The sequence below is a fragment of the Vibrio aestuarianus genome (assembly GCF_012395185.1).
GTDB lineage: Bacteria > Pseudomonadota > Gammaproteobacteria > Enterobacterales > Vibrionaceae > Vibrio > Vibrio aestuarianus.
This window is the reverse complement of sequence record NZ_JAAZTU010000009.1, coordinates 1-57671: the sequence shown is the minus strand read 5'-3', so window position 1 is coordinate 57671 and position 57671 is coordinate 1. Positions and strand designations below refer to the sequence as shown.

Genomic DNA, 57671 nt, shown 5'->3' with positions numbered 1-57671 from the left:
GGTACTGCTTAAGCTGAAAAACATAGGCCAGCACTTGAGCTACAGCAACGAACAACCCATCGGGGATCTCTTGCTCTAACTCAGTGGTGTGATACAACGCCCGAGCCAGTGGTGGCGCTGGGATGATGTAAATATCATGCTCACGTGCCACTTCGCGAATTTTCATTGCCATGTGATCAACACCCTTAGCTACTACGATAGGTGCTTTGTCTTTATCTTGTTTATAACGCAAAGCAACCGAAAAGTGCTCTGGGTTGGTGATAATAACATCGGCTTGTGGAACATCAGCCATCATGCGGCGCTGTGCTGCCTCACGTTGCAGCATTCGAATACGCCCCTTAACTTCTGGCTTACCTTCGGTATCTTTGTATTCGTCTTTAACCTCTTGCTTCGTCATTTTCAACTGATCAGCATGCTGCCAAATCTGAAATGGAATATCTATTGCCACCACCACCAGTAGTGAACAACTGATAAGCAGCACAAAGTTGAGTAAAATATCCAACGCATGGAAAATATTTTGTGGGTAAACATCCGTGCTCAATTGGAATAAATCTTCTTTGGAAGCCTCAATTAAATAAAACGCCACCCCAGAAACAAGCAAGACTTTAAGGATGGACTTAAACAGTTCAACCCAACTTTGCAAACCAAACATTCTTTTAATGCCGCTCAAGGGGTTCATTTTTGACGGCTTAGGCATTGCCGCTTCGGCCGAGAAATTAATGCCACCCACTCCAGCAGCGCCAATTAATGCAGCAATAAAAAGCGTCACTAAGATCAAAATTAAGGGCAATAACAACGAGGAGAGTGAGCCGAGCGCAATATCAAATAGTTTGCCAGTATCAAATACCTCTTCGCGGCTCAAACTAAAAATGCGCCCCATTGACGAATACAACGCTCTCGCCAGTGATTCTCCAAACCACATTAACGATATCGCCCCCATCACCAATACTGATACAGAGGCTAATTCTTTAGACCTTGCAACCTGCCCTTTCTTTCGCGCCTCGTCCAACCGTTTGGGCGTGGCGTCTTCGGTACGTTCTTGACCGTCTGACTCTGCCAAACGCGCCTCCTAACAGTTCATACGAATAAGGCGGCAAACTTGCTGCTCACCTTCTAACCAGAATAGTTCATAATGACTATACAGGCCGCCCAAAATATACCAACACAGCAATAAACCGACCAACAAGGCAAAAGCAAAACCGAGCGAGAATATATTCAGTTGAGGTGCCGCACGAGTCATCACCCCGAAGGATAAGTTGACCGTCAATAATGCAATAATACCTGACAACGACATACTCAAAGCCACTTTAAACATCGTGCCTAACCATAACGCTATTTCTCGAAAATCAACCGTAGTCAATGAACCACTACCGATCGGCAATGTTTTAAAGCTAAAGACCAATAACTGAATCATCTTCAAATGGCCATCGGTGGCCAAAAAGAACATGGTAGCCAAAAACATAAACAATTGGCCAAGCAGTGGCGTATTTTGACCATTAGCAGGTCAACCATCGAAGCGAAACCTAAGCTCGCCTGCATACCCAATATTTGACCAAGCATGACGAAGGTTTGAATGAGAAATTGTGTGACCATCCCCATCGCCACACCAATAATGATTTGTTCGAGAGTAGTAAGAAAACCTTGAAATGAAAGCAGTTGAATGTTTTCAGGAACAGCCGGAATCGCGGGCATAACCGCGAAAGTGATTGCCAACCCCAAATACAAGCGAATACGAGTTGAAACAAAACGTGCCCCAGTCACCGTCATTACCATTAACATGGCCGAAATACGGGTGTATGGCCAAAAATAATTGGCAATCCATTCTAAAATGACGCTTGTTGGATACTCCATTCAAGCTCCTAGTACAGTACCTGTGGTAGCCGTTCAATGATGGAAAAAAAGAATTCCATCAGCATTTGTGTCATCCAGTGTGCGAAAAGCATTAGGGCTAGCAACGTCACAATTAAACGTGGTAGAAAACTCAACGTTTGTTCGTTGATTGAAGTGGCCGCCTGAAAAATAGCAACCACTAAACCTATCAACAAACTTGGAATGATGATGGCGCATACCATGATAAGCACCATCCACAATGCAGATCTGAACAGTTCGACAAATATTTCAGGAGTCATACGTCCTCCCGCTACAAAGCAAAACTGCCGGCAAGGGTGGAAAGAATGAGATTCCATCCATCCACCAGCACAAACAGCATCAGTTTAAAAGGTAGAGAAACAATCATCGGCGAGAGCATCATCATACCCATTGCCATCAGCACAGATGCCACTACTAAGTCGATGATCAAAAATGGCAAAAATAGCATAAAACCAATTTGGAACGCGGTTTTCAGCTCAGAAGTGATAAAAGCGGGGATCAGCACCGCCATCGATACATCTTCAGGATTATTAGCTTGAGAGCCTGAAATTTCGACAAAGGTTTCTAAGTCTTTAACCCGTGTTTGTTTAAGCATAAAGGCTTTAATTGGCCCTTGCGCCGTATCAAACGCTTGCCGCGCTGTTATCTGCTCGTTGAGATAGGGCTGTACCGCTTGTTCGTTTATCTGATTAATCACCGGAGACATAATAAAAAAGGTTAAGAAAATGGCAATGCCGATGATCACTTGGTTAGACGGAGTTTGTTGCAAACCCATCGCTTGACGTAAAATCGACATCACAATCACGATGCGCGTAAAGGATGTCATTAAAATAACCATGGCAGGCAAAAAGCCCAGCATGGTCATCAACGCTAATATCTGTAGGTTAATCGAATAATCTTCGCCACCATTGGCGTTGGTAGTCACAGTGAATGCGGGGATTCCACCGCCACCACTAAAACCAGACGCGGTAGTTTGAGAAGCACCGCTGTCTCGGCTCATCGCGGTGACGGTCATACTCTCAGCACCAGCAGCCGTATTTGGAATTGGCGTTGCTAGTTCTTGCTGTGAAAATGCGATTGGAGCAAACAGCAACGTCATCATCAAAATAAACAGATGCATCGGATGAGAAGATAAACCTGAAAAGGTTATGCGATTATTTCTTATCATTTTTATTCAATAGCTGAGTCAGTTGACTGGCAAAAGGACTGGCCTCTAGCTCCTCCTGTTTCAGTGGAGTATCTAATTTCGCGATCAGTTGAATGGACTGTGTCGTGACACCGACTAAGAATTGTTCTTCACCAGCTTGGACAATAACGATACGCTCTTTGGTGCCAAGCGGAAGCTGGCGCACAATGCTCAGTCCTTTTTGGTTGCCAAAAGTAGGAACCCGCATGCGTTTTAGCACCCAAGCTAAAAAGAAGATTAAAGCGATAACGAACAAAAGCGACCCTAAGGTGGTCGCTAAATCTAATTGCTCACTAGCGGCGGCCATCGCTTGGCCAGAGAACAGTAATAAACTGGTAAGTTTCTTCATCAGAACACTTCTTTGTCGATGAACAGCATAGGTTTAACGCAACTTTTTAATACGCTCAGTTTGGCTGATCACATCCGTTAAACGAATACCAAATTTATCGTTCACGACCACCACTTCTCCGTGCGCAATCAAGGTACCGTTAACCATCACATCTAACGACTCACCGGCAATTCGATCAAGTTCAACAACAGAGCCTTGGTTCAATTGCAGTAAGTTACGGATACTGATTTTCGAACGCCCGACCTCCATCGAAATGGTCACGGGAATATCCATGATAGTGTCTAGTTTACGGCGCTCATCTTCAGTGATCGGTGGCGACGTATCTTTGAGTTCATCAAGGGGCGCGGCAAGAATTTCATCAACATCAATATTCGGTGCAGACGGGTCTTCACCAAGGGCTGCAGCCCATTCATCCGCCAGTTTTTGGTCGTCACTTGGTTCCATCTTCGTTACCTATTTTATAATTCTTCGTTGTCTTGTTCGCCATCATCATCTTCAAATTCAGACATGATGTCTTTACCTAAAAAGGCAAGGTCGGTTTTCACTACATCAGGACGTTTAATTTTCTCTGATACTTGGACCGCCATTTTCTCCCCAGAACGCCCCATCTTCACGCGGTAAGTAGGAAGTTCTTCCACAAACATAGTGGCATGTTTAGGCATTTTAATCGGTATGATATCACCCACTTGTAGATCCATGAGATCTCGCAATGAGATGTCTTGTTCTAACAAGTTCACTCTGAAATTAACCGGAACATCCATAATTTCTTCGCGCAAAGCTGAACTCCAGCGAACATCCGTTTCCATTTTATCGGACTGGACACCAGCATCGAGCAATTCGCGAATAGGCTCTACCATTGAATATGGCATAACCACGTGGAAATCGCCGCCTCCCCCATCAACTTCAATATGGAATGAGCTAACGACGATGACTTCTGTTGGGCTCACAATGTTCGCCATGCTTGGGTTCACTTCAGAGTCTAAGTATTCAAACTCAACACCCATTACAGGCGACCACGCTTCTTTGTAATCACCGAATACAATTTTCAACAGCAGTTGGATAACACGGCGTTCTGTTGGTGTAAATTCACGCCCTTCAATACGAGCGTGGAAACGCCCATCACCACCAAAGAAGTTCTCCACCAAGATAAACACTAAACGTGCTTCCATTGTGACCAATGCCGTTCCTTTAAGAGGACGAAAACGCACCATATTCAAGCTGGTTGGTACATAAAGAGTATTTTGGTATTCACCAAATTTCATCATCTGTACGCCGTTGATTGATACTTCGGCCGTTTTACGCAGCATGTTAAATAAACTAATACGCATGTGACGCGCAAAGCGCTCATTGATCAGCTCTAGCGTCGGCATTCGCCCACGAACGATACGGTCCTGAGAAGAGAAGTCAAAATTGATCGCACTGTTTTCTGAGGGATCTAATTCTTCTTCAACTTCATCAACCGTATCTACGCCATGCAGTAGCGCATCAATTTCGTCTTGGCTTAATAAGTCAGTCACGCTTCACCTATTGAATTACAAAATCGGTAAATAACACTTTCTCGATAACAGGTTGTCCAACCGCTTTCGTCAACGCCGATTTAATATCATCAGTTGCTTTATCTCTAAGTTCAACCCGACCAGTTGCACTGCGAAGCTGCTCAACCGTAGCGGAAGCAAACGTTGCTAACAGTGAACTCTCAACCAATGGTGAATGATAACGAGCTAGATTTTCGTTTTCTGATCCTCTGACCATCAGTTGTACTTTAATTTGAACTAAGCGGTCTCTTTTATCGCCGGTAACATTAAACACGAACGGTTGAGGGATATTAACATAGGCCACAGGATCGACCGGTAAAACCACTTGCGTCGATGCTTCTTCACTACTTGTAGCACCATCATCACTTCCCATTAAAAAGAAAGCCGCGCCACCACCGCCTAACAATAATACAACGACCGCAATAATGATAATGAGCAGCTTTTTCTTCCCTTTAGGAGCATCCGTTTGTAACTCTTCATCAGCCATAATATTCTCTATGTCGTTATTTTTAATTTAGTTTAAGCGTAATAACTGATTCCATCACGCTTTGATGCGACATTCAAATCAAGTTTGACGTCCGTATCAAGGTTTTCTTCGCCCAAATAGTTTTCATTGCGTGATAATTGACCAGGTTGGCCATCACCACTTGATGCATAGCGTGACTGCTGCTGTCCAGCATTTTGCTGTTGTACCGAAGTATCACCCAATTGCACTCCTTGCTGGGCAAGCATTTCTCGCAGTCGCGGCATAGATTGTTCTATCGCATCACGAGCTTGATGGTTAGCGACAGTGAAGTGCACCGTCGCGCCATCACCATTCATATTCATGCGAATTTGCAAACGGCCTAGCTCAGGTGGATCAAGACGAATATCAACATGCTTTAAATTTTTCGACATCATCATTTGCACACGCTCTGCCATTTGATCACTCGCCATCTCTTTATTGAGATGCAAAGGAGGTTGAGGCGCTGCTTGCTGCAAGTTCTCAGGACGATTTTGCGCTGACGTGATGCCTTGCTGGCCTGCTGCAGTCGATATTTGATGAGCAAGCGAGCTATCTTTGTGCTCTTGGGCTGTTCCACTGTCGCCAAGCCCGGCAAGCGCTTTTGCACCTAACGCCGCCTTCAGTGCAGCCTGACTTATAGGTTGCTCTGGTGTGATTGCTGTCTGCATAGGCATAGTGTTAATCATTTGCTGCACCTGCGCGTTAGTGACATCACTTCCTGCAGCCGAAAGTGTTGAGTTCGCCAATGCGGCTTTATCAGCCGCAACTGACGCTTGCATTGTTTGTGACTGCTGCTGAACTAAGGCTTGATGAACCGAATTCGCTACTGGGGTCGCCTGACTTTTGCCTTTTAATGTAGCAGCACTATCGCTACCGTCGAGTGGGATAACTTGCCCTTCTATCGCCGCTGCGCCAGCCCAAGGAATGGCTGCCGCCAGTACAGCATCACTTGCAATAACCGTTTCGCCTTGTACTTCTAAGACATTAGTAGGAGTCACTGCTGATTGAGGTTGAACCACTTGTTGAGTATCAACTGCAGAGGCGGCTATCAATGCCTGCGCACCAATAGCATGTTGCTCTGAAGCTTCATAGCTTTGCGCTTCCTCTTCTCCCCTCGCAGTCAAAGGTACCCGCTGTGATAATTCTTGTTCTATCGGCGCGAGTTCAGAGGTTGGCTGTTGAATGAATTTTTGGACTGACGCTGGAATGTCTGCTTTAGGCTCACCCTGTTGAAGCTGAAGATTATCAGCCTGGCTGAGCTGAACATCATTTATCACGCTGTTAGCATGCATATTTTCATTGAGTGGAGAGGATGGAATAACTGCCACCATTTTAGGGTCGATACTATCGGCTATTTGGATTTTAGCCCCCTCAAGTGGTTGACTTTTTTCTTGTGGCAAAGTTTTGCCGTTCGCATCAGTAAGAGCTTGATTTGCACTGTTGAGGCGACCTAAAATTTCATCACCATCACTCATCACTTGCGCTGTTTTTTGTTGTATTGCAACGTCATCAGACTCTGATGACAATTTTGATTTGGAGTGTTTATCTGCTCCGAGTGCAATTTCAGCCTCTTCACTTAGCTCTTCACCATCAAGTTTTTGAGCTAATAAAGCATCGCTACTTTTACCTGCCGCTTGTTCTACATTTGCATTCTTTGAATCTAGCGGGGCAACTTCTGTCTCGTCTTCAGTATCAATGGCAGCTTCCACCTCAACGGGTATGCTCGCTTTAACTTCAGTAGATTTAGCCTCTGCCGCTTCTTTTGCATCGGAACCCGTAATGATCGCAGTAAGCTTTTCGAAAAAGCCTTTCGATTCAGATCCTTCACTAGCAGAATCCGTACTTGCTTTGCTGACACTAGCTATTTTTGATGTATCGGATGGTGTTGTAATATTTACATTCATATCCATGATGCTCGCACTAGAAACAGAGAATGAAGTGAATCAATGAGAGGTTGATAACGAACCTCTCATTCATTTTTCACCGATAGTGGAGTAAAACAAAGCAAGAAATGCGCCAATGTGAGAATGAATGAGGCAGTTAAAATGGGTTGTTGTTAGAACGCTTACGGCTAAACAATAATGTTGAAAATTCATCCATTTGTTTCTGCTCACGCTTTTCCTGCAAACGTTGTGCTTCAGTCTGCTTTTTATCTATCAGCCACTCGTAAGAGCGTCGTTGCTTTCTCACTTCCAGCCAATGATCTTGGCAGTTCTCAACTTGTGTTTTGAAGTGCTGTTCCGCATCTCTTTGCTTGGATAATGTTTCATCTAACTGAGTAAGAAACCGATTCAAATGACCATATTCACTTGCACTAAGTCCAGACATACCGCGATCAACTAACTGCTGGCAATAATCGAGGCGATATTGCTCAATCTGCGATAGTTGTTTGTAGTAACTATCCAATTCACTGCGCGATTTACTAAGCGCCATGGCCGCTTTTTCTTCTTTGTCTTTCGCTTGTTCTAACAAAAATTCTAATGCGTTATCCATTCACTATTACCCAACCTGCAACACATGCTTAAGCATATTAACGCACATATCATAAGGCACTGAATCCTTCATACCTTGCTGTAAGTATTCATCAAGTTTGGGTTTGAGAGTGAAAGCGCTATCGATAGCAGGATCGGTCCCTGGTTTGTAAGCTCCAATCGAAACCAAGTCTTGATTTTTACGACAAATAGAGAGTATTTGACGCACTGCTTTAGACATTAGCATGTGCTCGTCAGTTGTAATCTGTGGCATAACACGGCTAACTGATTTTTCAACATCAATGGCAGGGTAATGCCCAGCATCAGCCATCTCACGCGACAAGACTATGTGACCATCGAGAATAGCACGAGAGGCATCGGCTATCGGATCTTGTAAATCATCACCTTCGGTTAAAACAGTGAAAAATGCGGTAATGGAACCTTGTGTAGGCCCACCATTACCAGCGCGCTCAACAAGCGCGGGTAGTTTCGCAAACACAGAAGGCGGATAACCTTTAGTTGCAGGTGGTTCACCTACCGATAAGGCAATTTCACGCTGCGCTTGCGCGAAACGAGTCAGGGAGTCCATTAGCAGTAAAACATCTAAACCTTGGTCACGAAAATATTCGGCAATAGCCAGGGCTGTTTGACAACCTTTAAGTCGCATTAACGGCGATGAGTCAGCAGGCGCTGCAACTACAACAGAACGTTGACGCCCATCAAGACCTAAAATCTCTTCGATAAATTCTTTAACTTCTCGACCACGCTCACCAATCAAACCGACCACGACCACTTGCGCGGTAGTGCCTCGCGTCATCATGCCCAAAGTAACCGATTTACCGACACCAGAGCCGGCAAACAGACCAATACGCTGCCCCTTACCAACCGTTAGTAAACCATTAATCGCTTTAAGTCCCACATCAAGTGGCTCTGTGATCGGCTTACGCGCTAGAGGGTTAATGGGTTCAGCATTAAATGAGGCTCGCTTTTCGGTATAGATAGGGCCAAGGCCATCAAGAGGATTACCCACGCCATCAATCACACGACCGAGTAATTCCATTCCAACAGGCAAACCCGTATCACCAGTAAGCGGCGTTACTTTAGCACCCGGTAAAACACCGGTGATCTGCTCGCTTGGCATCAAATATAGATTGTCTCCTGAAAAGCCAACCACTTCCGCTTCCATTTCACCAGACATCGTTTCAACCGTACACAAGCTACCAATCGGTGCTTTACACCCTGTGGCTTCAAGCGTTAGCCCAACGACACGCACTAATTTTCCAGACGCAATCGGCCTACAGGTTAACCCTTCAGTCTTGTATTGACTGAGACGTTCAGCAAGCGCTAACACTAGTGTTCACCTTGTTGATGACGATTGGTGCCACAGAAACTTTTCAGTACACTGCGAATGCGATCTTCCATTCGGTAGTTGACGCTCGACTCACCCGCTTCAATTTGCACATCAGCACGATTCAATGCAGGTTCACCGACCAGCGTCCAATTGCGAAAATCAAGTTCTTTCTCACCATAAGCCGAACGAATGATTTCAACGTCTTCAGGGTGCAGCTTTAAGGTAATGGCATGGCCTGAAACAGGGAGTGCTTCAACGGAAGATTTCACCGTATCAAGAATGACTTGAGGATTAGTTTGGACTTCAACATGGACGACCTCTTTAACTAACGTCAATACCATATCAACCAACTGTTTTTCGACTTGGGCGTTCATCAATTCAAGAGGTTGAGCAAATTGATTTGCTAAGCCAACAAATACTTCAACTTGTTGTTCAATAAAAGATTGCCCTTCAGCAATCCCTTCTTCCTTGCCTTGCGCTAGTCCTTCTTCATGCCCAGCCGCTAACCCTTCTTCTTTTCCTTTTTCGTAACCTTGCTTAAAACCCGCTTCCTGACCTTGATGCAGACCATCTTGATAAGCACCTCGCTTGATCTGTTCGATCTCTTCTTCGGTCAGTTGTAATGGTTCTTCTACTTCAGGTTCGTCAAAGCTAGGCATCCAACCTGGGTCATAGTTCAGCGCGGTTTCTTTGGCTTTTTTATTCGCCTCAGCACCGTAGTCTGGCAGCCCCCATTTTTTGGGTTGCTCTACATTAGCGTCTGTATCTAAACGTAAAAATCCGCGCTTTCTTTCTCCAGACATCATGCTACCTATTATTCAGTAAAGGATGGATTATAAGAATTCGTCAGCACCACCAGACAACATAATTTCACCGTTGTCAGCCATACGACGAGCAATGGCCAGAATTTCTTTCTGTGCGGTTTCAACATCAGAAACTTTGATTGGCGGCATGGCTTCAATGTCATCTTTCATCATATCAGCAGCACGCTTCGACATGTTTTTGAAGACTTTTTCACGTAGTGCATCGTCAGCACCTTTAAGTGCTTTCTGTAGGATATCTTGTGGTACATCACGCAGCAATTTCTGAATACCTTGGTCATCCACTTCAACCAAGTTCTCAAACACAAACATGAGGTCTTCAATTTGAGTAGCCATATCTTCGTCTTGCTCACGCATTTGATCCATGAGAATACCTTCAATATTGTTATCAAGGTAGTTCATGATGTCAGCAGCAGCTTTCAAGCCACCAATTTTCGCCGCTTGAGCACCAGCTTGACCTGCAAATTGTTTCTCCATGATTTCGTTCAATTCAGCCAGTGCCGATGGTTGAACTTCTTCAAGGTTGGCAATACGCATCAAGAGATCCAAGCGGTCTCGCTCTGCAAACTGCGCCAAGATCTCTGCGGATTGATCTGGCTCTAAGTAAGATAAGACAATGGTCTGAATTTGCGGGTGCTCGTTGACAATAATGCTCGCCACTTGGCGTGGGTCCATCCATTTCAAAGAGTCTAAGCCTTTCGATCCAGTCCCTAATAGAATTTGGTCAACAAGGTTATTGGCTTTATCAGCACCTAGCGCAGCGACAAGCGCATTACGCATAAAGTCTTCGCTGCCCATACCGATGTTGGTGTATTTTTGGATGTCTTCAAGGAAAGCGCGATGAACTGCACCGACCTTCTCTTGGCTAAGCTCCTTAGCTTTAGCCATGGCACTACCCACACGTTGAACCTGTTTTGGCTCAAGATGGCGAATGATTCCCGCTGCATCTTCTTCGTTTAAACTCAACAGCAAAATAGCCGCTTTTTCATCACCGGAAATCGCTGAAATATCAACGGTCGATTCTGTCACTTCTCCACCACTTTGGTCTTTAGCTATGATTTCGTTAGGCATTTTGCATCCAATTCTTCACTACTTGAGCCGCAAGTTCCGGTTCATTCGCTACAAGAGCACGCACCGCTTTCAGCACGTCTTCATCTTTATGTAAGTTTGGTAAATCAATCCCTGAACCAAACTCGAATAGATCGCCACCATCAATATCGCTACCAATAAGGCTTGTCTCACCGTTGGCACCAATTGGTAAGCCATCAGGCCCATACATTGGGTCATCGTCATCCGCAGCAGGATTAAGCAGTTTTTTCAACGCAGGTCGAACTAAAACAAGAATCACGACCACAATAACCAACGCACTGGCGAACCAACGAATCCAGTCATTAAAGTTCGGATGCTCCCAAATGGGTACATCGGCAATGGTTTCAATTTCAGGTTCAGCAAACTGCATGCTCAGGACATTAAGTAAATCACCACGATTTTCATTAAATCCTACCGTACCAACCAACACCTGACGAATTGCATTAATTTCGCCCTCACTAAGTGGCGTATAAGTCACTTCACCGGTTTCTGGATTGACAGAAGAACGGTTCTTAATCGCAACCGCTACCGTTTGGCGATCAACCACACCGGACTGTTTTCGTTCATGGCTAATGGTGGTATCCAATTCAAAATTGCGCGTGGCTTCCTTATGAACCGAACCTTGCCCAAGCAAAGAGCCATCTTTCATTTGTGCGACATCTTGCGGGATAGAAGCATCGGCAGGGGGTTGGTTACTCAAGGCTCCTGGAACACCGGCAACCACGTTACCATTGTTGTAATCTTCTAAAGTGTACTCACTGCGCGTTGCAGGCGTATTCGGGTCAAAACGCTTACGGGTTTGCTCAACGGCGCTAAAGTCTAATTGGATATCCACTTGCGCGGTATAATTACCAAGACCAAGAATAGGAATAAGTACGGAGTCAATTTTGTCTCGTAACGCTTGCTCTTGTTTGCGTTCAAGCTCTTGTTCTTTACGACGTGCTGATGAAATTGGGTCTTGAGAACCAGAACTGAGCAAGCGACCGTGTTGATCGGTCACGGTAATGCGATTTGGTTTCATTGCCGGTACGGCACTGGCCACCATATCGACAATAGAGTCGACTTCTTCTTGTTTGAGGTTTGCGCCAGTACGTAAGGTAAGAAACACTGAGGCAGAGGCTTCTTGGTTGTGACGAACAAATACACTTTGTTTTGGTAAAGCCAATAACACTCGGGCTTTATTGACTTGTTTCATCTCTTCAATGGCTTTAGCAAGTTGTCGCTCACGACTGAGTTTGAGTCGCTCTTGCTCAAGACGTTGCGAAACACCAAACCCCATGTCTTGCATGAGAATTTCATCGCCCGCTTGTTTGTTTTGATTTAAGCCCGCGCGAACCATATTCAGTTTTAAACTGTTGTATTCACTGGAAGGTACTAAAATGGTATTGCCATCGAGCTTGTAGTCGAGTTTCTGCTGATCAAGGTAGTCTAGAACAGGGATAAGTTCTTCTGTTTCATACGCACCGAGTGGGCGCATTTCTGGCTCTTTAACCCAGAAAAACAGCATCACAATGAGAGCAACGCAGATGGAGATCGACAAGACAAGCACTACTTGACGCAGTAAGTCTAAATCACCCATTGCAAAATCCGATTTAGAAGAGCTCTTCTCTTCTAAATCTGGGTTCTGTGTATCTAGATCTAAATCTGAACCAGCCATTAATGCATGTTCAGAACCACCACTCACGGCTAGGTCGGTTGTTTGCTTATCATCTGCCACTGTCTACTACCTAATTTATACAGGCATGTTCATGAGTTCTTTGTAAGCTTCAACAAGTTTGTTTCTCACTTGTATTGTTGCTTCAAAGGCCACGCTGGATTTGTTGCGTGCAATCATGACATCCGATAATGAGACATCTTCATCCCCACGATCAAAGCGCGTTTGCAAATTACCTGATGCCTTTTGCAAACCGTTCACATTGTTAATCGCATTAGACAGCATATCGCCAAAATCAGAACTGACACTTTGACCTGTCGCTGCCGGACGAGCATTGGTTGCTTCCAACATCATCGTTTGCATTTCACTGTGTAAACCATCAAGTCTCATTGCTACCTCTAACGCCAAATCTTTGACCAATGTCCGAATAAAAGGGATAGAGCAATTTATATGCCATCACCAATGTTTAACCTAATTGGGAATTTCAATCCCTGCATCGCGCATTTTGGCTAATTTATAACGCAATGTACGTGGGCTAACGCCTAATTTTTCCGCCATCTCTTTGCGACGTCCTTGGCACTCAACCAAGGTTTCCATGATGATGGTATATTCTTGGTCTCGAAGTTCATCACCCAATGCAGCACCATTGGTGGTGGATAATTTGTTTGGTTCAGCTTGGGCGATAGGCATAATATCCGGTGTTGCTAGCTCGGTGTTTTCCACCATTTGCTGCAAGCTACTCGCATCTTGCCAATCAACGCCTTCAAGCAATATATGCTCGCCAGAAATATGACTTTGCTCACTAAGGATGAGTGCTCGCTGGACTACATTATCCAGTTCTCGGACATTACCAGGCCAAGTGTAACTCAATAGTTTAGCGATAGCTTCAGGAGCAATATTAGGCACTGGTAAACCTAATTTTGTACAATGACGCTCAACCAAATGATTGGCTAAAGGTTCTATATCACCTTTTCTATCACGCAGCGCCGGCCAAGAAATAGGAAAAACGTTCAAACGATAGTATAGATCATCGCGAAAATTCCCTTCTTGTACATACTGTTTTAGGTCACGGTTACTAGTGGCTAAGACCCTTACGTCTAATTTAATGCTTTTACGACCACCAAGACGTTCGACTTCGCGCTCTTGTAGTACGCGCAGTAATTTAGCTTGCAGGTTTAAATCCATTTCACTGATCTCATCAAGTAAAATGGTTCCGCCTTGTGCTTGCTCAAACTTACCTGGACACGCTTGAACCGCCCCAGTAAATGCACCTTTTTCATAACCGAATAAGGTAGCTTCTAACATATTGTCAGGAATCGCGGCGCAGTTGATAGCAACAAATGGACCATCTTTTCGTGATGAAGCATTGTGGATATAGCGAGACATCACCTCTTTTCCCGAACCACTAGGACCAAGGATCATCACATTGGCATCGGTTTTAGCCACTTTGTCTGCCAGAGCAAGTAAACGCAGGCTTTTTTCATCAGCAACGACCGCATCGCCATTATCATCCGATTTAACTGGAGCGTAGCGACTGACCATATTGAGTAACACTTCCGGGGCAAAAGGCTTGGCCATATAGTCGATGGCGCCTTCCTTCATCGCTGAAACAGCATCTTCGATATTGGCGTAGGCGGTCATTAGCAGTACGGGTAAGTTAGGCCAATGCTGCTTGATATTTCGCAATAGTGCTAACCCTCCCATGCCGGCCATCTGTACATCAGAGACAACAATATCAACGGGGTTTGATTTCAGTTTAATCAACGCATCTTCAGCACAATCGGCTTCTAGCCATTCATAACCTGCCAGCGCCAGCGTATCTACTAATGCTTCGCGTAGACCTTCATCATCTTCAACGATTAAGACTTTGCTTTGAGCCATCATCATTCTCCAGTCTCTGTTTGTGAAGAAGAGGCGTCTCTCTTTAATGGGATGCACATGGTAAAGCAGGCACCATCCCCTTCTTCAGAAATTAATTCTAATCGGCCATCATGAGCTCGACAGACCATCTGCACAACCGCCAGCCCTAAGCCCGTTCCTTGTGAACGTGTGGTAAAAAACGGTTCCATAATTTTACTTTGCAGCTCAGCTGGCACACCGGGGCCATTATCTTGAACTGAAATTCGTAGTTCACCATTAACGGGACGAAAAAACACATCAATTTGCGATGCTTTACCCGAGATTTGGATAGCATTCATCACCAAATTACTAAGCGCTGATGCAATGGCGTTGGCATTACCAAGCACCACGGTTTCGTCTTGTTCGACTTCTTGGTGATAATCAATCGCATTATTTTTCAATGCGGTTTCAATCATCGGTGCAAATTCGCTAACTAATTCATCAATACTAAAAGGCTTGATAACCTTGTTATCGCCACCTTTTGCAAACAACAGCATATCATTAACTTGTTTTTCTAAGTCATGAAGCCTGTCTACTAGCTTAGACTGAAAACGCTCTCTTGTAGCGGTTGGTAGATTAGGCGCACCTAAATTTGAGGCATAAAGCATGGCACTGGATAATGGTGTTCGCACCTGGTGGGCTAATGATGCCACCATTCGCCCAAGAGAAGATAAACGCTGTAAATCGCTGATTCGTGATTGCAATAAACGCGTTTCGGTCAGATCAGTAATTAATATCAGTTGTCCCGTTGTTGAGGCGGAAATCGCTAACCTAACTTTACGGCCATTACGTAACGATATTTCATGGCCATCATCTTCCTTTGGTGCAAACGCACTTTGGATGATCGAATACCATTTTTCGCCAGACAGTGGAACTTGTAATATGCGTTGCGCTTCTGGGTTAGCTTCCCGCACCACACCTTGCGTATCCAACAAAATCACACCGGCAGGCATCACATCAAGAACCTGCTTATAACGTTCAACTTGGTCTTCTAAAGAATCCAAGTGAGATTGATTAACTGGAATTTCAGGTGCCTGCATGTCGATATTCTGCCTATAAAACAACAATAGCCTAACACGCAAAATACATGCCAGGCTATTTTCATTAAAAATCAATGCATTAACTGATCGCCAATATATTGACTAAAGTTTAGTTTTACCTTTAGCTCTATTAACGTTGCATATTATACTTGCGCATTTTCTCAACTAAAGTGGTACGACGCATACCTAGCATATCGGCTGCACGAGCAACGACACCGGCTTGAGCTTCAAGGGCTTGGTTGATCATATTGACCTCAAGATCAGCCAGCAACTCTTTCAAATTTACACCTTCCGGTGGCAACGATTGAGGAGCATTAAGATTTTCATGTAAATCTTGTGCATCACCAAAATTGAAGTCTTCAGAAAAGATACCAGCTAGTACATCACGCTCTTGCTCTTCTATTGATCCATACGAGCTATGCTCAGGTTGAAACTCTGGAATATCACTGTAACGATATTTGGTCGGCAAATGATTAACGTCTACCAGACTATTTGGGTAAAGGATGATCATACGCTCGACTAAGTTTGCCAACTCACGCACATTACCTGGCCAATCATGCTCCATCAGTGAATTGATAGCTCGAGGTGTAAAGCAAATAGGTTGCCCGCCTTCAGCTTCCATACGTGTCATTAATTCTTGTAGTAGTAGAGGTATATCGTCTTTACGCTCTTTAAGTGCTGGCATTTCAATCGGAAAGACATTCAATCGATAGTAGAGATCTTCACGGAAAGACTGATCATCAATCATACTGTCAAGATTACGATGCGTTGCAGCGACAACGCGAACGTTGACTTTGATGGTAGCGTTACCGCCCACTCGCTCAAAGCAGCGTTCTTGTAGTACTCGAAGTAATTTCACCTGCATCGGCATTGGCATATCGCCAATTTCATCTAGGAATAGCGTTCCGCCTTCTGCAAGTTCAAAACGCCCTTTACGAGCTGTAATCGCGCCAGTGAAAGCACCTTTTTCATGGCCAAACAGTTCGCTTTCTAATAAGTCCGCAGGAATAGCACCACAGTTAATCGGTACAAATGGACCATTACGACGCGTTGAATGATAATGAATATTACGCGCAACCACTTCTTTACCCGTGCCAGACTCACCAAGAATCAATACGTTTGCTTCAGTACCAGAAACTTGCTCAATCAAATGGCGCACTTCTTGAATGCCATGGCTTTGCCCAACAAGGCTGCGAAACAAGGTGTTTTTACGAGAGGTCGATGGCACTTGGATGCCTTTACGTCCTAAAAATTCTTTGCAATGGCGTAGTGCCTCACTGAGCTGTGGATAATTAAGAGGAAACTCTAACTCACCAACATACTGAGGAAATTCTTCTAACGAATAGGGCTGTTTGGCAGCCATTAATAATGGAATATGATTAGCTTTAGTTAACCATTGAAGCATCTCATTAGTTAACGTTCCACCTTTCAGCGATCCAATGATGCATCCTGCCCATAATCCTGAGCAATCATTATCATTGATTTGGGAAGACTCGATCGCCTCGCAGTGCTCTCCAACAAATTCTAAAATGTTACTTAGATTAAGACGGATCTGAGGATCGTCTTCTATCACAAGCAGTTTTGCTAAACCTTGCATAGGTGAGAATATTTGCCTTAAATCAGAGAAATTGTCACCGCACTCATGAAAATGGTTACCAAGCTTTGTTTTTCCATAAACACTTGATTAAACAATAGACAATACGTGGTATTCAGCAACAAAAAAAGCCATTAAGCTAGTAATGGCTTCTATTCTATGGAATAAAAAAAATAAGGCAACCAAGCAATGAGTTGCTGTGACATCAGTTAAAACTTTTAAAAATAACTCTTTAAAGTTTTATAACCCTACTTCCGAAGCGGTGAGATTGTGGTACTCAGCAGGAATCTGATCCCATGCTGATTTTATTTCACGAATAATATCTATCACATCATCTAAAGGCTGTGGATCATTGAGATGATTCGCTTCTGTGATCTGCGTGATCATAAATTCATAAAGTTGATCGAGATTTGAGGCAATATCACCACCATCGCTCATCGACAAACAGCTACGTAAGCTAATGATGATGTCCAACGCTTTACCTAGACGCTCACCTTTCACGGGAATGTTACCTTGCAGCATAGCGGCCTTAGCTTGAATAAGACGCTCAATCGCACCCGCCATTAACATCTGTACGACTTTATGCGGGGAGGCCGCACTGAGCTGGCTATCCACTGATACCTTTTTGTAAGCCTGTAAAGAACCACGCATAGTCTTCCTCTTATAAAAACTTTTTGTATTGCTGAACGGATTTATTACCGTGTCGGTATTTTTGAAGCGTTTTACCGATTTCTACCGTTTTTGACTGCATCAGTTCAACAAGGTGTTTGGTCTCATCAATAGCATTATGCCATTGCGCCGAATTTGCAAACTGTGGATTTTCTGACGCGTACATCAGTAAGTTTTGCAATATTCGTTCCCTTTTATCGACGAGATGATTAATTTCTTCAGTATTTATTTCTTCAATTGCAAGTATTGCTTTGATTTGGTGATCTAGATCACTTAGTGTGAGTAGTAACTGCTCCATATCAACCACCTAACGCATTCATCATACCAGCCAGTTGATTCTGCATTTTACTTGTTGCATCTTGCATCGCACTAAACTTGGAATGCGTTCGCTTCTCTAAACTGTCCATGCGGCGATCAAGTGCCGCTTGGTCATCCGCGATACGGTAATTACGTTCTACCAAACTTTTTTCACGAGTTCTTATTGAGCCAGTCACTCCCGTCATGCTTTGTATAGCATCCTCAACACGTTTAGCAAAACCTTGATTGCCACCAAAGAAATCACCTAACTTGTTGAAGTTATTATTGAGCTGACGATCTAACATGCTGTAGTTAATTTCGAGGGTACCTTGGCGGGTGGTCGTAATCCCAAACTCGGTTAGACTTTTTATCTCTTCAGGTGCTTGATCTATTTTCGTTGAAAAAACAGTTCGAAGCCGCGAATCAGCACTCCGAACAATACTGTCACCCGCTAATGGACCCGCTTGCCCTGTTCTTGGGTCTACACCAGCAAGGTCCTGCGATACTTGATGAAACTGATTATACGCTGCAACAAATTGCTCTATATCATTACGTACACTCTGACGATCATATTCTACACCAATTTCAGCGGGTGCTTTTCCTTGAGGGCTTTTGCCTTTCAGGGTGAGATCGACTCCTTCAATCGCATCTTCGATAACATTGTTGTTGCTCGAAAGCGTAGCAACACCATCTAAAACCACCATCGAGTCTTGGTTAGCTTGTACCTGAATCATGCCTTGATAAGCATCAAAAGAATCTTGCGCCGCTTTTAGGTCTGCTTCTGCTTGGTCGACTTTTTCTAAATAAGCACGCTCTTCTGGCTCAAGCTTGGCGCGCTCCATTTGTTTAGCTTGTTCGGGGGAAATCTCTCCACTTTGAATCGCCTTTGCGATGGCCGACTTTTCAGCGGCAAGTTGTTGCTCAAGCTTTGCTTGTGCTTCTTTAGGAGTAACGTAAGAGTCAACTAAAGTGCCAGAGGCAGTATTACTCCAACCAGGAACATCTGCAGACTTCTCTAACGCTTTCGCGTCGAGCTCTGGTTCCGGTTCGTAATAAGAGTCAAGCAAAGTACCAGACGCAGTTTCTGTCCAGCCAGGGATGCGTTCGGAAGGTTTGAGATATTTATTAGCTGCCACACCCACCGCAGCGGCTGTTTTTACCGCGCTATCAGGCAGCTCGCCTACACTATCATCGGCAATACCCGCCGCCTGCTGCACCTCATTGACCATACTTTGGTCAACTTCACGTGCGGCTTCACCAATTTTTTCCGCAACTCTGGCCGCGATTTTTTGCTGGGCTGGTGTTAATGGGGAAATTATTTGTTGTGCGACTGAACGGGCTTTTTCGAGATCTTTGACCCGCTCTTCAAGCGTTTTATATTCTAGGTTTTTAAGAGGGTTGCCAGTTTCTGACTGCGCATTAATTTTAATGGCATTATCTTTACCAGAGAGATTGGAAGCGACAATCAGGCGTGGGCCTTCGACATCGTTAATAATCGCCGCTCTAACACCCGGGTTGGTTTTACTACCATTGATGCCGCGTACAATATCAATCAGCTTAGAATTGGCTTGGACATCAATATCAAATTTCTTGTTACCAAGCGAAATCTGCAGCTTACCAGGGCCAAATTTTGCGTCTTTGTCTAATACATCCGACGCTACTTTATGACTCTGGGCAAGCTGCAACACATCGATAGCATATTTCCCGGCAATGGCATCCGTTGTTGCTGTCGCTGAGACGATATTTTCATCAGTCGTATCCACTTTTCGCAGAGCAAAAGCTTTCTCCTGACGAAAATTCGTCATTAGATTTTTCATCGTATCCAGCGACTCTTTGAGTCGGCCATAGGCACTAATACTGGCATCAATTTGGCCAAGCTCATTGTCGATACGTTGCTGCTTAGGTACGCGCTCCGCATTAACAATTTTGCTGACCAAGGAATTGATATCCATGCCAGTATTCATACCCATCGGGCCTAGACTCATTAATTCACCTCAAAAAATACGATTACACCTTGGTAACCAACAGACCAGAATTGTGGTCTCTTTGTCTAGCAAGGCGTCGCAACACCTCTAACATTTCTTCGTTCGGGATCTGGCGAATGATATCACCAGTACTGGCTTCATAAATCGTTACCACATCCCGACCTGATTCTTCATCGACCCTAAACGCTAAGTCCTTATTGATAGAAGAGATAAAATCATTCATCTGCTCCATCATTTTGGCTCTTTCCGCTTTGTTGGTCTGCTCTCGCTGTTTTGCTAGCTCGATGACAGCCTCAACCGATTGGTTTTGCCTTTCCCTTAGCTGCTCAGAACGATTAACCTCATTTCTTTGCGAAGAAGTGCGTGTTGCACCATCGTTTTCTGAAGCAAATTTAATGCCACTTTGTGAGCCGTAAGGCTGGATGTTCGATGTGTAGGATGGTATTTCCATAACAATCTCCCTTCCACCTCATAGGTTAGCAGTGCAAGCACTACATTCCTACTAAGCTCCATTTAATCATTGGGTTAACCCAACAGACTAAGAGCTGCAGATGGTGACTGCTTCGCCTGTGCCAAAACCGAAGTACTCGCTTGTTGTAGAATTTGCGACTTCGTCATTTGGGTTGTTTCGCGCGCGTAGTCTGTATCTCTGATACGGCTACGAGAGGCGTTAACATTTTCATTAATATTATCAAGGTTGCTGATCGCATGACCGAAACGGTTTTGGAACGCACCTAAAGAAGCACGTTGGCTATCAACCGCCTTCAATGCCCCATCAATCAATGCTACAGCTTGTTGCGAACCGCCAACTGTGGTGACATCGATGTCTTTCACTGTCACGTCTTGTCCTGCACCAAAGCCGATCTCAGTACCTAGGTCACCACCAATCGTCACATCACCAGTTACTTTTTGCGTTGAAGCAAATAATTGCAGTTTGCCTTCTTCTCCAACAGAAGCTTTGATATCACCATTTTGGCCGTTAATGTAAGTCGCTACTTCTTCTAAATCATCACCAACTTTAGCATCAATGCTGACGTTACGAGCCACACCTTGTTGATCAGTATAGTCGAGTGTCAAGTTGGTCGCCGTGCTCACTTTCCAGTCTGGCGCTTGGCCTGTTACAGCAACATAACTTTTCCCCCCCATCTCTGCGGTATCAGAGCGCATGTTACCCATAGAAAGCATCACCGCTTCACCAGAATCCGCACCGATTTGGAAGGATTTATCACCAAATGAGCCGTTAAGCAGTTTATTACCACCAAATGAGGTCGTTTCTGCAATACGATTTAGCTCATCATTTAACGCAGATACCTCTTCCTGAATCGCTTGACGCTCAGAGCGAGAGTTAGAACCGTTTGATGATTGTAGCGATAGATCGCGCATACGTTGCAAGATGTTGGTTGTTTCGTTCATTGCACCTTCCGCTGTCTGTGCAATAGAAATACCATCATTAGCGTTTTTTACCGCCATATCAAGGCCACGGCTTTGTGCGGTTAAACGATTAGAAATTTGCAGACCCGCCGCATCATCACGTGCACTATTGATTTTATAGCCGGATGATAGACGCTCCATCGATTTCTGCGTTCCGTCAGCAGCACTATTAAGATAGCGCTGTGCGGTCATTGCAGACACATTGGTGCTTACATTAATTGCCATGTTGATCTCCTTAGGCATTGTGTTGATGTACCTCAGTGTCTCTCACCTCACTTCGGTACATCTCATTTCTCTCGTATCCTTTAACGGCGAGAAATTTATATCCTTTAGAAAAAAATCGGCATTTTTTTAAAATTAATTCCATTCGATATTGAAGTGTGATCCGCATCCTAAATATCGTAAAACTAGGGTAATTCTAACTGGCATTAATTGACATGTGCGACTAGCGCAAAAAATCCAGCCGAAGCTGGATTTTTATTAGGTGAACATTCTATACCAAGAGCGTAAATCTCTATTTATTAGCCTAGTAGGCTTAGGGCTGCTTGTGGCGCTTGTTTTGCTTGTGCCAATACAGAGCTTGATGCTTGTGATAGAATTTGCGACTTAGTTAGTGCTGTTGTTTCTTTCGCAAAGTCAGTATCTTTGATTCGGCTCTTAGAGGCATTAACATTCTCGTTAATGTTATCCAAGTTATTGATTGCGTGGTTGAAACGGTTTTGGAAAGCACCTAACTCTGCGCGGTGACTATCCACATTTTTTAGCGCTGCATCTAGAATCGCAACTGACTCTTGTGATCCACCAACCGTTGTTACATCAATGCTGTTCACCGTTACCGCTGTCGCGGTCGCTCCAGTTAAACCGATATCAGTAGCTAGAGCACCACTAAATGCAACCGTTGAAGTGTCAATGTCATTGCCATCAGCGAAAACTTGCAGTTTACCGTCTTCATCAACAGAGGCTTTAACCATATCGGTTTGACCATTGATGTAAGTCGCCAACTGTTCAATATCATCACCTTCTTTTGCTACGATATTAATAGTTTGCGCAACACCTGCAGAGTCAGTTAAAGCAATACTGATATCGTTGCCTGACGTCGCGTCTACAGACCAGTCTTTATCTTTACCATTCGCAGCAATAAAGCTTGCACCACCCATAGCTTGGTCATCACTGCGCATATTGTTTAGCGTCAGCATCACAGCTTCACCGTTATCGGCACCAATTTGGAACGATTTGGTTGCAAATGTACCGTTTAGTAGCTTGTTACCACCAAAAGAAGTAGTTTCTGCGATACGGTTTAATTCATCGTTTAGCGCTGTTACTTCTTCCTGAATCGCAACACGTTCAGATTTCGAGTTTGAGCCGTTTGCTGATTGTAGTGACAAGTCACGCATACGTTGCAGAATGTTAGTGGTTTCATTCATTGCACCTTCAGCAGTTTGTGCAATAGAAATACCGTCATTCGCATTGCGTACTGCTACATCAAGACCGCGACTTTGTACATTCAAGCGGTTCGAAATCTGTAGGCCCGCAGCATCATCTTTCGCGCTGTTGATTTTAAAGCCAGAAGATAGACGTTCCATTGATGTTTGTTGTGCATTGCTAGCGCTGTTTAGGTAACGCTGTGCTGTCATTGCTGATACGTTGGTATTTACATTTACTGCCATGGTAATTACTCCAATTGATTTTCCGATAGTTCCGGTTTCCGATAATTCGGAAAACCAAGTAGTTCTCTCAAAGTTACTATTAATAACGGCGCTATTTTCCAAACCTTGAGTAATTTTTTTGTTTTTTTGAAAAAAAACACCGTTGAAGAGCTAAATGTGACGAAAAGACAAAAAAATGCGGAAAAGTACATTTTTTTGCTAAAGCTTTAAGATGGAATGTCGATAAAGCTTTCTTTTTTATCTTTAGCTAAGCAAGGTGAGCGCTAGGTTCGGCTGTTTTTTAGCCTGAGCGAGAATAGATGTACTGACTTGCTGAAGAATTTGCTGCTTTATCATTTGCGTTGTTTCTTTCGCATAGTCGGCATCTTTAATGCGACTATTAGATGAAGCCAGATTTTCATGCACGTTATCAAGGTTATTAATGGCGTGGCCAAAACGATTTTGTAACGCTCCTAATTCCGCACGATGGCTATCGACGTACTGCAGTGCAGTGTCTATCACGGAGACTGCTCTCTGAGCACCGCCCACATCAGAAATATTCAGATTATTAACCGTTTCATACCCGGTTAGGTTCAGTTGCAACTGGTTGGCTAGGCTTCCCTTGAATTCAATGGTTCCTGCTGTTTCTTTTCCAGCCATGAAAACTTGCAACTGCCCTTCTTCATTAACCGATGCCGATACGCTATCAGTTTGACCGTTGATATATGTGGCAAGCTCTTCAATGTCGTCACCCACATTGGCCTTAATTTGAATACTTTCTTGCTTACCTTGTGCATCGGTATAACTCACCACCAGTTGGTTATTACCTTGGGTCACTTTCCAATCACTATCAGCCTTAGCAGTGGCAATATAACTAAAGCCCCCCATCTCAATTCCATCGGAACGCAGATTTTTCAAAGAGACTTGAACCGCTTCACCTGAGCTTGCACCAATTTGAAATGCCGATTGACCAAATGAACCATTGAGCAACTTTCGCCCACCAAAAGAGGTGGTTTCAGCTATTCGGTTCAATTCATCATTCAAAGCGCCCATTTCCTCCTGTAAAGCTTGTCTGTCTGCTTTACTATTTGCGCCATTGGCCGATTGCAAAGAGAGATCACGCATGCGTTGCAACAAATTAGTAGTTTCTTGCATTGCGCCTTCAGCGGTCTGCATGATCGAAATACCATCATTAGCATTACGTACAGCAACGTCTAATCCACGCATCTGAGATTCAAGGCGGTTCGATATCTGTAGGCCTGCAGCGTCATCTTTTGCACTATTAATACGCTGCCCTGAAGCGAGACGCTCCAGAGATTGATTCAACAGGTTGCTTGCTGAGCTCAAGTGACGCTGTGCAACAAGTGCTGAAACATTGGTATTAACCGTAATGGCCATAGTCAGTCCGCAATAGAAATAGAATTACTTCTTTATCGGACAAGTGATGGTTTTCTTTAATCGAAAGGAAAGGAAAAACAGAGCCTGTGGCTCTGTTTTCTAAATAAATAGACAGGCTAAATAAAGAGCATATGAGTTTATTTCAGCTCAAGACTCTGCAACATATCGGCAGAAGGTGCGAAGAAGTAAGCGCCTGTCACTGCCTGGGTAAAACGCAGCAGCTGATCGGTTTTACCATCCGCTACTCCATACATACTGTCTAACATCGCCTTAAAGTTATGCAGCGTATTGCAATAAGCAATGAACAATAAACCGTGCTCACCACTGACACTACCGTATGGCAAGCTATGACGAACAATTTTTAAGCCTTTGCCTTCTTCTTTAAGATCGACTCGACCAACATGCGAAGCCGCAGGGACATTATCAAGTTCAACTGAGTCGGCTTTAGTTCGCCCAATCACTTTCTCTTGTGCAGCAACATTCAAACGATTCCATGCAGGCAAACGATGAACAAAACGTTGCAGCATGACATAACTACCACCCGCCAATTCGCCTTGCTCAATAATGGCCACTTCTTTGCGTCTCTCATCTTTCGGATTTTCTGTGCCATCAATGAAATCAGTCATATCACGGGAATCTAAATAACGAAAGCCGTAAGTTTCATCGACAACCGTAACGCTATCAGCGATTGGTGTCATGAATTTACGTAACAGATAAAACAACAGATCGTGACGCTGAGAATGGCAATGAATCAGTACATCAACATCTGTACTAGGCGCCACGGTATCGCCTTCACCAAGTACTGCGAAATCGTCCAACTCTTCTGGCATGGCTTGATTTACGTTTTGCCAAAAGGCTTTAGTAAATGCAATTGAAATGGTTAATGCCGCTTCAGGTTGGTTCTGATTAATTTCATCAACCAAACTCGGTAGCGCCTTAAGTTGAGAAAGAACTTGAGCATGATTTTGGTTAATTTTTAAAAGACTATACAGCGCAAACGGACCTGCTTCAGGCAAGATCGCTGTTTGAGGTTGTGACATAAGAAATCCTCACTTATTTTTTGCTCAGTGTAATGCAGTTGTTGAGTTTAATATTGATGTTGATCACTGCTTGTCTAATGGTGGAATCGAAAAACAGTCTCGCACACTTTTACTATTAATAAGGTACAAACCAAACCACAATAATATTAACAACGTGCTAGCATTTGCCCAGTTGAAGAGCCCCTGCTCTAAATAGATATGATAAAACGTTTGAGTAAACTGCAGTACGATCATAACCAACGTTATGAGTTTGCCACGACGAACAATCTGATTAACCCATGCTCGCTCTGGGCTACGCAACCCCACCAACCACATCATGATGATACTTGGTAAACCCATTGCTAAGCCTAGATAAAGCATCGAATGATCCGGGTAAACAATATCTAAAATTTTTGAGCCACTTTCTCTACTGGCCCCAGCGACCACAAACACAACCCATGCTTTGGCTAAAAATAACCAACCAAGCCAAATAAATTTAGGCGCTCTCAAAAAGCCATGCTGGTCATACTGGTCTAACGCGTAACGCATCACTACTATACTCTACAAAAATAGGATTTAAAAAATTGCTTTCTATCAAAATCACCAAACTTTAACGTATGGATTTGAAATAGCGAGTTTATTGATTTTCTTTTTATTCCGGCTCTACTCTATACCCAAGCCACTTGAAGTTGCAGGTAGGCGGAAAGTGAGTTCATCCCTATGAGCATAGATAAACTATGTGATTGGGGTGAGCGAGCGTAACCAACACCGCTGCAACTTCAAGTCGGAAGGGTATACAACTCTTCCATGGCTGACCCCCACCCGTCACAAATGCATATTTATCACGTCGTCAACGTGAAGTATGCTCGTGAGAATGTTACGCTAATTGTCTGTCCATTTTGTCTATTTCTATTATGCATAATAAAAAAATTGTACCGTCAGAACAAACTCAACAAGAAGCGATGAAAGTTGCTTTGGCCACTCAAAAACCAGGACAAACCAAAGAACAAACAAAGTTAATCGCTCAAGGCATTGAGAAAGGTATCGCTTTATATAAAAAACAACACAAGGAAAAGCATCGCCAAATCGACAAAGCCAAAAAGAAAGCACAACAGCGAAAACCATCATTATCGATTGGGCCAGCGCCTACCGTAGCAAATCGCGACATGCCAGAAACCGTCAATGGCCCATTCAAATGGTTGCCTTGGGGGTTGCTGATCATTAGCTGGCTCGGTTTTATTATCTATATAATTCGCTAGGATGCATGATGAGAATATTACTGATTACCTTGCTCGCGGCATTTATTGTTGGTTGCACAACGCCTAACCATCAATTACTAGATAACGCACAACAGGTGCATATTAGAATGGATTCTGGATTTGATGCCACTCAATGTGAATGGCTGGGCGAGGCAACTGGCACTGAAGGATCGTGGTACAGCTCATGGCTATATCCTAACGATATCCTTATTGCAGGTGCTATCTCTGACTTAAAAAATCGTGCCTATCAATTAGGAGGAGATACCATCTTTGTCGCGGTTCCTCATCATTTTCAAACATCTGTAACTCTGTTCGGTAGCGTCTACCGCTGCTACTAAACCTGAGAGTAAACCAAAGAAAAAGCCAGCAAACGCTGGCTTATGCACTAAATCCAAGGCTAATCGCAATATCACTATGACGATCTAACACCCATTGACTATCAAACGGCCCCCAATCGGACAGTTGATAGTAACCGTCGTTGTGACGTCTCCCATCTTGAACGAACATCAGTTCAATCCCTATCCCCGGCAGCGCTTTCAGTACATCTTGAATAGTACGTCGAGGCCAGCCCGTTTTCTCGATGAGTTTGGGTACATTTGGTCTTTCAAGGCTTTCTACTAACAAAGCTAAATACAGTCGCCTTGCAAAAACAGGACTCAATTCCATTGACACCTCCTATAACTGTGCAGCTTCATTATTTCTTTTTTCGCATAAAGAATGTTGCGTTCGATCAATAACTGTCCAATAGTCACCGATGGAAGCACTATTTTTTTTAGCTATGAAATAAAACCATCTCTATTTTGTAAGGTAACGCGCTTCCTGATAGGATTTGGCAAACACAAAAATAAACGCGCTCAACAAGGATTTTTATGACCATTATCATGTATGGCATCCCAAACTGCGACACCATAAAAAAAGCAAAAAAATGGTTAGATAACGCCACCATTGATTATCAGTTCCACGATTATCGCAAGCAAGGGATCACCCCTGAATTAGTGAACCAATTTTGCCAAGCACTGGGCTGGGAAGTGGTTGTGAACAAACGTGGTACGACGTTCCGTCAACTATCGGCCTTGCAAAAGGAAGCTCTTAATGCAGAAACGGCTGTTGATTTATTAGTTGAAAATCCTGCCATGATTAAACGACCCATTTTAATGGTAGATAATCAATATTATATTGGCTTTAAAGCTGAACAATACGCTTCTATTTTTTCTTAATACAAGGATTTCAAGGATGACAGATAGCCCTGTACTGGCTCTCGCAAAAGACCTCATTAGCCGTAAGTCAGTGACTCCCGAAGATGCCGGCTGCCAAGAGGTAATGATTGAACGCCTCCAAGCGCTCGGTTTTACCGTAGAGATGATGGTGTTTGAAGACACGACAAATTTCTGGGCACGCCGTGGGACTCAATCACCACTGTTTGCCTTCGCGGGTCACACTGATGTGGTTCCTGCTGGTCCTCTGACTCAATGGCGAACGCCACCATTTGAACCAACTGTCATTGATGGTCACCTACATGGTCGTGGCGCTGCAGATATGAAAGGTTCTTTGGCCTGCATGGTTGTGGCTGTCGAGCGCTTTATTGCTCAATATCCAGACCATCAAGGCTCAATTGCCTTTTTGATCACATCCGATGAAGAAGGTCCATTTATCAATGGCACCACACGAGTGGTCGATACATTAATGGCACGTAATGAAAAAATTGACATGTGTATTGTGGGTGAACCTTCAAGTACATTAAGCGTGGGTGATGTGGTCAAAAACGGTCGCCGTGGATCGATTACAGGAGACTTGCGCATTAAAGGCACGCAAGGTCATGTTGCTTATCCCCATTTAGCAAATAACCCTATCCACCAATCGTTACCAGCATTAGCGGAACTCGCGGCAACGAAATGGGATGAAGGTAACGCCTATTTCCCACCCACCAGCTTTCAAATACCGAATTTACATTCCGGAACTGGGGCATCAAATGTGATCCCAGGAGAGTTTGATGTGCAATTTAACTTCCGCTTTAGCACTGAATTAACCGATCAAGAAATTAAACGACGCGTACATTCAACCTTAGACGCGCACGGTTTAGATTACGAGTTAGAGTGGACTCTTAGTGGCCAACCGTTTTTAACCGATGCAGGGACTCTACTTGATGCCGTGGTTAAAGCGGTTGATGAAGTTAACCACAAAACACCAGAGCTACTAACGACTGGCGGTACATCTGATGGGCGCTTTATTGCTCAAATGGGTGCGCAAGTGGTGGAGCTTGGTCCTGTAAATGCGACTATTCATAAAGTAAACGAGTGCGTCAGTGTTGCCGACCTTGAAAAACTCACCGACATGTACCAAAAGACACTTGAAAATATATTGGCCTAACCGATGACCCCCAAACAGCTAACGGGACAAACCGATACTCATCTTGAAAGTGTTACGGTTGGACAAAAAGCGTTCTTGGTTCACCCTCTGGTGAGCCAAGATTTGCTTGCCCTCAAGCAAGCCGCCGATGACGCGGGTTTTAATTTTAACATTGCCAGTGGCTTTCGCGATTTTGAACGTCAGCTCAACATATGGAATCGTAAAATGTCAGGTCAAGCTGAAGTATTGAGTGACGACAGCACCTCGCTAAATCTAGATTCACTAACTGAAGTGCAAAAGATATTTGCGATTTTACGCTGGTCGGCATTACCAGGTGGTAGTCGCCACCACTGGGGAACTGACTTTGATGTCTTTGATCGCAGTGCCTTACCTACAGGAATGACACTAAAATTAGAACCTTGGGAATATTTGACAGGTCATCAAGCTCATTTTTATCAATGGTTGACAGTACACCTCGCTGAATTTGGTTTCTTTTTTCCTTACCAACAAGATAAAGGTGGCGTAGCGTGTGAGCCTTGGCATATTAGCCATAAAACTACCGCTCAACTCTGCCTTGAACAACTGACTTGCGAACAATTAGCCAAACAACTCGATCAAGCCCCTCTTTTGGGTAAACAGGCAGTGCAAGCACACTTAACTCAGGTCTACAATCAATACATCACTAATATCAGCCAACCAGAGTTCTAATATGGAATTTATCACCAACCCTTGGGTTATAAGCATTGTTATCTTAGCGGTTTTTGTCGGCAATATTGCAGCACTAAAATACACCGCCAAAATGAAGTTTGGCCAGATGGATAAAAAAAGCGATTTAGACAAATTAAATGAGATGGATAAAGACAAAAAAACCGATTCAAAATAAAAATAAAGGGACTTTCATCCCTTTATTTTTTCCTGATATTACTGCTGCTCAACAATAGCAGACAGCATCGGTACCATATCTTTAAGTAACGCTTCCTCTACCGGCTTACCGGCGGAGTTAGTTATATTGATCGAAGTTCGGTTGCCTAAATCTCCAAATAAGAAAGTGTAAGTGCCATCTTTGAGCTCGATCGGCTTAACCCCTACCTTTTCCCAGAAGGCATCATCAGACGCTGCATATTTTGCTTTAATCGTACCTTGAGACTGATTACGCTCTTCTAATGTAAAACCCATCTTTGGCAATAAGGCAGGCAAACGTTGCCACAGTACATCGTAGGATGTACGCGCAATAATCACAGGGAAACCACTACGGTCTGTCCCCATAGTGATTGGGATTTGTTTCACTAACTCTTGAGCCTTACGCGCCGCTTCTTCACGTAGGTCAGTGTCATAGCGAGAAGTCACCAAATTGGTCATAAAGACATTATAGCGCTCTTTATTTGTCATGCTGACAGGGAGCTCTTTGCCATCTTCACGCCAATCAATCAGTGATATTTTAAAACCAAAACGGTTATTCGCCTCGATACGTGAAATCAGATAACGGCTACCCAGTTCAACCACTTCATCTTCAGAAGTCCAACTAACCCAATCAGTCTCTAAAACGGTATCAGTTTGAGAAACGATACCAATATTTCGTTCATCCAACATGGTAAGTGCTGTTTGCCACACCTTGTTCGCTTCATCTTGCCTAATCAACCATAAGGTGACTTCACCATTTTGGCGTTCAACGCGAGCTCCGGGGATCAACTCTAGTACCTGTTGAGGCGGACGAATATCAACAATAGGTCCAACCCCTCCTGAAAAATCACCATTAGGGATCTCATAATTAGGATAAAACTGTGGTGTTGCACCTTGAGGTAATTGCCATTCTTTCAGCGCTGGGGTTTCTAAATATTCGAAATCATCTTTAGCTTGGCGGCGCTGAGACGCTCCACCAGAACATGCGCTTAAAACAAAAACAGCTAGTGAACTGATAACTAGCTGATGGGTAAATTTCATTCAAACTCCTAGACTGCCGAGGAGAAATACCTCGGCACAATATTGAATAGTTTTAATAGATACAAGCTTCTGTCATGGCTTGGGCAACAGTTGGTCGCGCTTGTTCAGACAGTTCTGTCAAAGGTAGACGTAGATCACCATTTGTGATCAATCCTAATTTATGCGCTGCCCATTTTACTGGAATTGGGCTTGATTCAACAAATAAACCTTTGTGTAATGGCATCAATCGTTGGTTAATGATTTCCGCTTCGTCAAATTTACCAGCTAACGCCAAATGTATCATTTTAGCCATATCTTCGGCTGCAATGTTATTCGTAACAGAAATCACACCTTGACCACCAAGTTTCACGAATTCTAACCCGGTAGCATCATCACCACTTAGTAAAACGAAGTCGTTACCACAGAGCTCTCGGTGTAATGCGACTCGGCTTAAATCACCTGTTGCATCTTTTAGTGCAACGATGTTACTGATTTCCGCAAGGCGAGCAACCGTTTCTGGATGCAAATCAACAGCCGTTCGACCCGGTACATTATAAAGAATTTGTGGAATATCGGTTTCTTGAGAAATCGCTTTATAGTGCTGAAACAAACCTTCTTGAGTGGGTTTATTGTAATAAGGAGTAACGCTTAAGCACCCAGCAATACCAATGTTATTCAGCAAACGACTAAAAGTAACCGATTCATGCGTTGCGTTAGCACCAGTGCCCGCAATCACAGGAATTCTACCTTCAGAAAACTCAACAGTTTTCGCGACAACCTTGACATGCTCTTCAACGGTTAGCGTGGCTGATTCACCTGTTGTTCCTACAGCAACAATCGCATCTGTTCCTGCCGCTACGTGGAAATCCACAAGCTTTTTCAGACTAACAAAATCTACCTCACCATCATGATTAAACGGTGTAATTAACGCTACGATACTTCCTGAAAACATGTCCATCTCCCTAAATTGTTACTTTCTGCATGGTACTGTAAGGCGATTGAAAAACACAAGGGATTAAATACGCTTAATCAGTCCATTTGGGTGAATATTTATCAGATGTTAGACGTCTAGCAAAGAACATCTTGAAAGAGCGAACCTTATAGCGCAGCGCAATAAGCAGATGTCAACAATAGGTCATTTTCAATAAAAGAACGTTTAAAAAGGCAATTAATCACCATTTTTCTATAATTTAAGTGTGATACCATGCCCAAAATGATAAAAGTGAAGCGATATTATGAATCAACACCTAGTGATCACTGCCGTAGGTACAGACCGTCCCGGAATCTGTAATGAAATCGTACGATTAGTCACCCAGTCAGGTGGTAATATCATTGATAGCAGAATTGCACTCTTCGGCAAAGAATTTACGCTCATCATGTTGGTGTCTGGCAGCGCCAGTAATATAACGCGTGTAGAAACAACACTGCCATTATTAGGCCAACAACATGATCTGATCACCATGATGAAACGTACTTCTCCCCATGACTATCACGATAATGCCTATACCCTCGAAGTGTTTGTTGAATCAGAAGATAAAGTCGGTCTCACGGAAAAATTCACCCAATTCTTTGCAGAACGTGGAATTGGTATGGCATCACTGAGCGCACAAACAATTAGTAAGTCGAAATTGCATCTCGATCATGACCAATTTCATATTGCGATTACTGCTAGTGTCGATTCAGAATGTAACTTGATGCACCTTCAAGAAGAGTTTGACAGTTTATGCACCACTCTTGATGTACAAGGTTCTCTTAACTTTATAAAAAATAGCCAATAAAATAAAAAGGAAGAACAATGAAAACGCTCACAGCAGGCACACCAGCACCAGCCTTCTCGCTTCTAGATCAAGATGGAAATACCGTATCCCTTGCGGATTTTTCAGGTAAAAAAGTGTTGTTTTATTTTTATCCCAAAGCAATGACACCTGGCTGCACTGTTCAAGCACAAGGGCTTCGTGATGTTAAACTTGAATTAGATGCTCACAATGTAGTGGTATTAGGCGTGAGTATTGATCCAGTTAAACGACTAGGGAAGTTTATTGAGCGTGACAACTTGAATTTCACACTACTATCAGATGAAGACCATGCCGTTGCTGAACAATTTGGAGTATGGGGAGAAAAGAAATTTATAGGAAAAGTCTACGATGGACTACATCGCATCAGTTTCTTAATTAATGAGCAAGGCACTATTGAGCACGTTTTCGATAAATTCAAAACCAAAGATCACCATGAAGTAGTCTTAGCTTATTTGAATGGACAGTAGTCACTCACTATAGTAATGAACGTAAAAATGCCAGTCGTTATAAGCGGCTGGCATTTTATTTTTTATGACGACGAGCTAAACGATGAATTTATTCATCAGCGCATCTTGTTCTCGTACATTCTCGGTTTGCACCTGCATCGCAACATTCGCCTCTTCAGCAGATTGTGCAACTTGAGTGGATAGATCTTTAATCTTCACCGTATTGGTGTTGATCTCTTCCGCAACTAAGCTCTGCTCCTCTGCTGCCGATGCGATTTGAATATTCATATCGGAGATCGCTTGGATTGCATCGCGGATACGATTTAGTGCCGAATTAGCACTTTTCGCTTTATCTACCGCATCAACCGCCGTTGTCTTACTTTCATTCATCGCTGACGATACTGAGCTTGCACCAACTTGCAGTTGCTCGATCATGTTTCGAATCTCAGTCGTCGATTGCTGTGTTCTTTGTGCAAGCGTCCGCACCTCGTCAGCCACCACAGCAAACCCGCGACCAGACTCCCCAGCACGCGCCGCTTCAATAGCCGCATTCAATGCAAGTAAGTTGGTTTGGTCAGCGATATCATTGATTACTTTCAGAATGGTTTCAATATTCGCCGTTGCAGATTCTAATCCTTTCACTTCTTCAACAGCTTGGTCGATGCGAGCAGATAACATATCAATCGACATTGTAGTTTCATTCACAACTTTCGAACCATCTAGAGTAGCTTCATCGGCTTCTCTCGCTGCAGCGGCTGCACCTTGAGCATTATTCGCAACTTCTGTCGATGTCACGGCCATCTCATGCATTGCGGTGGCTAACTGCTCTAGCTCTTCCAGCTGTGTACGCATCGCATCGGCTGATTCATGAGCGCCTTGTACCGTCAATTCAGTACCACGCATGATCTCTTGACCAATCGCTTTGGATTGTGTGATTTGTTTTTGCAACGTTTCGGTAAAAGTATTAAAACCTAGCGCTAGCTCAGCAAATTCCTTATCCGTATTAGTATTCAAACGCTTGGTAAGATCGCCCTGCCCAGACGCAACATCCTTTATCGCCTCATTCAAGATACCTAAAGGTCGCATTAACACTTTAATAAGGAAGCTCAAGACAATAACACTCAATATCACACCGATGAGAGTGTAAATAATGGAGCTATTTCTGAGCGTAGTGATGGTGCTAAATGCAATGGATTCATCAATGATAGCCCCGACATACCAGTTTTCGCTCGGTATCTGAGTAAAATCAACTAAGAAATCCTGTCCATTCATTTCAATGCGTTGAGTGCCATCTTTAACAGAGACTTGAGGGAGGTAAGTAGAAATATTCTGCCCGTTGTTTTTGCTATCAGGGTGAGCAATCGTCGTACCATCAGCCGTTACAATGAAAAGGTAGCCAGCATCAAATAAGTTAACTGAATTGACCAAATCAGCAAGGCCAGTCAACTCTAGGTCATAAAACATCGCACCGGTAAATTGGCCACTATTAAAAACAGGTGTACCAATTGAAATAATGACATTTTTTGTTGAAATATCAACATACGGTGCTGTAACGACTAATTTTCTCGATGACTTAGCATCAATAAACCAAGGACGCTTGCGAGGGTCATAATCACCACTCGGTTCCCAAGCATCATCATTTTCAACCACAATACCATCACTGTTGTAACCCAATCCGACCGCTAAAAAGCTCTTTTTAAGCTTAGGCTTTTCTAAGACATTTTTTACATAACCTCGGTTATCCGGATCAAGCTCCAACACTTCGGTCATGGACTGAGCCAATCCCTTTTTACTTTCCATTTCAGAAACAACGGTATTTTTCACCCCTTTAACCATTTCATTTAAGCTATCTGCTACTAGAGATTCAACTTCTGTGCGAACAGTGCTTAATTGCTGAATGGACAGCAAAGAAACGGTAACCAATAGTAATGCAGAAGAGGCTGCGACTATTTTTTGGCTAAACTTCATATGTATCCCTCATTGTTGCCAATTATTATTGTGGCTAATTGCCATTCTTATTGTGGTTATAGTTATGTATCGCCAAGCCAAATGAAAACTGAAGTTTTTTTTACCTTTTATCTACATGAGTCTAATAAACATATCGCATTTGAACAAAAAAAAACCCTAACTAATGATAGTTAGGGTCAATTTTTATGAAACTATTTATTTAACTCATTGTTCATACTGAAGTTGATTTGATGTCAGGATCTGAATCATCGGTGCTTGGCAAAGCATGCCAAACCGCTTTAACCAATGTCGCTAGTGGAATCGCAAAGAACACTCCCCAAAAGCCCCACAAACCACCGAACACGAGTACTGCCACAATAATAGCTACAGGATGAAGATTGACCGCCTCTGAAAAGAGCACCGGAACTAACACGTTACCATCTAAAGCTTGAATAATGCCATAAGCAATGAGCAACGTATAAAACGGTGGAGTAACGCCCCATTGAAACAAGCCTACAATCGCAACCGGTACAGTTACCGCTGCAGCTCCAATGTAAGGAATTAATACCGATAGTCCAACCGCGACAGCCAATAGAACAGAATAACGTAAATCTAGTATGGCAAAGGTCACGTAACTAACCCCACCGACAATCAATATCTCTAATACTTTGCCACGGATATAGTTGGTGATTTGCTGGTTCATCTCCTGCCAAACTCTGGTCGCTAGTTTTCGGTTTCGAGGCAGTAAACCACTCGCTATTCGCAGCATCTCATTTTTATCTTTGAGCAAGAAAAATAGCAGTAATGGCACTAAAATCAGATACACACCTAATGTGGCTAAGCTGACCAAGGATGCCAAAGAACCTTTAAGTACACTTTCACCCATTCCTAGAGCTTGATTTTTCGCGTTGCTGATCACTGATTCAACAATTTGTAAATTAGCCAATTCAGGATAACGTTCTGGGATAGAAACGATAAACTTCTGCAAACCTGCATACATGTTGGGAATGTCATTGATCAGGTTGCCAACTTGCTGCCAAATCGTCGGAACTAAGCCAAAAATAGCCAGAAGCATTAAACCGACAAAGAGTAAAATAACTAAGATAACCGAGACAGTTCTAGGAATATTCAAGCGGCACAGTTGTATCACTGGCCATTCCAAAAGATACGCCAAGACTATAGCGACCAACAACGGTGCAATAAGATGACCAAAGAAATAGATAGTAATGAAACCAAAAAATAGAATGGCAACCAGACTAACGGCATGAGGGTCAGAAAAACGTCTTCGATACCAACGACTTACCATTTCGAGCATTTAATCAAGTCCTTTCATTATTTTTAACGAAAAATTACAGGATACCGTTTCAATCCGGCAAGAAAAACCATTGCTAGTTAAATACTTTTCTATATCTTGCTTAGAACCAGAGTCTGCGATCAAAATAGTCAACTCATCGCCATACTTCATTTGAGCAGTGTGACGTTTCGCAAGTAATAAAGCCATAGGGCAACGCTGTTGACGTAAATCCAGAATATTTGGTTCCATTCTGACGCTCAATGCTTAATATAGGCCTGCTATTGTATCGGTTTTTTACTGGTACGTCAGTGTTTATCCAAACACGAAAACTGGTAGGATCAATCTTGTTTTGTAACCATTTACATTCATGATTTGAAATTGGAAACCAATCACTACTTTCAATGTCTTACAAACAAGATGATTATGGAGTATCACTGAACAATATGATGTTTAAACGCGCTCGTTCTCTACTTTGTCTTTGTGTCGCTGCGACAATCAATGTGCCAGCAATAAGTTACGCAGACACCATTGAGTTACCGGATATCGGCACCGTTGCAGGTTCAACCCTAACGATTGATCAAGAGCTGATTTATGGTGATGCTTACATGCGCATGCTTCGCAATAGTCAGCCTATCGTTAACGATCCCGTTATCAACGAGTACATTGATAACCTCGGACACAAGTTGGTCGCTAACGCGAATGACGTCAAAACACCATTTACTTTCTTTATGATCCGAGATCGCAATATTAATGCGTTTGCCTTTTTTGGTGGGTACGTTGCCTTACATTCGGGTTTATTTTTGCATGCTCAATCTGAAAGCGAGTTAGCTTCGGTGCTTTCTCACGAAATAGCCCACGTGACGCAGCGACACCTGGCTCGTAGCATGGAAGAACAAGCTCGGCGCTCCCCGGCAAATATTGCGGCGCTGGCCGGTTCATTATTGTTAGCCATTGCCGCTCCTGAAGCGGGTATTGCCGCGATTACCGCAGCAACGGCAGGCAGCATGCAAAGCCAAATCAATTATACACGGAGTAATGAAAAAGAAGCAGACCGTTTTGGAATTGCAACCTTAGCTAAAGCAGGCTTTGAAGCGCAAGCCATGCCAAGATTCTTTGGCCGCTTAGCTGATGAATATCGTTACGCGAGCAAACCACCACCAATGCTTCTAACTCACCCTCTGCCAGAAGACCGCATTACTGATAGCCGTGAGCGAGCACAACATTATCCACCACTACGCTTGCAGCCATCACTGGATTATCATTTAACACGATCTCGGATTGTAGCCCGTTATGCTGGGATTGATGCCGAAGCAGCACTAGATTGGTTTACTCGCACCGAGAAAAAAGCAGCGCCAGACCTTTCATCGGCCTTTCAATATGGTAAGGCTTTAGTGTACTTAGACAGTAAACAGCTGGATAAATCAGCCGCCATTTTGAGCAAGCTGATCGCCCAAGACCCGAATAATAACTTTTATCTTGATGCTATGGCAGACCTTGAAATCGCTGAAAACCAAGCGGCAAAAGCGCAAATTCTGTTAGAAAAAGCGCTCCAACAAAAACCGAACAATCCAACGCTGATGATTAACTACGCCAATAGTTTGTTAAGACAAAATAAACTCGCAGAAGCGGTGCGAGTATTACAGCGTTATACCCACGACAACCCTAACGATGTCAACGGGTGGAGTTTGTTGTCCGAAGCAAATATCAGTATAGGCAATAGCCAAGAAGATCTTGCTGCGCGAGCCGAGTTACTTGCACTAAGAGCAAACTGGAATAAAGCTATTCAGTATTACACCCAAGCTAGCCAACTCGCCAAATTAGGCAGCCTAGAACAAGCTCGCTATGATGCGCGTATAGACCAATTAATGGTTCAACGTGACCGATTCTTATCACTCCAATAATTACAAAATCACTAGGAGAAAACATGTCAGTCGTGATTTATCACAACCCAAAATGCTCAAAAAGCCGTGAGACACTCACTCTACTCGAAGCTCGAAATATTGAGCCAGAGATCGTCAAATATCTCGATGAAACACTCACTGTTGAACAACTAAAAATACTGTATGCTCAACTCGGTATAGAGCAAGTTCGAGCGATGATGCGTACCAAAGAGGCTCTTTATAAAGAACTCGATCTTGGGAATCCATCACTTAGCGACGAGCAACTTTTTGAAGCGATGGTTGCCAATCCAAAGCTAATTGAACGTCCTATTGTCGTGGCTAATGGAAAAGCACGCCATGGCCGCCCACCAGAGCAAGTTCTTGAAATTTTATGAGTAATAAGATTGTCGTGCTCTACTACAGTAGACACGGCTCAACTCAGGCACTGGCAAGGCAAATCGCTCGCGGTATTGAATCGCAATCAGGCTGTGAAGCCATACTGCGAACCGTGCCCGAAATTGAAAATCATAGCCACCAGCCCAAAGACCCGTACCTTACACTTGATGAACTCAAAGAGTGTGATGGTTTGGCTTTTGGTAGTCCGGTTTGGTTTGGCAATATGGCCGCTCCGCTCAAACATTTTTGGGATCAAACCACACCGCTCTGGGTCAGTGGCGCATTAATTGACAAACCAGCTTGCGTCTTTACTTCTTCATCATCACTGCATGGTGGTCAAGAAACGACGCAACACAGTATGTTATTACCATTAATGCACCACGGCATGTTGATTGTTGGCATTCCTTATTCGGAACCAACACTACATACTACAACATCTGGTGGAACACCTTATGGCGCAAGCCATGTGGCAGCAGAAAGTGCTCAACTCTCAACTCAAGAAAGTGAATTAGCACGCCATTTAGGACAAAGGCTGGCCACGATTGCAAGCCGATTAAAGGATAGATTATGACGGCAGATATGATGCCACGCACCAAACAATTTCGTTGGTTAGCATTACTCGGAAACTTATCGTTATTGGTATGGGTTGTGTTATGGCAGTACTCACTCTCTCCTCACCAACATCTCAATAATGCCACTTTGGCTATTGCTTGGGGCATTCCCTTGCTATTACCTTTACCTGGGATATTAGCTGGAAAACCGTACACTCATGCATGGGCTAACTTTGTTTTAATGCTCTACTTTCTGCACGCACTCACATTGATTTACGTCGATGGTGGAGAACGCTGGTTGGCCGTTATCGAGCTTATTCTTACTTTTGCGGCATTTTTAGGTAATATCCTTTACGCTCGTCACCGAGGCAAAGAACTGGGCTTGAAGCTCAAACGTCTGTCTGAAGTTGAAAAGCAAGAAAAAGCGAACTTTGGCCAACAAACAGAAAAGTAACACTTAAAACTTTAGTGGTTTATATACAAAAAAGAGCCTTAAATTAGGGCTCTTTTCGTTTGTACATCTCATCAGATTACTGTGTTGAATTACTCACGCCATGAAAAATAAAGTGTATTCTCAACTGGAGGCGTAGGTTGCAAAGTAGATGCCCCTTCAGTCTCTTGCAACATTTGCGAATCAAGTACTTGATTATCATTTGCTACGCTTGTATCAGGTTGAGAAACTTCTGATTCAGCAAGAGAAGAGTCACTGGTGACAGGCGCTATAGCATCGACAACATCAGCCTGTTCTGTATGACTGACTACATCGAATTGGTTGGTCATTTCGATTTTATTGACCGTCCCCATCCGTAGTACTTCCTGCTCAAAATCTTGCTCCGTTGCCAGAAGGTGTACTTTAAAGACGATCGATTCCCCTTGAATTCTTAAAATATCAAGCGAAGCAACGGAACTTAGGCTTTTTAATTTGTTTTCTAAGGTGAAGAAATCAACCGCATCATTAATATTACTAAAGCTGGCTAATACTGATGATGAAGACTCACTAGAGACCATCACTGAACTTTTATCTGCATAATAATTACTTAACTGATCAACCATCTCGGCAACGGCGTTAGAGCCGGAAGCTTGTCCAGAAACTGGAGCCTGAGGGATTTGCACCATTTGCCCGGCTTGTTGATCGTAAAGATTCCAGCGAACATTGTTGCCTTGCACACGAACAACCACAATAGAGTCAGTCGGGTAACGCTCACTTGCTGCACTGATAGGTTGCACAAAGCCTCCCCAAAGATCAGACACTTCAACGCCCGTGATATCGTCAAAATCGCCAACAGGGATCGTAATCGGTAACCCTCGGTTATCTGCCGCGATTTTTAGTTGCTGCATCCTCGGTGTATCAGAGTGCTCCCAAGCAATAGTGCGATCGTACCCTGACTCTTCAATAAGCCATACCAACACATTAGCGCGGTTTTCTGGCCAAAATGGTAGCTGAGCTTGTGTTAATAGAGAACGGATATGTGGGGCACTAAATCCCATTTTGATGGTGGATTGTGAATCGTTTTGAGCATAACTAATTTGCGCTAAATATTGAGAGTGCTGCCTTAAGGCTTTTTGGATAACCTCATTATTCACTGAGCTTTTATCACCGGAAGCTCGAATAATGACTTGCTCCATACCCTTTACTCGAGCTTTATCGTCTGCATTGGTTTGCTCTTGGTCAATAGTGATCTCTGAATGGTATAAATCGACCTTCGTCAAGGCATAAGCGGGGAGAGTCATTAAGCTCATCACCAACATAGCTAAATAGCGCATACTGTTCCTACGATCTGTTTTGTGAATGTCGATGATAAGCAACTATCTCTATCTCGGCAAGGAATCCACTTCAGGATACGGTGATAATTCAGACAAAGCTGATGACTTTCTTTGATCTAGTTTCCATGGCAATCGTTTGCAAAAGTGATAGAATCCTGCAAATTTTTATTTTGCTGCAGGGAAATCATCATGAAAAATGCCATTCAAGGCGCTCAGATGCTCTTCGTCGCATTTGGTGCATTAGTTCTTGTTCCGTTATTAACCGGGCTTGATCCTAACGTTGCACTATTTGGCGCAGGTGTCGGTACTCTTTTATTCCAACTTATTACACGCCGCTCAGTTCCAATCTTCTTAGCGTCTTCATTTGCGTTTATTGCACCAATTATGTTTGGCATCCAAACTTGGGGTGTGGCAGCCACTATGGGTGGTTTAGTTGCCGCTGGGGTTGTGTATGTCATTATGGGCGCGGTCATTAAAGTTCGTGGCGTTGAGATTATCCACAAACTACTTCCACCAGTTGTTGTTGGCCCTGTAATCATGGTTATCGGGCTTGGTCTTGCTCCGGTTGCTGTAAACATGGCTCTTGGAAAAACAGGCGATGGTGCGGTTCAATTGGTTAATGCCGATGTGGCAATGTGGATTTCCTGCGTTTCATTGATCACGACCATCACCATTAGTGTCTTTGCTAAAGGCTTCCTAAAACTTCTTCCTATCTGTGGCGGTATTTTTGCTGGCTATCTTTTAGGATTGTATTTCGGTGTTGTTGACTTTACGCCTGTAGCACAAGCTGCCTGGCTCTCTATGCCAAACTTCACTTTTCCTGAATTCAACATCAACGCCATTCTATTTATGATCCCTGTCGCTATTGCTCCTGCGGTAGAGCACGTAGGTGACATGTTGGCAATTTCGAACGTTACAGGTAAAAACTATATTAAAAAGCCAGGGCTACATCGCACGATTACTGGCGACGGTATTGCTACCATCGCAGCTTCCATGCTGGGCGCGCCACCAAACACGACTTACAGTGAAGTGACCGGTGCTGTGATGCTGACCAAAGCTTTTAACCCAGTCATCATGACATGGGCAGCTATCACCGCTATCGTATTAGCTTTGGTGGGTAAACTCGGTGCTCTGCTACAGACTATCCCTATTCCGGTAATGGGCGGTATTATGATTCTGCTCTTTGGATCAATTGCGACCGTAGGCCTCAATACATTAATTAAAAACCACGTTGACCTGCATAAGTCTCGTAACTTGGTTATTGTTGCGGTAACACTGGTTTTTGGTATTGGTGGTATGGCATTTGGTATTGGTGAGTTCAGCCTACAAGGTGTTAGCCTTTGTGGTATCGTAGCGATTGTACTGAACCTTATTCTTCCTCATGACTTGGGCGAAAATCACGTGGTTGATAATGCTCAAATGGAAGAAGATATTGACGTAAAAGGTTAAGCTTCCTTTTGATACGGCCTCGATATCGAGGCCGTTATTTTTTCAATTATTCCTGACACAATTCGACAAATTCCCCCCGCGTAAGCATAGCGAGATCGCTTGGTGCCAATTCTATTTCTAAACCTCTTTTTCCTGCGCTGACACAAATAGTTGGCTGATCTTTTGCACTGATGTGAATAAAGGTGGGTAGTGCCTTTTTTTGTCCAAGCGGGCTAATTCCCCCTACCACATAGCCTGTCGTTTTCTGCGCAATATCTGGGTTGGCCATCTCAGCCTTCTTCGACTTTGCAGCTTTCGCCGCTCGTTTAAGATTCAGTTTATGATCGACTGGAATGATCGCTACGGCAAGGTTCTTCGCTTCACCGTTTAAACAAAACAGTAAGGTTTTAAATACTTTTTTTGGATCTTGTCCCAATACTTCAGCAGCTTCTAATCCATAACTGCTGTGGTTTGGATCATGCTGATATTGATGGATGGTGTGAGGGATTTGTTTCTTTTTAGCCAAATCAATAGCAGGTGTCATGGGGTTATCTCGTGATTACAACAAACAGCAATAAAAAAGCGATGCCTAAACATCGCCTTTAGTTAAAATGATTGCTGAGTTTGAGTCAAACTCTTTATTGGCTATTACTTATAGACCATTTCACCCATTGGCGCATATTGGTTTACATCAATTGGGCTGTTAGCTTCTAGGTAGTCTTTCAACACTTCAGCATCGACAAAGCCTGTGTTTACATAACCAGGATGGCCAGAAATTTTAGGATAACCATCACCACCAGCAGCATTGTAGCTTGGTACAGTGAAACGGTAGGTTTTGTCTAGGCGCAATTGCTTATCACCAATAACAACGTTTGACACTTTACCATCTGATACCGTCATTGAGATACCCGCAAATTGAGCGTAGGCACCAGAATCAACCGGCTTAGTTGCAACCACATTGAGGTAATCCAGAACTTCAGCACCAGTCATATCGGTATAAGTCAGAATATTAGCAAACGGCTGTACTTTCAGAACGTCTTTATAAGTTACGTTACCTGCATCAATCGAATCACGGACACCACCTGAGTTCATTACTGCAAAATCAGCTTTTGCACGCTCCATATGCGCCGTTGCAATCAAACGCCCTAAGTTCGTTTGTTGGAAACGAACGACATTGCGGTCACCTTCCAATTTGCCGTTAGTTTCAGCAATTTTCACGCCTAACTGCGCCTGACCTTGCTCTTGGTATGGACGCAAGAAGTTCAGCATTTCTGCATCTTCAGCGATTTGCTCTTGAATAAAGACGCGCTGGCTTTCACCATTCACTTTGACTTTCTTCTTCAAGTTCACCGGAATCAGGTTATAACTCACCATGTTTAGCTCGCCATTACGGAATTCGTAATCAGCACGACCTACGTATTTACCCCATTCATGCGCTTGGACAATATAAGTCCCGTTTTGCATGTCTGGCTTACATTCGTCGCCAGGCTTAAAGGTTTTACTGACAACGTTAGGGCCTTCCATACATACAGGCTCTTGCGAGTGACCACCGACGATCATGTCAAGTGAACCTTCATCTAGGTAGCGAGCCAATGCAACATCACCAGGAGCATTAACACCACGTTGACCATTTTCATAGTGACCCATATGCGTCACAGCAAAAATAAGATCAGGCTTTTCACTTTTCTCAATCTCAGCAATGAGTTTCTTAGCTTCTTCTTTTGGATCACGGAACTCAATACCACCGATAAACTCAGGGTTGCCGATTTTTGCTGTATCTTCCGTCGTCAAACCGATAACAGCAATTTTCACGCCTTGCTTATCAAACATTTGGTACGGTTGGAATAAGCGCTTACCCGTCGCTTTATCGTAAATATTGGCAGACAACATTGGGAAATTCGCCCACTCTTTTTGCTTGAATAGCACATCAAGTGGGTTATCAAATTCGTGGTTACCTAACGCCATTGCGTCGTAACCAATTTTGCTCATGCCTTTAAAATCAGGCTCTGCATCTTGCAAGTCCGACTCAGGAACACCGGTGTTAATATCACCTCCAGAGAGAAGAAGAACACTGCCACCTTGAGCTTCAATTTCAGAACGAAGATCATCAATCAGCGTCTTACGTGCAGCCATACCATACTCACCATATTTATTTTGCCAGAATCGGCCATGGTGATCGTTGGTGTGAAGAACAGTCAATTTGTAAGTCGTGTCCTGTTGCCATTCGTGAGTTGGTTGAGTTGCACAACCCGCTAGGGTTGCAAGAATTGCTGCGCTGAGCGCTGTTTTTAGAATAAGGCGTTGTTTCATTGTCATACCTTTGAACTTTAGTTAACCACTGCATGTGAAGGTGTCATTGACCAACCACTTGAAAAGTCAAGGCTAGCCGCACCGATAAAACTTGAACCAGTTTAAATTAACACGTCACACGTGACAGCTCGATTTCATATTTATGTAGAATTGATCACTATAAAACGATAAAAAAAGTGTAACGGTTCACGCTAGTTACACATCATATTCCAATAGATCACAGGCAATCGTTTTACTGATATAGCGGGCAAAAACCGAGGTAATGAGAACGGTATTACAAAATAAACAGACTTAGAAAACATCAGATAAAAAATTGACCACCAGAATGGCGGTCAAAAAATAGGCTAATTGAATACTTGCCTCATGATATGTAGCGTTATCGATGTATAACCGATAGCGCTATTTAATCTCGATATGTGCAAAGCTCTTGATCAAATCATCGAGCGCTTTCATTTGCGCTAAAAATGGCTCAAGTTTATCCAACGGTAATGCTGACGGTCCATCACAACGCGCTTTATCAGGATTCGGGTGAGCCTCAATGAAAAGACCAGCAATACCGGTTGCTAGACCAGCTTTAGCTAATTCAACCGTTTGTTCACGTCGGCCTCCAGAAGCTGCACCAGATGGATCGCGCATTTGCAATGAATGGGTAACATCAAAAATGATTGGACTGCCGTTTGTCACATTTTTCATCACGCCAAAACCTAGCATGTCGACAACGAGGTTATCGTAACCATGACAAGCACCACGTTCACAAAGAATGACTTTGTCATTGCCACATTCAGCAAATTTCTCAACAATGTTGCCTACTTGTCCAGGGCTCATAAACTGTGGTTTTTTAACGTTAATAACAGCACCAGTTTTAGCCATTGCTTCCACTAAGTCAGTCTGACGAGCAAGAAACGCAGGAAGTTGGATAACATCGACAACCTCAGCAACAGGTTTGGCTTGAGCTTCGTTATGAACATCAGTAATGATTTTCACACCAAACGTATCTTTTAGCTCTTGAAAGATTTTCATCCCTTCTTCTAAGCCCGGACCACGGTAGGAATGCACTGAACTGCGGTTCGCTTTATCAAAAGAGGCTTTAAAAACGTAAGGAATTCCTAATTTTTCAGTCACTTTTACGTAATGCTCACAGATTTGCATTGCTAAATCACGTGATTCAAGCACGTTCATTCCAGCAAACAGAGTAAACGGTTTATCGTTAGCTACTGGAATATCACCAACGTGGACGATTTTTTGTTCCATCTTATTTCTCTCTTATTTGGCCGTTAATGCAGCGTAATCGCTCTAGTGCTTAATGCATCAACTTGGTTTTTTAGTAATTCTGCTGCCGGATCATTTGGGCAGTTATCAATAAAGTATTGGTAATCCGATAGCGCAATTTGATGACAGTCTAGCTGTTGATAGATAAAACCTCTATCGCGGATCTCGTAAGGGTCATCAGGAACAAACGTCAATGCTAGGTCTGTACAACGCAAAGCCAAAGTATAGTGTTCTTCCCTTAGTAGTGCGCTTTTAAGTAATGCTAGCCAACGGCCAATTATAGTTGGGTTGTCTGCGACTTCTAAGTGCTTGGGAGTTAGCTTAAAACGAGTGCCTTTATGACCAATGAGCCATGCTTTTAGCGTATGTAAGGACACCGTTTCACCGCTAAAAGGATTAATGTAGATCGGCGCTTCACCAGGCCAGCGCAATTCTAATAAAAACTGAGTTGGAAAAGTAATTCCCTGTAGTGGGAAGCCTAATTTACTCGCAAAATAAAGCAGTATCGCCCCAAGGCTCACGGGAATACCTTTACGTCGTTCAAGCACTTTATCAATGAAAGCATTTCGCGATTCATAGTAGGTGTCACGATCACCAGTAAATCCCCACTCGTGATAGAAAAGACGCAATAATACCTCAAAACGCTGTTTTTCATCGCAGACTTGCGCCAAGGCCTGTTTCGCATCCGTCAATAGACGCGCTAGCTCTTGCTCTGCCCATATCTCTTTTGTCTCAGGGTTGACTGCTTTATTTAATGCAAGTGCACCTTCAACCAATTCCATGGCATCAAAATCTTCGTCGAACAATTCAAACATACTGTTGCTCTAATGCTATCAACCGAAAAACATAGGGGTTTTGGTTACGGCAATTTTGCCAGCCATTACAAGCCAACCCAAAGCCCCGAAAAATGCGAAACTACGTAGTAACTTATTGCGACCTAATTTCAAGGCAAAGAAACCTAACGCAATGTAGGCTAAAACACAGGTCAATTTCGTTGTCATCCAAGGTGCTGCTGGAGTGAATGGAATGAAACCAGACATCACCACCAAAGCTATCCCTGACAGTAGTAATAATGAATCAACAATATGTGGGAAACGTTTTAGAAATGGATGTTGTAACCAAGTTGAATTGGCCATCATCAAGCCATAACGCACCGAAAGCAGTAACGCACTGATACCAATAGTGAGTAGATGAAAATGTTTTAATCCTTCGTACATATTATTCTCTCTTATAAACACCGATATTGACCGAGTGTCACTCGATCGTTACCAGCGTAATCCTTTTCTGTCACTACGTTATGATAACCCAGTGATACCAATATCTCTCTTACGGCTTGACCTTGATCGTAGCCATGTTCAAACACCAACCAAGCCTGAGGTTGCAAATAACCACGAGCATATTCGGTAATGTATTTGATGTCAGCTAAACCATTATCTTCGGCCACTAAAGCACTTAAAGGCTCGAAACGTACATCACCTTGAGTCAAATGCGGATCATTTTCTTCGATATAGGGTGGGTTTGAGACAATCAAAGCAAACTTTGTACCGGGCTCAATAGGTTCAAACCAGCTACCTTGTAAAAAAGTGACGTTAGTAATAGCCAAACACTGTGCATTCTCTGTCGCCAAAGCCTGTGCTTCTGGACGTAAATCAACGCCAACCACTCTGCGCCCTGGCAGTTCAGAGGCAAGCGCAAGCGCAATCGCCCCAGTGCCGGTACCAAGGTCAAGGATATCACCATCAATCTGATTGCTTTTAGCTAACGCCACCTCAACCAAACGTTCGGTATCCGGGCGAGGAATTAAGGTTGATGGCGCAACCTTGAGCGGCAATGACCAAAACTCACGCTCTCCGACAATATAGGCAATAGGCTCGCCAGCAAAACGACGACTCAACAGCTGCTCGAAATGCTGTTGCTGCTCTGCTGCCAATAACTTTTCTGGCCACGTTAATAAGTATGAACGTGGTTTGTCGAGCACATGACACATCAGAACAGCGGCATCGACAGAAGGTGAATCACTACCGCTTTCTTGGAGTTGAGTCGTTGCCGCTTTCAGAGCAATTTCAATGCTAGGTGTAGACATCGAATTAGTTTTGGTCCGCTAACGCAGCAAGTTGATCAGCTTGGAATTCTTGAATGATTGGATCAATCAAACTTTGCAAATCACCTTCCATCACTTCGTTTAAGCGGTAAATAGTTAAGTTAATACGGTGGTCTGAAACACGGCCTTGTGGGTAATTATAAGTACGGATACGGTCACTACGGTCACCAGAACCCAATAAGTTACGACGGGTATCTGATACTTCCGCAGCACGCTTGGCTTCTTCGGCTTTAGCGATACGCGCAGCAAGTACTGCCATCGCTTTCGCTTTGTTCTTATGCTGTGAGCGCTCATCTTGGCACTCAACCACTGTTCCTGTTGGTAAGTGAGTAATACGAATAGCAGAATCGGTGGTGTTAACGTGCTGACCACCCGCACCAGAAGAGCGAAAGGTATCAATTTTCAAATCACTGGCTTTGATTTCTGGCAGTTCCGCTTCTGGGATCTCAGGCATGATCGCAACCGTACATGCAGAGGTATGTACACGACCTTGAGATTCTGTCGCAGGAACGCGCTGTACGCGGTGACCACCAGACTCAAACTTCAATACGCCATAAGCACCGTCGCCGCTCACTTTAGCGATCATTTCTTTATAACCACCATGTTCAGCGTCACTGGCCGACATCACTTCAATACGCCACCCTTTTTTCTCTGCATAGCGGCTGTACATGCGGAATAGATCACCAGCGAAAATCCCAGCTTCATCACCACCTGCGCCAGCACGAATTTCAAGGAAGCAGTTACGGTCATCATTTGGATCTTTTGGTAACAATAGAATTTGTAATTCATCCGTCAGTTTTTCAATCGCGGCTTTGGCTTCCTTGATCTCTTCTTGAGCCATTTCGCGCATTTCTGCATCATCTTCTTTAGTCATCTCTTCAGCAGCAAGCAGATCTTCTTGCGCTTGCTGATAGGCTTGAAAACACTTAGTGACTTCTTCAAGCTGAGAGTACTCTTTAGACAAAGTACGGAATTTATTTTGGTCACCAATGACGGTTGGATCACCAAGTAGATGTTGAACTTCTTCATAACGCTCAACAAGGGATTCAAGCTTAACTAAAATCGACGCTTTCATAGTTTCTTCTTTAACTCGGAATGACGGATTAGCGAGGGTCGTCTAGACCCAAACTTTGTCTAATAATGGCCAATTTAGCCGGTTCACCTAACTCTGCCGCACTTTGCAGTGCTCGAGTTGGTATATGGATTAATTTGTTGGTGAGCTTGTTGCTAAATTCAAGTAACACTTTTTCAGGATCTGCCCCTGCAGCCAATGCTTGTAAGCTTTTGGTCAGCAGTTCTTCACGAACTTCGTTCGCGGAGTGACGGTATTCTCTTATGCTGTCAACAGCCTGTAAGGAGCGCATCCAACTCATAAAGGCTGCACTTTCTTCGCTGACTATCGCTTCAGCTTGAATCGCTTCAACCTTACGCTGCTGCATATTGCTGTCGACGATCGACTGCAAGTCATCAACGGTATACAAATACGCATCACTCAAATCACCCACTTGCGATTCAATATCACGAGGAACCGCGATATCGATCAATAGCATAGGCTGATGACGACGAGCTTTGATCGCCGTTTCCACCATCCCTTTACCGATAATCGGTAGCGGGCTTGCAGTGGAACTGATCACAATATCGGCATGCGCGAGATAGTCAGGAATTTCATTAAGAGCAATCACTTCAGCCGCAAATTGATTCGCCAAATTCATCGCTCGCTCACGAGTTCGATTAGCCACGATCATACGTTTGCAATTATGCCCAGCCAAGTGTTTCGCAACTAATTCAATAGTTTCGCCAGCCCCCACTAACAGCACGGTTGAATCTGAAAGAGATTCAAAAATCTGTTTTGCTAACGTGCAAGCGGCATACGCAACCGAAACAGCGCTGCCACCAATTTCAGTTTCAGTGCGCACACGTTTCGCGACAGAAAATGCTTTTTGGAAAAGTTTTTCAATCGCAGAATCTGCCGCGTTATTGTCGCGCGCATCAGAATAGGCTTGTTTCACTTGTCCTAAAATCTGTGGTTCACCTAAAACGAGAGAATCTAAACCACAGGACACACGCATCAAATGGCGAATCGCCGCCTGCTCTTCATGAATGTACAAGCTCGGTTTTAGCTCTTCAGGACTCACCTGATGAAACTGAGATAACCAATCAATAACCTTACTTTTGCTTGATGATTTCACATCACAATAAATTTCAGTTCGGTTGCAGGTAGACAAAATAACGCTACCTTCGACGCTGGAACTGGATGCCAGCTGCTGTAAGGCATCTGACAATTTATCAGGGCCAAACGCCACTTTTTCTCGCAGTTCTACCGACGCTGTATTGTGATTAATTCCAATAGCAAGCAAGGACATCTATAGAAGGTTCTCAGATTCATGAAATAGAAATAGGTGCGGAATTTTACTTTATGCCCTGTTTTAATGAAAGGGCAACAGGGATTTGTTTTCCCGACTTCGTGAGATCAATGATATAGTAATGCTGTTTTTACCCTTTAACTGCGTAAATAACGAGCATACATGAATCACGTTAAACGACTTATTGTCGCCTTCTTTACTTTCGGCGTTCTCTTTGGCTGTTCAAGCCTACCTGAACAGATAACCTCTGTTGAATGGCAGTCACATCAGCAGCAGTTACAGAAAATCACTCAATATCAAGTTTCCGGCAAGTTAGGTTACATCTCACCACAACAGCGACAATCTCTGAACTTTTTCTGGCAAAAGCAGCAAGATAGCAGCCAGTTACGTCTATCTACCTTTCTTGGGCAAACCGTACTGAATTTATCTATCACTCCACAAGGTGCCACCGCAGAAACGTATGACGACCAAGTATTAAGCGCTGTAAATGTCGATGCGCTAGTCTATCAACTCACGGGGTTAGAAATCCCAATTGAACAGTTACAATATTGGCTATTAGGGTTGCCCAATCAAGCCGATAGCTACCAACTCAATGACTCAAATACTCTAGCATTTTTAGATAAAACCATTGCTGCAACACCATGGCATTTAGATTATCAACAATACCAATTTCAACAATTTGCCGACCAAACCATTCCACTACCGAGCAAAATGAAATTAAAACAGGCAAATACATCATTAAACATTGTTATCTCTAAATGGATATTGACACCATGATAACCAAAGCAACACGTTGGCCTTCTCCAGCAAAACTTAACTTATTTCTTTATATCACAGGGCAAAGAGATAACGGCTATCACGAACTTCAAACTCTGTTTCAATTTCTCGACTTTGGCGATGAACTCACCATCACGGCAAATTTATCGGGGGAAATTACGCTAACACCAAACCTTCCAGGAGTCTCATTAACGGATAATTTGATCTGGAAAGCAGCAAATGCATTACAAAAACAGACTAACTGTTCATTTGGTGCTGATATCCAATTAACTAAAGTACTACCGATGGGCGGTGGTATTGGTGGCGGCTCTTCCAATGCCGCGACGGTTTTAGTTGCGCTCAATTATCTATGGCAAACTCATTTAACTGATGCAGAACTTGCCGAAATTGGCCTGCATCTTGGTGCCGATGTGCCCGTTTTTGTGCATGGCTTCGCTGCGTTTGCCGAAGGTGTTGGTGAAAAACTGACCCAAACTGAACCTGATGAAAAAGTTTACCTAGTGATTCGACCGAATGTCAGCATTGCAACCAAAGATATATTTTCTCACCCACAATTGATAAGAAACACGCCAAAGCGAGAGCTAGCAACGCTTCTTGAACTACCTTACGAAAACGATTGCGAAAAAATTGTCCGAATGCTGTACCCAGAGGTTGATAAGCAACTTTCATGGCTGCTACAATACGCGCCGTCAAGATTGACTGGGACAGGGTCTTGCGTTTTTGCAGAATTTTCCAGCAAGAAAGAAGCTAAGTCTGTCCTTGCTAAACTTCCTGACACCGTCTCTGCGTTTGTCGCCCTCGGGCGTAACATTTCGCCACTGAAAGAGACGCTGGCTGAATACCAATCGGCCCAATATCGATGATAAATGTCGATATAAACCCAACCTATTTAAAAACTGGACGCAACCCTGAGGTTTCCACCGTGCCTGATATGAAGCTATTTGCTGGTAACGCCACACCTGAACTAGCCCAACGTATTGCTGAACGTCTATACATCTCTCTTGGTGATGCTACTGTTTCTCGCTTTTCTGACGGCGAAGTTGCAGTGCAAATCAACGAAAATGTTCGTGGTAGCGATGTATTTATTATTCAATCTACTTGTGCTCCTACTAATGACAACCTAATGGAATTAGTAGTGATGATTGATGCAATGCGCCGTGCTTCAGCAGGCCGTATTACTGCTGTCATCCCATATTTTGGTTATGCTCGTCAAGATCGCCGTGTGCGTTCTGCCCGTGTACCAATCACTGCAAAAGTTGTTGCAGATTTCCTTTCTAACGTTGGTGTTGACCGCGTTCTCACTATCGACCTACATGCAGAGCAAATCCAAGGCTTCTTCGATGTACCAGTTGACAATATCTTCGGTACCCCGGTACTGCTTGAAGACATGAGATCTCGCGGTTTAGAAGATCCAGTTGTCGTATCACCTGACCTTGGTGGCGTGGTTCGCGCTCGTGCAACAGCAAAAGCGCTTGGTGACATCGATATCGCTATTGTTGATAAACGTCGTCCACGTGCAAATGTTTCAGAAGTGATGAACCTTATCGGGGATGTTGAAGGCCGCGACTGCGTTATCGTTGATGATATGATCGACACCGGCGGTACACTATGTAAAGCAGCAGAAGCACTTAAAGAGCGTGGAGCAAAACGCGTATTTGCTTACGCAACTCACGCTGTATTCTCTGGCAATGCTGCGAAAAACATCAAGAACTCAGTGTTAGACCAAGTAATCGTTACTGACTCTATTACTCTATCTAAAGAGATGGCAGCAACAGGTAAAGTGACACAACTAACGCTATCAAGCATGCTTGCAGAAGCTATTCGTCGCATTAGTAACGAAGAATCTATCTCGGCAATGTTTAACTAAACCGCGTTTAGTTACTAACAGAACACATCTATTAAGCACTTCATGTCAAAATGGAGTGCTTTTTTTATCTGTTATTTTCGCGTCTCGCACCATCTCTATTTTGTGCTATCATACCGCGCTTTTGATATTCCTAAGAGATCCTAACCTTGAGTCAACAAATCAAACTCCTTGTTGGACTGGCGAATCCTGGTCCTGAATACGCCAAAACCAGACACAATGCTGGCGCTTGGGTAGTAGAAGAGTTAGCCCGAGTACACAATGTTACACTGAAAAATGAAGCCAAATTCTTCGGACTTACTGGCCGTATTCTAGTTAACGGTGAAGATCTACGTTTACTTATCCCGACAACTTTCATGAATTTATCGGGTAAAGCCGTTGCTGCTGTGGCTAAGTTTTATCAGATCAAACCTGAAGAAATAATGGTCGCACATGATGAACTCGACCTACCGCCCGGTGTCGCTAAATTTAAAATGGGTGGTGGTCATGGTGGGCACAATGGGCTTCGCGACACGATTAGCAAACTGGGGAATAGCAAAGATTTCTATCGTCTTCGGATCGGCATTGGTCATCCGGGGCACAAAGATAAAGTAGCAGGCTATGTTTTAGGTAAGGCACCAGCCAAAGAGCAAGAGTGCCTAGAAGCCGTAGTAGATGAATCCGTTCGCTGCTTCGATATTTTACTAAAAGATGGTTTAACTAAAGCACAAAATCGCTTACATACGTTCAAAGCAGAATAAGGTTACAGTCATGGGTTTTAAATGTGGCATAGTTGGTCTACCAAACGTGGGCAAATCAACATTGTTTAATGCACTTACTAAAGCGGGTATCGAAGCTGCAAACTTCCCGTTTTGTACTATCGAGCCAAACACCGGTGTGGTTCCAGTTCCAGACCTTCGTCTTGATGCTCTGGCAAAAATCGTAAATCCTGAGCGTATTCTACCGACCACGATGGAATTCGTAGATATCGCAGGCCTTGTTGCTGGTGCATCTAAAGGTGAAGGCTTAGGAAATAAATTCCTGGCTAACATCCGTGAAACTGACGCTATCGGCCACGTTGTTCGTTGTTTTGAGAATGAAAACATCGTGCACGTTGCAGGTAAAGTTTCACCGATTGAAGATATTGAAGTTATCAACCTAGAACTAGCACTGGCTGACCTAGATAGCTGCGAACGAGCAATGCAACGCCAAGCAAAAAAAGCTAAAGGCGGTGATAAAGATGCTAAATTTGAACTAGCTGTTCTAGAAAAACTTCTGCCAGTTCTTACTGAAGGTGGCATGGCTCGTACGGTTAATCTTTCAAAAGAAGAATTAGTAGCGGTCGGTTACCTGAATTTCCTAACGTTAAAACCAACCATGTACATCGCAAACGTTAGTGAAGACGGTTTCGATAACAACCCGTATCTTGATGCTGTGCGTGAATTTGCTGAAAAAGAGAATAACGTTGTTGTTGCTGTATGCGCGGCCATTGAATCAGAGCTTTCTGAACTTGACGATGAAGATCGTGAAGAATTTTTAGAAGATCTCGGCATTGAAGAACCTGGCCTAAACCGCGTGATCCGTTCTGGTTATGAACTACTGACTCTACAAACCTACTTTACAGCAGGTGTTAAAGAAGTTCGAGCATGGACAATTCCTGTCGGTGCAACCGCGCCACAAGCAGCGGGGAAAATTCACACCGACTTTGAACGCGGCTTCATTCGAGCTGAAGTGGTTGGTTACAATGATTTCATCCAATATAACGGTGAAAGCGGCGCAAAAGAAGCAGGTAAATGGCGTCTTGAAGGTAAAGATTACATCGTAAAAGATGGCGATGTTATCCACTTCCGTTTCAACGTGTAAATAACTCGTTAATCAGTGTTTAACACCCCTTTAAAAGCCAGCAGTTTGTGTTGGCTTTTTTGTTTTTTCTACAAAGCAGACCTTCCCGTGAGGCCTAGTAAAAACAAATAAGATTGCCGTATTAGTGCCTGTTTTTGATCACAAACACGTCTCTTTGTTCAAAAAAAGTTCGAACGGCTATTTTCAGAGAATTTATTCAAAAAAACTATTGACGCTCCTAAGCCATATCCGCATAATGCGCTCCGTTCTCAACGTTAAGCAAAACTTAAAAAAGAGAGCAAAAAAGGAAAATGGCTACGTAGCTCAGTTGGTTAGAGCACATCACTCATAATGATGGGGTCACAGGTTCGAATCCCGTCGTAGCCACCATTTCCTAAGTGTTTTTTCTGAACTTTCAGAATGAAAACCTTTAGGAAAGTTGCGGAAGTGGCGAAATTGGTAGACGCACCAGATTTAGGTTCTGGCGCCGCAAGGTGTGAGAGTTCAAGTCTCTCCTTCCGCACCATTATTTAGATGAGTTATCATCTTGCAGGGCTATCGCCAAGCGGTAAGGCAGCGGCTTTTGATGCCGCCATCCCCTGGTTCGAATCCAGGTAGCCCTGCCATTTTCAAAAGTGTTGTATTTGAAAAAATATTGGCACTCGGATTGAGATTGTATTATATTGTCTCGCTCCAAAAACATGGCTACGTAGCTCAGTTGGTTAGAGCACATCACTCATAATGATGGGGTCACAGGTTCGAATCCCGTCGTAGCCACCATAATTCAGTTATTCGCGTTAGCGGGTAGCTTATAGATATCGAGCTGCGGAAGTGGCGAAATTGGTAGACGCACCAGATTTAGGTTCTGGCGCCGTAAGGTGTGAGAGTTCAAGTCTCTCCTTCCGCACCATCTCGATTATCTAACAATAATTTGCGGAAATGGCGAAATTGGTAGACGCACCAGATTTAGGTTCTGGCGCCGCAAGGTGTGAGAGTTCAAGTCTCTCTTTCCGCACCATTATTTAGATGAGCAATCATCTTGCAGGGCTATCGCCAAGCGGTAAGGCAGCGGCTTTTGATGCCGCCATCCCCTGGTTCGAATCCAGGTAGCCCTGCCATTATTTAAATGGTTAGCTTTAACACGCTGAACATGACAACGATTGGTTGGATCTCCAATTTCCAGTTAATCTACAGAATAAGTTGCGGAAGTGGCGAAATTGGTAGACGCACCAGATTTAGGTTCTGGCGCCGCAAGGTGTGAGAGTTCAAGTCTCTCCTTCCGCACCATTATTTAGATGAGCAATCATCTTGCAGGGCTATCGCCAAGCGGTAAGGCAGCGGCTTTTGATGCCGCCATTCCCTGGTTCGAATCCAGGTAGCCCTGCCATTATTTAAATGGTTAGCTTCTATAAGCTGAACATGACAACGATTGATTGGATCTCCAATTTTCAGTTAATCTACAGAATAAGTTGCGGAAGTGGCGAAATTGGTAGACGCACCAGATTTAGGTTCTGGCGCCGCAAGGTGTGAGAGTTCAAGTCTCTCCTTCCGCACCATTGTTTTAATGGCTACGTAGCTCAGTTGGTTAGAGCACATCACTCATAATGATGGGGTCACAGGTTCGAATCCCGTCGTAGCCACCATATACAACGATTAATTGGATATCCAATTTCCAGTTAATCTACAGAATAAGTTGCGGAAGTGGCGAAATTGGTAGACGCACCAGATTTAGGTTCTGGCGCCGCAAGGTGTGAGAGTTCAAGTCTCTCCTTCCGCACCATTATTTAGATGAGTAATCATCTTGCAGGGCTATCGCCAAGCGGTAAGGCAGCGGCTTTTGATGCCGCCATTCCCTGGTTCGAATCCAGGTAGCCCTGCCATTATTTAAATGGTTAGCTTTAACACGCTGAACATGACAACGATTGATTGGATCTCCAATTTCCAGTTAATCTACAGAATAAGTTGCGGAAGTGGCGAAATTGGTAGACGCACCAGATTTAGGTTCTGGCGCCGCAAGGTGTGAGAGTTCAAGTCTCTCCTTCCGCACCATTATTTAGATGAGCAATCATCTTGCAGGGCTATCGCCAAGCGGTAAGGCAGCGGCTTTTGATGCCGCCATTCCCTGGTTCGAATCCAGGTAGCCCTGCCATTATTTAAATGGTTAGCTTTAACACGCTGAACATGACAACGATTGATTGGATCTCCAATTTCCAGTTAATCTACAGAATAAGTTGCGGAAGTGGCGAAATTGGTAGACGCACCAGATTTAGGTTCTGGCGCCGCAAGGTGTGAGAGTTCAAGTCTCTCCTTCCGCACCATTATTTAGATGAG

The 57671-nt window shown here is 43.7% G+C and carries 59 protein-coding genes, 16 tRNA genes and 1 pseudogene (1 of these 76 running past the window's edge); 34 read left to right on the top strand and 42 right to left on the bottom strand.

Annotation, left to right across the window (positions count from 1 at the left end):
• The 27 genes and pseudogenes from flhB to HGG78_RS05975 all read right to left on the bottom strand — a co-directional run.
• Positions 1-1060, bottom strand: partial view of a flagellar biosynthesis protein FlhB gene (gene flhB, locus HGG78_RS06105; protein WP_053311847.1) — the 5' portion only. It extends 71 nt beyond the left edge of the window; only the first 1060 of its 1131 coding nucleotides appear in the window; the start codon lies at positions 1058-1060; its stop codon lies off the left edge, out of view.
• A 9-nt stretch (positions 1061-1069) separates the two neighbouring features.
• Positions 1070-1851, bottom strand: a pseudogene (gene fliR, locus HGG78_RS06100) (flagellar biosynthetic protein FliR).
• Between the two features lie 8 nt (positions 1852-1859).
• A complete protein-coding gene (fliQ, locus tag HGG78_RS06095; RefSeq protein WP_053311849.1) occupies positions 1860-2129 on the bottom strand; it encodes a flagellar biosynthesis protein FliQ in 270 nt (89 codons plus the stop codon).
• 11 nt (positions 2130-2140) lie between these two features.
• On the bottom strand, positions 2141-2989 hold the full coding sequence (fliP, locus tag HGG78_RS06090; RefSeq protein WP_171375476.1) for a flagellar type III secretion system pore protein FliP: 849 nt from the start codon (positions 2987-2989) through the stop codon (positions 2141-2143).
• A 34-nt stretch (positions 2990-3023) separates the two neighbouring features.
• Entirely contained in the window at positions 3024-3404 is a 381-nt protein-coding gene (gene fliO / locus HGG78_RS06085; RefSeq protein WP_053311851.1) for a flagellar biosynthetic protein FliO, read from the bottom strand.
• Positions 3405-3437: 33 nt separating this feature from the next.
• On the bottom strand, positions 3438-3848 hold the full coding sequence (gene fliN / locus HGG78_RS06080; protein WP_053311852.1) for a flagellar motor switch protein FliN: 411 nt from the start codon (positions 3846-3848) through the stop codon (positions 3438-3440).
• A gap of 14 nt (positions 3849-3862) precedes the next feature.
• Entirely contained in the window at positions 3863-4921 is a 1059-nt protein-coding gene (fliM, locus tag HGG78_RS06075) for a flagellar motor switch protein FliM (protein ID WP_168780575.1), read from the bottom strand.
• A 7-nt stretch (positions 4922-4928) separates the two neighbouring features.
• Positions 4929-5426 (bottom strand): flagellar basal body-associated protein FliL, encoded by a 498-nt coding sequence (gene fliL / locus HGG78_RS06070; protein WP_172532325.1) that lies wholly within the window; start codon positions 5424-5426, stop codon positions 4929-4931.
• Between the two features lie 32 nt (positions 5427-5458).
• Positions 5459-7354 carry a flagellar hook-length control protein FliK gene (locus tag HGG78_RS06065; RefSeq protein ID WP_172532324.1) on the bottom strand — a complete coding sequence of 632 codons (1896 nt, stop codon included), beginning with the start codon at positions 7352-7354 and terminating at the stop codon, positions 5459-5461.
• A gap of 130 nt (positions 7355-7484) precedes the next feature.
• The gene (fliJ, locus tag HGG78_RS06060; protein ID WP_053311855.1) at positions 7485-7937 is read right to left on the bottom strand and encodes a flagellar export protein FliJ; all 453 of its coding nucleotides are present in this window, start codon (positions 7935-7937) and stop codon (positions 7485-7487) included.
• Positions 7938-7943: 6 nt separating this feature from the next.
• Positions 7944-9266 (bottom strand): flagellar protein export ATPase FliI, encoded by a 1323-nt coding sequence (fliI, locus tag HGG78_RS06055; protein ID WP_053311856.1) that lies wholly within the window; start codon positions 9264-9266, stop codon positions 7944-7946.
• A complete protein-coding gene (gene fliH / locus HGG78_RS06050) occupies positions 9266-10069 on the bottom strand; it encodes a flagellar assembly protein FliH (protein WP_053311857.1) in 804 nt (267 codons plus the stop codon). Before fliH ends, fliI begins: the two co-directional genes overlap by 1 nt.
• A 30-nt stretch (positions 10070-10099) precedes the next feature.
• On the bottom strand, positions 10100-11158 hold the full coding sequence (fliG, locus tag HGG78_RS06045) for a flagellar motor switch protein FliG (protein ID WP_053311858.1): 1059 nt from the start codon (positions 11156-11158) through the stop codon (positions 10100-10102).
• Positions 11151-12893, bottom strand: coding sequence for a flagellar basal-body MS-ring/collar protein FliF (fliF, locus tag HGG78_RS06040; protein ID WP_053311859.1), 1743 nt, complete (start codon positions 12891-12893; stop codon positions 11151-11153). Before fliF ends, fliG begins: the two co-directional genes overlap by 8 nt.
• 15 nt (positions 12894-12908) lie before the next feature.
• Complete coding sequence (fliE, locus tag HGG78_RS06035) at positions 12909-13220, bottom strand: flagellar hook-basal body complex protein FliE (RefSeq protein ID WP_053311860.1); 312 nt, start codon at positions 13218-13220, stop codon at positions 12909-12911.
• An 81-nt stretch (positions 13221-13301) separates the two neighbouring features.
• Positions 13302-14711: a sigma-54-dependent transcriptional regulator gene (locus HGG78_RS06030; protein WP_171980674.1), complete on the bottom strand. Its 1410-nt coding sequence runs from the start codon at positions 14709-14711 to the stop codon at positions 13302-13304.
• 2 nt (positions 14712-14713) lie between these two features.
• Entirely contained in the window at positions 14714-15769 is a 1056-nt protein-coding gene (locus HGG78_RS06025; protein ID WP_053311862.1) for a sensor histidine kinase, read from the bottom strand.
• Positions 15770-15899: 130 nt separating this feature from the next.
• Complete coding sequence (locus HGG78_RS06020) at positions 15900-17366, bottom strand: sigma-54 dependent transcriptional regulator (RefSeq protein WP_171980669.1); 1467 nt, start codon at positions 17364-17366, stop codon at positions 15900-15902.
• A gap of 237 nt (positions 17367-17603) precedes the next feature.
• Complete coding sequence (gene fliS / locus HGG78_RS06015) at positions 17604-18014, bottom strand: flagellar export chaperone FliS (protein WP_053311864.1); 411 nt, start codon at positions 18012-18014, stop codon at positions 17604-17606.
• A 10-nt stretch (positions 18015-18024) separates the two neighbouring features.
• Positions 18025-18330, bottom strand: coding sequence for a flagellar protein FliT (fliT, locus tag HGG78_RS06010; protein ID WP_053311865.1), 306 nt, complete (start codon positions 18328-18330; stop codon positions 18025-18027).
• A gap of 1 nt (position 18331) precedes the next feature.
• Positions 18332-20314, bottom strand: a complete 1983-nt coding sequence (fliD, locus tag HGG78_RS06005) for a flagellar filament capping protein FliD (RefSeq protein WP_172532323.1) — start codon at positions 20312-20314, stop codon at positions 18332-18334.
• Positions 20315-20336: 22 nt separating this feature from the next.
• Positions 20337-20765 carry a flagellar protein FlaG gene (gene flaG, locus HGG78_RS06000; RefSeq protein WP_168521433.1) on the bottom strand — a complete coding sequence of 143 codons (429 nt, stop codon included), beginning with the start codon at positions 20763-20765 and terminating at the stop codon, positions 20337-20339.
• A gap of 74 nt (positions 20766-20839) precedes the next feature.
• The gene (locus HGG78_RS05995; protein WP_168780574.1) at positions 20840-21970 is read right to left on the bottom strand and encodes a flagellin; all 1131 of its coding nucleotides are present in this window, start codon (positions 21968-21970) and stop codon (positions 20840-20842) included.
• Between the two features lie 296 nt (positions 21971-22266).
• A complete protein-coding gene (locus HGG78_RS05990) occupies positions 22267-23412 on the bottom strand; it encodes a flagellin (protein ID WP_172532322.1) in 1146 nt (381 codons plus the stop codon).
• A 243-nt stretch (positions 23413-23655) separates the two neighbouring features.
• Complete coding sequence (locus HGG78_RS05985; protein WP_172532321.1) at positions 23656-24789, bottom strand: flagellin; 1134 nt, start codon at positions 24787-24789, stop codon at positions 23656-23658.
• A gap of 137 nt (positions 24790-24926) precedes the next feature.
• Complete coding sequence (locus tag HGG78_RS05980) at positions 24927-25829, bottom strand: Dyp-type peroxidase (RefSeq protein WP_171980665.1); 903 nt, start codon at positions 25827-25829, stop codon at positions 24927-24929.
• Positions 25830-25892: 63 nt separating this feature from the next.
• Positions 25893-26357 (bottom strand): DUF2919 domain-containing protein, encoded by a 465-nt coding sequence (locus HGG78_RS05975; RefSeq protein WP_053311872.1) that lies wholly within the window; start codon positions 26355-26357, stop codon positions 25893-25895.
• Positions 26358-26722: 365 nt separating this feature from the next.
• Here HGG78_RS05975 and HGG78_RS05970 point away from each other — a divergent pair, with 365 nt between their 5' ends.
• Positions 26723-27067: a DUF2956 domain-containing protein gene (locus HGG78_RS05970; protein ID WP_172532320.1), complete on the top strand. Its 345-nt coding sequence runs from the start codon at positions 26723-26725 to the stop codon at positions 27065-27067.
• A gap of 5 nt (positions 27068-27072) precedes the next feature.
• The gene (locus HGG78_RS05965; RefSeq protein ID WP_309221707.1) at positions 27073-27405 is read left to right on the top strand and encodes a DUF4156 domain-containing protein; all 333 of its coding nucleotides are present in this window, start codon (positions 27073-27075) and stop codon (positions 27403-27405) included.
• A 40-nt stretch (positions 27406-27445) separates the two neighbouring features.
• Here HGG78_RS05965 and HGG78_RS05960 read toward each other — a convergent pair whose 3' ends face one another.
• Positions 27446-27733: a winged helix-turn-helix domain-containing protein gene (locus HGG78_RS05960; protein WP_053311875.1), complete on the bottom strand. Its 288-nt coding sequence runs from the start codon at positions 27731-27733 to the stop codon at positions 27446-27448.
• Positions 27734-27936: 203 nt separating this feature from the next.
• Here HGG78_RS05960 and HGG78_RS05955 point away from each other — a divergent pair, with 203 nt between their 5' ends.
• From HGG78_RS05955 to HGG78_RS05940, 4 genes are read left to right on the top strand one after another with little or no spacing between them, the layout of a single operon-like run.
• On the top strand, positions 27937-28284 hold the full coding sequence (locus tag HGG78_RS05955; RefSeq protein WP_053311876.1) for an ArsC family reductase: 348 nt from the start codon (positions 27937-27939) through the stop codon (positions 28282-28284).
• Between the two features lie 16 nt (positions 28285-28300).
• Positions 28301-29434, top strand: a complete 1134-nt coding sequence (gene dapE, locus HGG78_RS05950; protein ID WP_053311877.1) for a succinyl-diaminopimelate desuccinylase — start codon at positions 28301-28303, stop codon at positions 29432-29434.
• A gap of 3 nt (positions 29435-29437) precedes the next feature.
• Complete coding sequence (locus HGG78_RS05945; protein ID WP_172532319.1) at positions 29438-30121, top strand: M15 family metallopeptidase; 684 nt, start codon at positions 29438-29440, stop codon at positions 30119-30121.
• Position 30122: 1 nt separating this feature from the next.
• Entirely contained in the window at positions 30123-30296 is a 174-nt protein-coding gene (locus tag HGG78_RS05940) for a DUF2897 family protein (RefSeq protein ID WP_080996419.1), read from the top strand.
• 38 nt (positions 30297-30334) lie between these two features.
• On the opposite strand, the gene bamC is transcribed toward HGG78_RS05940, so the two are convergent.
• Both bamC and dapA read right to left on the bottom strand, forming a co-directional pair.
• The gene (gene bamC / locus HGG78_RS05935; RefSeq protein ID WP_172532318.1) at positions 30335-31354 is read right to left on the bottom strand and encodes an outer membrane protein assembly factor BamC; all 1020 of its coding nucleotides are present in this window, start codon (positions 31352-31354) and stop codon (positions 30335-30337) included.
• A gap of 52 nt (positions 31355-31406) precedes the next feature.
• Positions 31407-32285, bottom strand: a complete 879-nt coding sequence (gene dapA / locus HGG78_RS05930; RefSeq protein ID WP_172532317.1) for a 4-hydroxy-tetrahydrodipicolinate synthase — start codon at positions 32283-32285, stop codon at positions 31407-31409.
• A 283-nt stretch (positions 32286-32568) separates the two neighbouring features.
• Here dapA and HGG78_RS05925 point away from each other — a divergent pair, with 283 nt between their 5' ends.
• Complete coding sequence (locus HGG78_RS05925; protein WP_172532316.1) at positions 32569-33111, top strand: glycine cleavage system transcriptional repressor; 543 nt, start codon at positions 32569-32571, stop codon at positions 33109-33111.
• Between the two features lie 17 nt (positions 33112-33128).
• On the top strand, positions 33129-33596 hold the full coding sequence (bcp, locus tag HGG78_RS05920) for a thioredoxin-dependent thiol peroxidase (protein WP_172532315.1): 468 nt from the start codon (positions 33129-33131) through the stop codon (positions 33594-33596).
• Between the two features lie 75 nt (positions 33597-33671).
• Here the strand turns inward: bcp and HGG78_RS05915 are convergent, their stop codons facing one another.
• The 3 genes from HGG78_RS05915 to HGG78_RS05905 form a co-directional block, all read right to left on the bottom strand.
• The gene (locus tag HGG78_RS05915; RefSeq protein ID WP_172532314.1) at positions 33672-35543 is read right to left on the bottom strand and encodes a methyl-accepting chemotaxis protein; all 1872 of its coding nucleotides are present in this window, start codon (positions 35541-35543) and stop codon (positions 33672-33674) included.
• A 211-nt stretch (positions 35544-35754) separates the two neighbouring features.
• Entirely contained in the window at positions 35755-36837 is a 1083-nt protein-coding gene (locus HGG78_RS05910) for an AI-2E family transporter (RefSeq protein ID WP_172532313.1), read from the bottom strand.
• On the bottom strand, positions 36838-37065 hold the full coding sequence (locus HGG78_RS05905) for a sulfurtransferase TusA family protein (protein ID WP_053311904.1): 228 nt from the start codon (positions 37063-37065) through the stop codon (positions 36838-36840).
• 197 nt (positions 37066-37262) lie between these two features.
• On the opposite strand from HGG78_RS05905, the gene bepA reads away from it, so the two are divergent.
• From bepA to HGG78_RS05885, 4 genes are read left to right on the top strand one after another with little or no spacing between them, the layout of a single operon-like run.
• The gene (bepA, locus tag HGG78_RS05900; RefSeq protein ID WP_420911132.1) at positions 37263-38717 is read left to right on the top strand and encodes a beta-barrel assembly-enhancing protease; all 1455 of its coding nucleotides are present in this window, start codon (positions 37263-37265) and stop codon (positions 38715-38717) included.
• 23 nt (positions 38718-38740) lie between these two features.
• Positions 38741-39091 carry an arsenate reductase (glutaredoxin) gene (gene arsC, locus HGG78_RS05895; RefSeq protein ID WP_053311906.1) on the top strand — a complete coding sequence of 117 codons (351 nt, stop codon included), beginning with the start codon at positions 38741-38743 and terminating at the stop codon, positions 39089-39091.
• Complete coding sequence (gene wrbA, locus HGG78_RS05890; protein WP_053311907.1) at positions 39088-39663, top strand: NAD(P)H:quinone oxidoreductase; 576 nt, start codon at positions 39088-39090, stop codon at positions 39661-39663. Before arsC ends, wrbA begins: the two co-directional genes overlap by 4 nt.
• Before the next feature lie 8 nt (positions 39664-39671).
• Positions 39672-40097, top strand: a complete 426-nt coding sequence (locus tag HGG78_RS05885) for a DUF2069 domain-containing protein (protein WP_171822938.1) — start codon at positions 39672-39674, stop codon at positions 40095-40097.
• A gap of 89 nt (positions 40098-40186) precedes the next feature.
• On the opposite strand, the gene HGG78_RS05880 is transcribed toward HGG78_RS05885, so the two are convergent.
• Complete coding sequence (locus tag HGG78_RS05880) at positions 40187-41407, bottom strand: DUF2066 domain-containing protein (protein WP_172532312.1); 1221 nt, start codon at positions 41405-41407, stop codon at positions 40187-40189.
• Positions 41408-41596: 189 nt separating this feature from the next.
• Here HGG78_RS05880 and HGG78_RS05875 point away from each other — a divergent pair, with 189 nt between their 5' ends.
• The gene (locus HGG78_RS05875; protein ID WP_053311910.1) at positions 41597-42856 is read left to right on the top strand and encodes a uracil-xanthine permease family protein; all 1260 of its coding nucleotides are present in this window, start codon (positions 41597-41599) and stop codon (positions 42854-42856) included.
• Between the two features lie 46 nt (positions 42857-42902).
• Here HGG78_RS05875 and ybaK read toward each other — a convergent pair whose 3' ends face one another.
• The 8 genes from ybaK to hemA all read right to left on the bottom strand — a co-directional run bounded on the left by ybaK (position 42903) and on the right by hemA (position 50878).
• Entirely contained in the window at positions 42903-43379 is a 477-nt protein-coding gene (ybaK, locus tag HGG78_RS05870) for a Cys-tRNA(Pro) deacylase (protein WP_172532311.1), read from the bottom strand.
• 104 nt (positions 43380-43483) lie between these two features.
• Entirely contained in the window at positions 43484-45145 is a 1662-nt protein-coding gene (gene ushA / locus HGG78_RS05865; RefSeq protein ID WP_053311912.1) for a bifunctional UDP-sugar hydrolase/5'-nucleotidase UshA, read from the bottom strand.
• A 399-nt stretch (positions 45146-45544) separates the two neighbouring features.
• Positions 45545-46396, bottom strand: a complete 852-nt coding sequence (gene kdsA, locus HGG78_RS05860; protein ID WP_053311913.1) for a 3-deoxy-8-phosphooctulonate synthase — start codon at positions 46394-46396, stop codon at positions 45545-45547.
• A 23-nt stretch (positions 46397-46419) separates the two neighbouring features.
• Positions 46420-47229 carry a SirB1 family protein gene (locus tag HGG78_RS05855; protein WP_053311914.1) on the bottom strand — a complete coding sequence of 270 codons (810 nt, stop codon included), beginning with the start codon at positions 47227-47229 and terminating at the stop codon, positions 46420-46422.
• Positions 47230-47247: 18 nt separating this feature from the next.
• The gene (locus tag HGG78_RS05850; protein WP_172532310.1) at positions 47248-47631 is read right to left on the bottom strand and encodes a SirB2 family protein; all 384 of its coding nucleotides are present in this window, start codon (positions 47629-47631) and stop codon (positions 47248-47250) included.
• A gap of 11 nt (positions 47632-47642) precedes the next feature.
• Positions 47643-48497: a peptide chain release factor N(5)-glutamine methyltransferase gene (gene prmC, locus HGG78_RS05845; protein ID WP_172532309.1), complete on the bottom strand. Its 855-nt coding sequence runs from the start codon at positions 48495-48497 to the stop codon at positions 47643-47645.
• 4 nt (positions 48498-48501) lie between these two features.
• The gene (gene prfA / locus HGG78_RS05840) at positions 48502-49590 is read right to left on the bottom strand and encodes a peptide chain release factor 1 (protein ID WP_053311917.1); all 1089 of its coding nucleotides are present in this window, start codon (positions 49588-49590) and stop codon (positions 48502-48504) included.
• Between the two features lie 28 nt (positions 49591-49618).
• The gene (gene hemA, locus HGG78_RS05835; protein ID WP_053311918.1) at positions 49619-50878 is read right to left on the bottom strand and encodes a glutamyl-tRNA reductase; all 1260 of its coding nucleotides are present in this window, start codon (positions 50876-50878) and stop codon (positions 49619-49621) included.
• Positions 50879-51040: 162 nt separating this feature from the next.
• Here hemA and lolB point away from each other — a divergent pair, with 162 nt between their 5' ends.
• The 21 genes from lolB to HGG78_RS05730 all read left to right on the top strand — a co-directional run bounded on the left by lolB (position 51041) and on the right by HGG78_RS05730 (position 57658).
• Positions 51041-51655, top strand: a complete 615-nt coding sequence (lolB, locus tag HGG78_RS05830; RefSeq protein WP_172532308.1) for a lipoprotein insertase outer membrane protein LolB — start codon at positions 51041-51043, stop codon at positions 51653-51655.
• On the top strand, positions 51652-52518 hold the full coding sequence (ispE, locus tag HGG78_RS05825) for a 4-(cytidine 5'-diphospho)-2-C-methyl-D-erythritol kinase (protein WP_172532307.1): 867 nt from the start codon (positions 51652-51654) through the stop codon (positions 52516-52518). The genes lolB and ispE overlap by 4 nt, the downstream gene beginning before the upstream one ends.
• A 59-nt stretch (positions 52519-52577) precedes the next feature.
• Positions 52578-53522, top strand: a complete 945-nt coding sequence (locus HGG78_RS05820) for a ribose-phosphate pyrophosphokinase (RefSeq protein ID WP_053311928.1) — start codon at positions 52578-52580, stop codon at positions 53520-53522.
• Between the two features lie 146 nt (positions 53523-53668).
• Positions 53669-54259: an aminoacyl-tRNA hydrolase gene (gene pth, locus HGG78_RS05815; protein ID WP_168521393.1), complete on the top strand. Its 591-nt coding sequence runs from the start codon at positions 53669-53671 to the stop codon at positions 54257-54259.
• Between the two features lie 10 nt (positions 54260-54269).
• Entirely contained in the window at positions 54270-55361 is a 1092-nt protein-coding gene (gene ychF / locus HGG78_RS05810; RefSeq protein WP_171981290.1) for a redox-regulated ATPase YchF, read from the top strand.
• Positions 55362-55653: 292 nt separating this feature from the next.
• Positions 55654-55730: transfer RNA gene (locus HGG78_RS05805), tRNA-Met, on the top strand.
• A gap of 51 nt (positions 55731-55781) precedes the next feature.
• Positions 55782-55866: transfer RNA gene (locus HGG78_RS05800), tRNA-Leu, on the top strand.
• Positions 55867-55891: 25 nt separating this feature from the next.
• Positions 55892-55966: transfer RNA gene (locus tag HGG78_RS05795), tRNA-Gln, on the top strand.
• A 77-nt stretch (positions 55967-56043) separates the two neighbouring features.
• Positions 56044-56120 (top strand) — tRNA-Met (locus HGG78_RS05790).
• Positions 56121-56165: 45 nt separating this feature from the next.
• Positions 56166-56250, top strand: a tRNA-Leu gene (locus HGG78_RS05785).
• Positions 56251-56273: 23 nt separating this feature from the next.
• A tRNA-Leu gene (locus HGG78_RS05780) sits at positions 56274-56358 on the top strand.
• Between the two features lie 25 nt (positions 56359-56383).
• Positions 56384-56458, top strand: a tRNA-Gln gene (locus HGG78_RS05775).
• A gap of 84 nt (positions 56459-56542) precedes the next feature.
• Positions 56543-56627: transfer RNA gene (locus tag HGG78_RS05770), tRNA-Leu, on the top strand.
• 25 nt (positions 56628-56652) lie between these two features.
• Positions 56653-56727: transfer RNA gene (locus HGG78_RS05765), tRNA-Gln, on the top strand.
• An 84-nt stretch (positions 56728-56811) separates the two neighbouring features.
• Positions 56812-56896 (top strand) — tRNA-Leu (locus tag HGG78_RS05760).
• 10 nt (positions 56897-56906) lie between these two features.
• A tRNA-Met gene (locus tag HGG78_RS05755) sits at positions 56907-56983 on the top strand.
• 52 nt (positions 56984-57035) lie between these two features.
• A tRNA-Leu gene (locus HGG78_RS05750) sits at positions 57036-57120 on the top strand.
• A gap of 25 nt (positions 57121-57145) precedes the next feature.
• Positions 57146-57220, top strand: a tRNA-Gln gene (locus tag HGG78_RS05745).
• An 84-nt stretch (positions 57221-57304) separates the two neighbouring features.
• Positions 57305-57389: transfer RNA gene (locus HGG78_RS05740), tRNA-Leu, on the top strand.
• Between the two features lie 25 nt (positions 57390-57414).
• Positions 57415-57489: transfer RNA gene (locus tag HGG78_RS05735), tRNA-Gln, on the top strand.
• Positions 57490-57573: 84 nt separating this feature from the next.
• A tRNA-Leu gene (locus HGG78_RS05730) sits at positions 57574-57658 on the top strand.
• Positions 57659-57671: the final 13 nt, after the last annotated feature.

Coding starts and splice junctions, on each gene's coding strand:
- fliQ (WP_053311849.1), bottom strand. CDS start 2,129: ATGACTCCTGAAATATTTGTCGAACTGTTCAGATCTGCATTGTGGATG.
- fliP (WP_171375476.1), bottom strand. CDS start 2,989: ATGCATCTGTTTATTTTGATGATGACGTTGCTGTTTGCTCCAATCGCA.
- fliO (WP_053311851.1), bottom strand. CDS start 3,404: ATGAAGAAACTTACCAGTTTATTACTGTTCTCTGGCCAAGCGATGGCC.
- fliN (WP_053311852.1), bottom strand. CDS start 3,848: ATGGAACCAAGTGACGACCAAAAACTGGCGGATGAATGGGCTGCAGCC.
- fliL (WP_172532325.1), bottom strand. CDS start 5,426: ATGGCTGATGAAGAGTTACAAACGGATGCTCCTAAAGGGAAGAAAAAG.
- HGG78_RS06065 (WP_172532324.1), bottom strand. CDS start 7,354: ATGGATATGAATGTAAATATTACAACACCATCCGATACATCAAAAATA.
- fliJ (WP_053311855.1), bottom strand. CDS start 7,937: ATGGATAACGCATTAGAATTTTTGTTAGAACAAGCGAAAGACAAAGAA.
- fliH (WP_053311857.1), bottom strand. CDS start 10,069: ATGTCTGGAGAAAGAAAGCGCGGATTTTTACGTTTAGATACAGACGCT.
- fliG (WP_053311858.1), bottom strand. CDS start 11,158: ATGCCTAACGAAATCATAGCTAAAGACCAAAGTGGTGGAGAAGTGACA.
- fliE (WP_053311860.1), bottom strand. CDS start 13,220: ATGAGACTTGATGGTTTACACAGTGAAATGCAAACGATGATGTTGGAA.
- HGG78_RS06030 (WP_171980674.1), bottom strand. CDS start 14,711: ATGGCTCAAAGCAAAGTCTTAATCGTTGAAGATGATGAAGGTCTACGC.
- HGG78_RS06025 (WP_053311862.1), bottom strand. CDS start 15,769: ATGCAGGCACCTGAAATTCCAGTTAATCAATCTCACTTGGATTCTTTA.
- HGG78_RS06020 (WP_171980669.1), bottom strand. CDS start 17,366: ATGCAAGGTTTAGCAAAACTGCTTGTGATAGAAGACGATCCTCAGATC.
- fliS (WP_053311864.1), bottom strand. CDS start 18,014: ATGCGTGGTTCTTTACAGGCTTACAAAAAGGTATCAGTGGATAGCCAG.
- fliT (WP_053311865.1), bottom strand. CDS start 18,330: ATGGAGCAGTTACTACTCACACTAAGTGATCTAGATCACCAAATCAAA.
- fliD (WP_172532323.1), bottom strand. CDS start 20,314: ATGAGTCTAGGCCCGATGGGTATGAATACTGGCATGGATATCAATTCC.
- flaG (WP_168521433.1), bottom strand. CDS start 20,765: ATGGAAATACCATCCTACACATCGAACATCCAGCCTTACGGCTCACAA.
- HGG78_RS05995 (WP_168780574.1), bottom strand. CDS start 21,970: ATGGCAATTAATGTAAGCACCAATGTGTCTGCAATGACCGCACAGCGC.
- HGG78_RS05990 (WP_172532322.1), bottom strand. CDS start 23,412: ATGGCAGTAAATGTAAATACCAACGTATCAGCAATGACAGCACAGCGT.
- HGG78_RS05985 (WP_172532321.1), bottom strand. CDS start 24,789: ATGGCCATTACGGTTAATACCAATGTTTCAGCACTTGTTGCACAGCGT.
- HGG78_RS05980 (WP_171980665.1), bottom strand. CDS start 25,829: ATGTCACAACCTCAAACAGCGATCTTGCCTGAAGCAGGTCCGTTTGCG.
- HGG78_RS05975 (WP_053311872.1), bottom strand. CDS start 26,357: ATGCGTTACGCGTTAGACCAGTATGACCAGCATGGCTTTTTGAGAGCG.
- HGG78_RS05970 (WP_172532320.1), top strand. CDS start 26,723: ATGCATAATAAAAAAATTGTACCGTCAGAACAAACTCAACAAGAAGCG.
- HGG78_RS05965 (WP_309221707.1), top strand. CDS start 27,073: ATGATGAGAATATTACTGATTACCTTGCTCGCGGCATTTATTGTTGGT.
- HGG78_RS05960 (WP_053311875.1), bottom strand. CDS start 27,733: ATGGAATTGAGTCCTGTTTTTGCAAGGCGACTGTATTTAGCTTTGTTA.
- HGG78_RS05955 (WP_053311876.1), top strand. CDS start 27,937: ATGACCATTATCATGTATGGCATCCCAAACTGCGACACCATAAAAAAA.
- dapE (WP_053311877.1), top strand. CDS start 28,301: ATGACAGATAGCCCTGTACTGGCTCTCGCAAAAGACCTCATTAGCCGT.
- HGG78_RS05945 (WP_172532319.1), top strand. CDS start 29,438: ATGACCCCCAAACAGCTAACGGGACAAACCGATACTCATCTTGAAAGT.
- HGG78_RS05940 (WP_080996419.1), top strand. CDS start 30,123: ATGGAATTTATCACCAACCCTTGGGTTATAAGCATTGTTATCTTAGCG.
- bamC (WP_172532318.1), bottom strand. CDS start 31,354: ATGAAATTTACCCATCAGCTAGTTATCAGTTCACTAGCTGTTTTTGTT.
- dapA (WP_172532317.1), bottom strand. CDS start 32,285: ATGTTTTCAGGAAGTATCGTAGCGTTAATTACACCGTTTAATCATGAT.
- HGG78_RS05925 (WP_172532316.1), top strand. CDS start 32,569: ATGAATCAACACCTAGTGATCACTGCCGTAGGTACAGACCGTCCCGGA.
- bcp (WP_172532315.1), top strand. CDS start 33,129: ATGAAAACGCTCACAGCAGGCACACCAGCACCAGCCTTCTCGCTTCTA.
- HGG78_RS05915 (WP_172532314.1), bottom strand. CDS start 35,543: ATGAAGTTTAGCCAAAAAATAGTCGCAGCCTCTTCTGCATTACTATTG.
- HGG78_RS05910 (WP_172532313.1), bottom strand. CDS start 36,837: ATGCTCGAAATGGTAAGTCGTTGGTATCGAAGACGTTTTTCTGACCCT.
- HGG78_RS05905 (WP_053311904.1), bottom strand. CDS start 37,065: ATGGAACCAAATATTCTGGATTTACGTCAACAGCGTTGCCCTATGGCT.
- bepA (WP_420911132.1), top strand. CDS start 37,263: ATGTTTAAACGCGCTCGTTCTCTACTTTGTCTTTGTGTCGCTGCGACA.
- arsC (WP_053311906.1), top strand. CDS start 38,741: ATGTCAGTCGTGATTTATCACAACCCAAAATGCTCAAAAAGCCGTGAG.
- wrbA (WP_053311907.1), top strand. CDS start 39,088: ATGAGTAATAAGATTGTCGTGCTCTACTACAGTAGACACGGCTCAACT.
- HGG78_RS05885 (WP_171822938.1), top strand. CDS start 39,672: ATGATGCCACGCACCAAACAATTTCGTTGGTTAGCATTACTCGGAAAC.
- HGG78_RS05880 (WP_172532312.1), bottom strand. CDS start 41,407: ATGCGCTATTTAGCTATGTTGGTGATGAGCTTAATGACTCTCCCCGCT.
- HGG78_RS05875 (WP_053311910.1), top strand. CDS start 41,597: ATGAAAAATGCCATTCAAGGCGCTCAGATGCTCTTCGTCGCATTTGGT.
- ybaK (WP_172532311.1), bottom strand. CDS start 43,379: ATGACACCTGCTATTGATTTGGCTAAAAAGAAACAAATCCCTCACACC.
- ushA (WP_053311912.1), bottom strand. CDS start 45,145: ATGAAACAACGCCTTATTCTAAAAACAGCGCTCAGCGCAGCAATTCTT.
- kdsA (WP_053311913.1), bottom strand. CDS start 46,396: ATGGAACAAAAAATCGTCCACGTTGGTGATATTCCAGTAGCTAACGAT.
- HGG78_RS05855 (WP_053311914.1), bottom strand. CDS start 47,229: ATGTTTGAATTGTTCGACGAAGATTTTGATGCCATGGAATTGGTTGAA.
- HGG78_RS05850 (WP_172532310.1), bottom strand. CDS start 47,631: ATGTACGAAGGATTAAAACATTTTCATCTACTCACTATTGGTATCAGT.
- prmC (WP_172532309.1), bottom strand. CDS start 48,497: ATGTCTACACCTAGCATTGAAATTGCTCTGAAAGCGGCAACGACTCAA.
- prfA (WP_053311917.1), bottom strand. CDS start 49,590: ATGAAAGCGTCGATTTTAGTTAAGCTTGAATCCCTTGTTGAGCGTTAT.
- hemA (WP_053311918.1), bottom strand. CDS start 50,878: ATGTCCTTGCTTGCTATTGGAATTAATCACAATACAGCGTCGGTAGAA.
- lolB (WP_172532308.1), top strand. CDS start 51,041: ATGAATCACGTTAAACGACTTATTGTCGCCTTCTTTACTTTCGGCGTT.
- ispE (WP_172532307.1), top strand. CDS start 51,652: ATGATAACCAAAGCAACACGTTGGCCTTCTCCAGCAAAACTTAACTTA.
- ychF (WP_171981290.1), top strand. CDS start 54,270: ATGGGTTTTAAATGTGGCATAGTTGGTCTACCAAACGTGGGCAAATCA.